General features: G+C 71.7%; 55 protein-coding genes and 3 tRNA genes (1 of these 58 only partly in view). 23 read left to right on the forward strand and 35 right to left on the reverse strand.

The genetic code is table 11. The features are described from left to right. The 3 genes from purM to amcA all read left to right on the forward strand — a co-directional run. On the forward strand, nt 1-741 hold the 3' portion of the coding sequence (gene purM / locus ACLQ27_RS14180; RefSeq protein ID WP_357491416.1) for a phosphoribosylformylglycinamidine cyclo-ligase. 414 nt of this gene lie to the left of the window's left edge; 741 of the gene's 1,155 nt are visible here — the last part of the coding sequence; its start codon lies off the left edge, out of view; the stop codon is at nt 739-741. A gap of 126 nt (nt 742-867) precedes the next feature. Continuing rightward, nucleotides 868-1,971 (forward strand): cyclophane-forming radical SAM peptide maturase AmcB, encoded by a 1,104-nt coding sequence (amcB, locus tag ACLQ27_RS14185; RefSeq protein ID WP_357492077.1) that lies wholly within the window; start codon nt 868-870, stop codon nt 1,969-1,971. Continuing rightward, the gene (amcA, locus tag ACLQ27_RS14190) at nt 1,940-2,176 is read left to right on the forward strand and encodes a multiple cyclophane-containing RiPP AmcA (RefSeq protein ID WP_234583167.1); all 237 of its coding nucleotides are present in this window, start codon (nt 1,940-1,942) and stop codon (nt 2,174-2,176) included. Before amcB ends, amcA begins: the two co-directional genes overlap by 32 nt. A 144-nt stretch (nt 2,177-2,320) precedes the next feature. Here the strand turns inward: amcA and ACLQ27_RS14195 are convergent, their stop codons facing one another. Both ACLQ27_RS14195 and ACLQ27_RS14200 read right to left on the reverse strand, forming a co-directional pair. Continuing rightward, a complete protein-coding gene (locus ACLQ27_RS14195) occupies nt 2,321-2,536 on the reverse strand; it encodes a DUF3073 domain-containing protein (protein ID WP_007454329.1) in 216 nt (71 codons plus the stop codon). A 307-nt stretch (nt 2,537-2,843) separates the two neighbouring features. Then, nucleotides 2,844-3,926 carry a Glu/Leu/Phe/Val family dehydrogenase gene (locus ACLQ27_RS14200; protein ID WP_357491413.1) on the reverse strand — a complete coding sequence of 361 codons (1,083 nt, stop codon included), beginning with the start codon at nt 3,924-3,926 and terminating at the stop codon, nt 2,844-2,846. 196 nt (nt 3,927-4,122) lie between these two features. Between ACLQ27_RS14200 and ACLQ27_RS14205 the strand changes: the two genes are divergently transcribed. After that, nucleotides 4,123-4,962 (forward strand): hypothetical protein, encoded by an 840-nt coding sequence (locus tag ACLQ27_RS14205; protein WP_234583169.1) that lies wholly within the window; start codon nt 4,123-4,125, stop codon nt 4,960-4,962. Nucleotides 4,963-5,212: 250 nt separating this feature from the next. Then, entirely contained in the window at nt 5,213-5,422 is a 210-nt protein-coding gene (locus ACLQ27_RS14210; RefSeq protein ID WP_007073996.1) for a BldC family transcriptional regulator, read from the forward strand. A 65-nt stretch (nt 5,423-5,487) separates the two neighbouring features. Here the strand turns inward: ACLQ27_RS14210 and ACLQ27_RS14215 are convergent, their stop codons facing one another. Next, on the reverse strand, nt 5,488-5,877 hold the full coding sequence (locus tag ACLQ27_RS14215; RefSeq protein WP_234583170.1) for a PPOX class F420-dependent oxidoreductase: 390 nt from the start codon (nt 5,875-5,877) through the stop codon (nt 5,488-5,490). Nucleotides 5,878-5,932: 55 nt separating this feature from the next. Between ACLQ27_RS14215 and ACLQ27_RS14220 the strand changes: the two genes are divergently transcribed. Beyond that, the gene (locus tag ACLQ27_RS14220; RefSeq protein WP_357491410.1) at nt 5,933-6,712 is read left to right on the forward strand and encodes a class I SAM-dependent methyltransferase; all 780 of its coding nucleotides are present in this window, start codon (nt 5,933-5,935) and stop codon (nt 6,710-6,712) included. A gap of 42 nt (nt 6,713-6,754) precedes the next feature. On the opposite strand, the gene ACLQ27_RS14225 is transcribed toward ACLQ27_RS14220, so the two are convergent. Further along, the gene (locus ACLQ27_RS14225) at nt 6,755-7,057 is read right to left on the reverse strand and encodes a hypothetical protein (RefSeq protein ID WP_234583172.1); all 303 of its coding nucleotides are present in this window, start codon (nt 7,055-7,057) and stop codon (nt 6,755-6,757) included. A 179-nt stretch (nt 7,058-7,236) separates the two neighbouring features. On the opposite strand from ACLQ27_RS14225, the gene ACLQ27_RS14230 reads away from it, so the two are divergent. Both ACLQ27_RS14230 and ACLQ27_RS14235 read left to right on the forward strand, forming a co-directional pair. Further along, complete coding sequence (locus ACLQ27_RS14230) at nt 7,237-8,094, forward strand: 3-hydroxyacyl-CoA dehydrogenase family protein (protein ID WP_425867086.1); 858 nt, start codon at nt 7,237-7,239, stop codon at nt 8,092-8,094. After that, complete coding sequence (locus tag ACLQ27_RS14235; protein WP_357491406.1) at nt 8,091-8,834, forward strand: enoyl-CoA hydratase/isomerase family protein; 744 nt, start codon at nt 8,091-8,093, stop codon at nt 8,832-8,834. The genes ACLQ27_RS14230 and ACLQ27_RS14235 overlap by 4 nt, the downstream gene beginning before the upstream one ends. 66 nt (nt 8,835-8,900) lie before the next feature. Here the strand turns inward: ACLQ27_RS14235 and ACLQ27_RS14240 are convergent, their stop codons facing one another. Continuing rightward, nucleotides 8,901-10,244 carry an ABC transporter substrate-binding protein gene (locus ACLQ27_RS14240; protein WP_357491404.1) on the reverse strand — a complete coding sequence of 448 codons (1,344 nt, stop codon included), beginning with the start codon at nt 10,242-10,244 and terminating at the stop codon, nt 8,901-8,903. Nucleotides 10,245-10,399: 155 nt separating this feature from the next. On the opposite strand from ACLQ27_RS14240, the gene ACLQ27_RS14245 reads away from it, so the two are divergent. Further along, nucleotides 10,400-10,789, forward strand: coding sequence for a hypothetical protein (locus ACLQ27_RS14245; protein WP_357491402.1), 390 nt, complete (start codon nt 10,400-10,402; stop codon nt 10,787-10,789). A gap of 52 nt (nt 10,790-10,841) precedes the next feature. Here the strand turns inward: ACLQ27_RS14245 and ACLQ27_RS14250 are convergent, their stop codons facing one another. Further along, entirely contained in the window at nt 10,842-11,303 is a 462-nt protein-coding gene (locus ACLQ27_RS14250; protein ID WP_357491400.1) for a hypothetical protein, read from the reverse strand. 126 nt (nt 11,304-11,429) lie between these two features. Here ACLQ27_RS14250 and ACLQ27_RS14255 point away from each other — a divergent pair, with 126 nt between their 5' ends. Beyond that, nucleotides 11,430-12,134 (forward strand): DUF2786 domain-containing protein, encoded by a 705-nt coding sequence (locus ACLQ27_RS14255; protein WP_357491398.1) that lies wholly within the window; start codon nt 11,430-11,432, stop codon nt 12,132-12,134. An 89-nt stretch (nt 12,135-12,223) separates the two neighbouring features. Here the strand turns inward: ACLQ27_RS14255 and ACLQ27_RS14260 are convergent, their stop codons facing one another. The 10 genes from ACLQ27_RS14260 to ACLQ27_RS14305 all read right to left on the reverse strand — a co-directional run bounded on the left by ACLQ27_RS14260 (nt 12,224) and on the right by ACLQ27_RS14305 (nt 20,238). After that, entirely contained in the window at nt 12,224-12,745 is a 522-nt protein-coding gene (locus tag ACLQ27_RS14260) for an SRPBCC family protein (RefSeq protein WP_357492075.1), read from the reverse strand. Nucleotides 12,746-12,824: 79 nt separating this feature from the next. After that, nucleotides 12,825-14,303, reverse strand: a complete 1,479-nt coding sequence (locus tag ACLQ27_RS14265; RefSeq protein WP_425867088.1) for a hypothetical protein — start codon at nt 14,301-14,303, stop codon at nt 12,825-12,827. A 355-nt stretch (nt 14,304-14,658) separates the two neighbouring features. Continuing rightward, nucleotides 14,659-14,732: transfer RNA gene (locus ACLQ27_RS14270), tRNA-Phe, on the reverse strand. 99 nt (nt 14,733-14,831) lie between these two features. Then, nucleotides 14,832-14,905 (reverse strand) — tRNA-Asp (locus ACLQ27_RS14275). A gap of 31 nt (nt 14,906-14,936) precedes the next feature. Beyond that, nucleotides 14,937-15,009: transfer RNA gene (locus ACLQ27_RS14280), tRNA-Glu, on the reverse strand. Between the two features lie 150 nt (nt 15,010-15,159). Next, the gene (locus tag ACLQ27_RS14285; RefSeq protein ID WP_425867090.1) at nt 15,160-15,960 is read right to left on the reverse strand and encodes a polysaccharide deacetylase family protein; all 801 of its coding nucleotides are present in this window, start codon (nt 15,958-15,960) and stop codon (nt 15,160-15,162) included. A gap of 74 nt (nt 15,961-16,034) precedes the next feature. Then, nucleotides 16,035-16,979, reverse strand: a complete 945-nt coding sequence (locus ACLQ27_RS14290; RefSeq protein WP_425867335.1) for a MerR family transcriptional regulator — start codon at nt 16,977-16,979, stop codon at nt 16,035-16,037. Further along, nucleotides 16,969-17,589, reverse strand: coding sequence for an isopentenyl-diphosphate Delta-isomerase (gene idi, locus ACLQ27_RS14295; RefSeq protein WP_357573622.1), 621 nt, complete (start codon nt 17,587-17,589; stop codon nt 16,969-16,971). Before idi ends, ACLQ27_RS14290 begins: the two co-directional genes overlap by 11 nt. Further along, a complete protein-coding gene (gene crtI / locus ACLQ27_RS14300) occupies nt 17,586-19,067 on the reverse strand; it encodes a phytoene desaturase family protein (RefSeq protein ID WP_357491392.1) in 1,482 nt (493 codons plus the stop codon). The genes idi and crtI overlap by 4 nt, the downstream gene beginning before the upstream one ends. Before the next feature lie 28 nt (nt 19,068-19,095). Continuing rightward, on the reverse strand, nt 19,096-20,238 hold the full coding sequence (locus ACLQ27_RS14305) for a polyprenyl synthetase family protein (protein ID WP_234583184.1): 1,143 nt from the start codon (nt 20,236-20,238) through the stop codon (nt 19,096-19,098). 64 nt (nt 20,239-20,302) lie between these two features. Between ACLQ27_RS14305 and ACLQ27_RS14310 the strand changes: the two genes are divergently transcribed. Next, complete coding sequence (locus tag ACLQ27_RS14310) at nt 20,303-21,226, forward strand: phytoene/squalene synthase family protein (protein ID WP_234583185.1); 924 nt, start codon at nt 20,303-20,305, stop codon at nt 21,224-21,226. Next, nucleotides 21,223-22,545 (forward strand): cryptochrome/photolyase family protein, encoded by a 1,323-nt coding sequence (locus ACLQ27_RS14315; RefSeq protein WP_425867093.1) that lies wholly within the window; start codon nt 21,223-21,225, stop codon nt 22,543-22,545. Before ACLQ27_RS14310 ends, ACLQ27_RS14315 begins: the two co-directional genes overlap by 4 nt. Before the next feature lie 12 nt (nt 22,546-22,557). On the opposite strand, the gene ACLQ27_RS14320 is transcribed toward ACLQ27_RS14315, so the two are convergent. Beyond that, entirely contained in the window at nt 22,558-23,634 is a 1,077-nt protein-coding gene (locus ACLQ27_RS14320) for a serine hydrolase domain-containing protein (RefSeq protein ID WP_425867094.1), read from the reverse strand. A gap of 90 nt (nt 23,635-23,724) precedes the next feature. Between ACLQ27_RS14320 and ACLQ27_RS14325 the strand changes: the two genes are divergently transcribed. From ACLQ27_RS14325 to ACLQ27_RS14360, 8 genes are all read left to right on the forward strand, one after another. Further along, the gene (locus tag ACLQ27_RS14325) at nt 23,725-25,200 is read left to right on the forward strand and encodes a dihydrolipoyl dehydrogenase family protein (RefSeq protein WP_425867096.1); all 1,476 of its coding nucleotides are present in this window, start codon (nt 23,725-23,727) and stop codon (nt 25,198-25,200) included. Between the two features lie 95 nt (nt 25,201-25,295). Further along, nucleotides 25,296-26,300 carry a LacI family DNA-binding transcriptional regulator gene (locus tag ACLQ27_RS14330; RefSeq protein ID WP_357491383.1) on the forward strand — a complete coding sequence of 335 codons (1,005 nt, stop codon included), beginning with the start codon at nt 25,296-25,298 and terminating at the stop codon, nt 26,298-26,300. A gap of 346 nt (nt 26,301-26,646) precedes the next feature. Next, nucleotides 26,647-28,026, forward strand: a complete 1,380-nt coding sequence (locus ACLQ27_RS14335; RefSeq protein ID WP_234583190.1) for an ABC transporter substrate-binding protein — start codon at nt 26,647-26,649, stop codon at nt 28,024-28,026. Nucleotides 28,027-28,107: 81 nt separating this feature from the next. Continuing rightward, nucleotides 28,108-29,064, forward strand: coding sequence for a carbohydrate ABC transporter permease (locus tag ACLQ27_RS14340; protein WP_374109259.1), 957 nt, complete (start codon nt 28,108-28,110; stop codon nt 29,062-29,064). Between the two features lie 11 nt (nt 29,065-29,075). Continuing rightward, nucleotides 29,076-29,963, forward strand: a complete 888-nt coding sequence (locus tag ACLQ27_RS14345) for a carbohydrate ABC transporter permease (RefSeq protein WP_234583192.1) — start codon at nt 29,076-29,078, stop codon at nt 29,961-29,963. Between the two features lie 142 nt (nt 29,964-30,105). Continuing rightward, nucleotides 30,106-31,728 carry a glycoside hydrolase family 13 protein gene (locus ACLQ27_RS14350; RefSeq protein WP_425867098.1) on the forward strand — a complete coding sequence of 541 codons (1,623 nt, stop codon included), beginning with the start codon at nt 30,106-30,108 and terminating at the stop codon, nt 31,726-31,728. Nucleotides 31,729-31,874: 146 nt separating this feature from the next. Beyond that, nucleotides 31,875-34,793 (forward strand): discoidin domain-containing protein, encoded by a 2,919-nt coding sequence (locus tag ACLQ27_RS14355; protein WP_425867099.1) that lies wholly within the window; start codon nt 31,875-31,877, stop codon nt 34,791-34,793. Between the two features lie 186 nt (nt 34,794-34,979). Continuing rightward, nucleotides 34,980-38,684, forward strand: coding sequence for a discoidin domain-containing protein (locus ACLQ27_RS14360; RefSeq protein WP_425867101.1), 3,705 nt, complete (start codon nt 34,980-34,982; stop codon nt 38,682-38,684). A 1-nt stretch (nt 38,685) separates the two neighbouring features. Here the strand turns inward: ACLQ27_RS14360 and ACLQ27_RS14365 are convergent, their stop codons facing one another. Then, nucleotides 38,686-39,486 carry a crotonase/enoyl-CoA hydratase family protein gene (locus ACLQ27_RS14365; protein WP_357573616.1) on the reverse strand — a complete coding sequence of 267 codons (801 nt, stop codon included), beginning with the start codon at nt 39,484-39,486 and terminating at the stop codon, nt 38,686-38,688. 189 nt (nt 39,487-39,675) lie between these two features. Between ACLQ27_RS14365 and ACLQ27_RS14370 the strand changes: the two genes are divergently transcribed. Beyond that, the gene (locus tag ACLQ27_RS14370; RefSeq protein WP_234583197.1) at nt 39,676-40,530 is read left to right on the forward strand and encodes a Rieske 2Fe-2S domain-containing protein; all 855 of its coding nucleotides are present in this window, start codon (nt 39,676-39,678) and stop codon (nt 40,528-40,530) included. Between the two features lie 237 nt (nt 40,531-40,767). Here the strand turns inward: ACLQ27_RS14370 and ACLQ27_RS14375 are convergent, their stop codons facing one another. From ACLQ27_RS14375 to ACLQ27_RS14430, 12 genes are read right to left on the reverse strand one after another with little or no spacing between them, the layout of a single operon-like run. After that, the gene (locus tag ACLQ27_RS14375; RefSeq protein WP_425867103.1) at nt 40,768-42,117 is read right to left on the reverse strand and encodes a LysM peptidoglycan-binding domain-containing protein; all 1,350 of its coding nucleotides are present in this window, start codon (nt 42,115-42,117) and stop codon (nt 40,768-40,770) included. A gap of 14 nt (nt 42,118-42,131) precedes the next feature. Then, a complete protein-coding gene (locus ACLQ27_RS14380) occupies nt 42,132-42,563 on the reverse strand; it encodes a pilus assembly protein TadG-related protein (protein ID WP_425867105.1) in 432 nt (143 codons plus the stop codon). Next, nucleotides 42,560-43,027: a TadE/TadG family type IV pilus assembly protein gene (locus ACLQ27_RS14385; protein WP_425867106.1), complete on the reverse strand. Its 468-nt coding sequence runs from the start codon at nt 43,025-43,027 to the stop codon at nt 42,560-42,562. The genes ACLQ27_RS14380 and ACLQ27_RS14385 overlap by 4 nt, the downstream gene beginning before the upstream one ends. Then, the gene (locus tag ACLQ27_RS14390; RefSeq protein ID WP_234583201.1) at nt 43,024-43,470 is read right to left on the reverse strand and encodes a TadE family protein; all 447 of its coding nucleotides are present in this window, start codon (nt 43,468-43,470) and stop codon (nt 43,024-43,026) included. The genes ACLQ27_RS14385 and ACLQ27_RS14390 overlap by 4 nt, the downstream gene beginning before the upstream one ends. Before the next feature lie 7 nt (nt 43,471-43,477). After that, nucleotides 43,478-43,681, reverse strand: a complete 204-nt coding sequence (locus ACLQ27_RS14395) for a hypothetical protein (RefSeq protein ID WP_234583202.1) — start codon at nt 43,679-43,681, stop codon at nt 43,478-43,480. 25 nt (nt 43,682-43,706) lie between these two features. Then, complete coding sequence (locus ACLQ27_RS14400; protein WP_425867337.1) at nt 43,707-44,576, reverse strand: type II secretion system F family protein; 870 nt, start codon at nt 44,574-44,576, stop codon at nt 43,707-43,709. A gap of 37 nt (nt 44,577-44,613) precedes the next feature. After that, on the reverse strand, nt 44,614-45,516 hold the full coding sequence (locus tag ACLQ27_RS14405) for a type II secretion system F family protein (RefSeq protein WP_234583203.1): 903 nt from the start codon (nt 45,514-45,516) through the stop codon (nt 44,614-44,616). 4 nt (nt 45,517-45,520) lie between these two features. Beyond that, nucleotides 45,521-47,062: a CpaF family protein gene (locus ACLQ27_RS14410; protein ID WP_425867108.1), complete on the reverse strand. Its 1,542-nt coding sequence runs from the start codon at nt 47,060-47,062 to the stop codon at nt 45,521-45,523. Then, a complete protein-coding gene (locus tag ACLQ27_RS14415; RefSeq protein WP_234583205.1) occupies nt 47,052-47,852 on the reverse strand; it encodes a ParA family protein in 801 nt (266 codons plus the stop codon). Before ACLQ27_RS14415 ends, ACLQ27_RS14410 begins: the two co-directional genes overlap by 11 nt. 2 nt (nt 47,853-47,854) lie before the next feature. Further along, nucleotides 47,855-48,514, reverse strand: a complete 660-nt coding sequence (locus ACLQ27_RS14420) for an SAF domain-containing protein (RefSeq protein ID WP_357491367.1) — start codon at nt 48,512-48,514, stop codon at nt 47,855-47,857. Nucleotides 48,515-48,560: 46 nt separating this feature from the next. Continuing rightward, nucleotides 48,561-49,466 (reverse strand): hypothetical protein, encoded by a 906-nt coding sequence (locus ACLQ27_RS14425; protein WP_357573783.1) that lies wholly within the window; start codon nt 49,464-49,466, stop codon nt 48,561-48,563. A gap of 47 nt (nt 49,467-49,513) precedes the next feature. Next, entirely contained in the window at nt 49,514-50,050 is a 537-nt protein-coding gene (locus tag ACLQ27_RS14430) for a hypothetical protein (protein ID WP_425867339.1), read from the reverse strand. Nucleotides 50,051-50,776: 726 nt separating this feature from the next. Here ACLQ27_RS14430 and ACLQ27_RS14435 point away from each other — a divergent pair. Continuing rightward, nucleotides 50,777-51,484: a prepilin peptidase gene (locus tag ACLQ27_RS14435; RefSeq protein WP_357573782.1), complete on the forward strand. Its 708-nt coding sequence runs from the start codon at nt 50,777-50,779 to the stop codon at nt 51,482-51,484. A 174-nt stretch (nt 51,485-51,658) separates the two neighbouring features. Here ACLQ27_RS14435 and ACLQ27_RS14440 read toward each other — a convergent pair whose 3' ends face one another. The 5 genes from ACLQ27_RS14440 to ACLQ27_RS14460 all read right to left on the reverse strand — a co-directional run bounded on the left by ACLQ27_RS14440 (nt 51,659) and on the right by ACLQ27_RS14460 (nt 55,226). Beyond that, nucleotides 51,659-52,285, reverse strand: a complete 627-nt coding sequence (locus ACLQ27_RS14440) for a phosphatase PAP2 family protein (protein ID WP_357573610.1) — start codon at nt 52,283-52,285, stop codon at nt 51,659-51,661. A 410-nt stretch (nt 52,286-52,695) separates the two neighbouring features. Next, complete coding sequence (locus ACLQ27_RS14445) at nt 52,696-53,673, reverse strand: zeta toxin family protein (RefSeq protein WP_425867111.1); 978 nt, start codon at nt 53,671-53,673, stop codon at nt 52,696-52,698. Nucleotides 53,674-53,690: 17 nt separating this feature from the next. After that, entirely contained in the window at nt 53,691-53,963 is a 273-nt protein-coding gene (locus ACLQ27_RS14450; protein ID WP_357573608.1) for a hypothetical protein, read from the reverse strand. Between the two features lie 7 nt (nt 53,964-53,970). After that, the gene (locus ACLQ27_RS14455; protein ID WP_425867112.1) at nt 53,971-54,699 is read right to left on the reverse strand and encodes a histidine phosphatase family protein; all 729 of its coding nucleotides are present in this window, start codon (nt 54,697-54,699) and stop codon (nt 53,971-53,973) included. 62 nt (nt 54,700-54,761) lie between these two features. Then, nucleotides 54,762-55,226, reverse strand: coding sequence for a hypothetical protein (locus ACLQ27_RS14460; RefSeq protein WP_425867114.1), 465 nt, complete (start codon nt 55,224-55,226; stop codon nt 54,762-54,764). Nucleotides 55,227-55,367: 141 nt separating this feature from the next. Between ACLQ27_RS14460 and ACLQ27_RS14465 the strand changes: the two genes are divergently transcribed. After that, complete coding sequence (locus ACLQ27_RS14465; protein ID WP_357573607.1) at nt 55,368-56,165, forward strand: SAM-dependent methyltransferase; 798 nt, start codon at nt 55,368-55,370, stop codon at nt 56,163-56,165. Nucleotides 56,166-56,237 lie beyond the last annotated feature (72 nt).

Raw genomic sequence — 56,237 nt, forward strand, 5'->3', positions numbered from 1 at the left:
TACATCGCCACCGGCGAGGTCGTTCCGGACAAGGTGGCTGAGATCGGCGCGGGCATCGCCGACGGCTGCCGGTACGCGGGCTGCGCGCTGCTGGGCGGGGAGACCGCCGAGCACCCCGGTGTGCTGCGCCCGGACGAGTACGACATCTCCGCCACCGGCGTGGGCGTGGTCGAGGAAGCCGACATCCTCAGCCCCGAGCGGGTCGAGGTGGGCGACGCGGTGATCGCCATGCGCTCCTCCGGCCTGCACTCCAACGGCTACTCCCTGGTCCGGCACGTGCTGCTGGGCGCGGCCCGGATGCGTCTGGACATCGTGATCGACGACTTCGGTCGGCAGCGGACCCTGGGTGAGGAGCTGCTCACCCCGACCAAGATCTACGCGAAGGACTGCCTCAAGCTGATCGCCGAGGCCGAGGTGCGGACGCTGTCCCACATCACCGGCGGCGGCATCCCCGGCAACCTGGTCCGGGTGCTGCCGGAGCACGTCGACGCGGTGGTCAACCGGTCCACCTGGAAGCCGCAGCCGATCTTCGACCTGATCCAGTCGAAGGGCCGGATCGACGACCACGACATGGAGTCGACCTTCAACATGGGTGTCGGCATGTTCGCGATCGTCTCGGCCGAGGACGCCGACCGTGCGCTGGCCACCCTGACCGGCCGTGGGGTCGAGGCATGGCAGGCCGGCGAGATCATCGAGGGCACCGGCAACGTGCAGATGGTCGGTCAGCACACTCGCGGATGATCACGTTCCGGTGATCGTACGGGCACCTGATCAGGGCTTCACCCGAGTGGCCAGTGCCGCCTAGCCTGAAGGGCTCAGGCTGGGCGGAGGAGGGTGATGGCTGCCGCGGGACTGTCGTTCAGCGGGATGCGCGGTCTGGCCGCGGTCCCGTCGTACGTCGTCATGCAGCCGACCACCCTCTGCAACCTCGACTGCGCGTACTGCTACCTGCCGTTTCGGGCCGCTGACCGGCGGATGTCGGTGCCGGTGGCCGAGGCGGTGGCGGCGGCGGTCAACCCGTGGGCGGCGGCCGGCCGCTTCTCCGTCGTGTGGCACGGCGGCGAGCCGCTGGCCGCCGGCCGGGAGCACCTGGCCGCCCTGATTGCGCCCTTCGGGCCCGAGGTCGAGCACCACGTGCAGACGAACGCCACGCTGATCGACGACGAGTGGTGCGCCTTCTTCGCCCGCCACGAGGTGCGGGTGAGCGTGAGCGTGGACGGGCCCGCCGAACGCAATGGCGACCGGGTCAACCGTGGCGGTCAGCCGGCGTACGAGAAGATCCTGCGTGGTGTGGCGGCGCTGCGCCGCCACGGGCTGCCCTTCTCGGCGCTGGCCGTGGTGTCCCGGCCGGCGCCGGGGCTCGCCGCCGAGCTGTACGACTACTTCCTCGGGCTGGGCTGCGACGTGCTGGGCATCAACATCGAGGAGACCGAGGGGGTCAACACCCGCGACAACAGCCATGACGCGGCGGCGGTGACGGCGTTCTGGGCCGAGTTGGTGTCGGCCTGGCGCAAGGAGCCGCGGATCCACCTGCGCGAGGTCGAGTGGTCGCTGCGGTACGCGGCGGCGGTGCTCGACGGCGCGGCGGACGGCGTGTTGCCCCGTCGGCTGGACCCGATCCCGACCATCGGGCACGACGGCTCGGTGACCGTGCTCTCCCCGGAGCTGGCCGGCTTCACCGATCCGCACTACGGCGACTTCAGCAGTGGGAACGTGCTGGCCACCCCGCTGGCCCGGATCCTGACGGACGCGGCGTCGACGCCCTGGGTGGGTGAGTTCCTGACGGGCGTGGAGGCGTGCCGGGCGTCGTGCCCGTACTTCGGCTTCTGTGGCGGCGGTCATGCCGCCAACCGTTACTTCGAGCTGGGGCGTTTTGACGGTACGGAGACCGAGCACTGCCGCAACAGCAAGATCCGCCTATTGGAGGGAGTGTTGGAGCATGCCCGAGACCACCAGTCACCGGCGGCCTGAGCGCGAAGCGGACGACCCCCCGGACGGAGTGACCGAACGGGTGCGGGAGGCCGCCCCCGGGCTCGTCGCGCTGCTTCAGGAGGCCGAGGACGCGCGGCGGCTGCGGGCGGAGGTGTCGGGCGGAGACGGCGTCAGCGCGGTCTGCGCCTGGAACCACTTCGAGAACATCCCGACCTTCTACAACTGGAACAACCGCCCGCGCTGAGGCCGACCGTGATCAGGGGCCTGTCGGCCGGCCGGAGTTGACCTCCGGCCAGGGCAGGCCCCTGATGATCGGCACCGGTCTCGCTCCCGATGGGCACATGCGTGAGCACGCGGGGGTTACCGCGTGCTCAGCTGCGTCGAGAGGTCAGCGGGTCGGTCGGACCCAGGGATCCGGGTCGTCGTCCGCGTGATTCTCATCATCGTCGTCGACGAACTCTTTAGAGTCGTCGTCGAAGTGGTGCTCAGACTTACCAGCACCCGCCAGTTCGCGCTGCAAGGCGGTGAGGTCGGTGTTCGGGGAGTGGTACTTCAACTCCCGGGCCACCTTCGTCTGCTTGGCCTTAGCACGGCCGCGCCCCATGGCTCGACCCCCTCGCACAGAATGCGGGGCAGCCCGAAGGCGGGCCCCGATGACGTCAGGCATCTCTCGTGGCTCTTACGGTACATGGGGATGCCATCGTTCGGCACCTCGGGTTACCGTCAGCCGGCTCTGCGCGTCGTGGCGATCCGGCCGTCACCCAGTGTACCTGGTAAGGAGCGGAACGAGGAGCACCCGTGACACCGGACAAAACACGCCAAACTTGACCTGGGCTCAGCTTACCGAGCCGGACCGGCGTGGGAGGCCCGGAGGCGGATCCTGGTCGATCCGCCTCCGACTCCGAAAGGCGTCAGCGCAGGTGGATCGTGCGCAGGCGACCGACCTCGGCCATCCGCCGCTCGGCCAGCCGGTCCGCGGCGACCGCCGGCGGCACGCCCTCGGCGTCCGCCAGGTGCAGGATCTCGCGGGTGGTGTCGTAGATCCCGGTGGCCCGCAGCTTCGCCCGCTCGAAGTTGAAGCCCTCGATCTCGTCGGCCACCTGGATCACGCCGCCGGCGTTGACCACGTAGTCGGGGGTGTAGAGGATGCCCCGGTCGGCCAGCAGCTTCTCGATGCCCGGGTGCGCGAGCTGGTTGTTCGCCGCCCCGGTCACCACCTTCGCGCGCAGCGCCGGCACCGAGTCGTCGTTCAGAGCGCCGCCCAGCGCGCACGGGGCGTACACGTCGATGTCCGCCGCGACCAGCGCGGTGGCGTCGTCCACCAGGCTGACCTCCGGGTGGTTCGCGCGCACCCAGGCCAGGGCCTTCGGGTTGACGTCGGTGGCGACCACCTCCGCGCCGTCCTCCAGCAGGTGCCCGGTCAGGTACTTGCCGACCTTGCCGAGGCCCGCCACGCCGACGCGCCGGCCACGCAGGCTCGGCGTGCCCCAGACGTGCTCGGCGGCGGCCCGCATCCCCTGGAAGACACCCCATGCGGTCAGGATCGAGGAGTCACCGGCGCCGCCGTGCTCCACGCTGCGGCCGGTCACGTACCGGGTCTCGCGGGCGATGATGTCCATGTCGGCCACGTAGGTGCCGACGTCGCAGGCGGTGTAGTAGCGGCCGGCCAGCGACTCCACGAAGCGGCCGTACGCGCGCAGCAGCGCCTCGCTCTTGATCTGCTCCGGGTCGCCCCAGATGACGGCCTTGCCGCCGCCCAGGTCCAGCCCGGCGAGCGCGTTCTTGTACGCCATCCCGCGGGACAGGTCGAGCACGTCGGCGAGCGCGTCGTCCTCGCTGTCGTACGGGTAGAAGCGGGTGCCGCCGAGCGCCGGCCCCAGCGCGGTGGAGTAGATCCCGATGATCGCCTTGAGGCCGCTCTGCTTGTCCTGGCAGAAGACGACCTGTTCGTGACCTGTCGATATCGCGTCGTCGGTGCTCGCGAATACGCCCATGACTGGCTCCTGAAGGTGGTGTGCGTTCCTTGTGGGACGCGGACCTGGTGGACCCCGGCGGGGATGCTGCCGGTGCGGTCGAGCCTAGTATCGGCCGCCGTACGGCCGCCCGACGTGCCCGGCGTCATCCCACGTTGCGGCGCGTGTGGTCCGGCCGCTGGGCCCGTACGGGTGCGGTTCGTGGGAGGATCGCGCGGTGCCGTCGCTCTTCGCTTCATACCTGCGCGTGTACGAGCCGCTGACCGCCTTCGACCGGGACCGGCAGAGCTACTGGCGCCGCTACGTCTCGGAAGGGCGGGCGGTCGCCCCGGTCGAGGGCCCCGGCCGCCAGCGGACGGCGGTGATCGAAGCGCTGGGCGCGGGCTGGACCAGGCTGCCGGACCTGCCCGAGGAGGCGTACGTCCTGGAGACGGACGACGGCCTGCTGGTCTGCCCCTGGAACCTGCGCATCCGGGTCGCCGAGGCGGCGCTCAACGCCCGGGACGGGGTGCCCTCGGTGCTCGCCGACGCGTTCGTGCCGCCGGTGCTCGCCGGGCAGGCCAGGGCGGTCGTCGACGACTGGCGCAGCGGTGCCCGGGTGCTGGAGCACGGGGTGCCCCGGGTGCACGAGCAGATCGCCACCTGGGGTGTGCCGCTGCGGTGGTTCGTGCTCTTCGACCCGGCGGAACGGGACCTGGTCACCGAACCGGGCCGGCGGGCGCTGCGCTACCGGACGGAGATCTCCAAGGCCCGTCGCCGATCGTCGCGGGCGCTGTCGGTGCTGCGTAAGTCGGTGGGCGAGGCACCGATCACCGAGGCGGTGGAGGAGGCGGCCCGCTGGCTGGAGGAGTTCCACCCGCGCTCGGTGGTGGAGCTGGACTACGGCGGCCTGGTCGCCCTGCTCTCCGACGAGACCCTCGCCGCGGACGACTCGCCGGAGCTGGTCGCCGGTGGCCTCGCGGGGCTGTCGCGCGGCGAGGCCGAGGAGGCGTCCGCCGCGTACGACAAGTTGGTGGCCCGGTGGCGTGCCGTACAGCTGCTGGAACGGTGCAACTGAGGCATTTCGCCCTAGGAGCGCTCCCAAGGCGAGGTTCCCTCGTAGTTGACGCATCACGAACCGTGATCATGAGTCCGAATAAGGTAGTTTCTGCCGTGTAAAAGTCGTAAAAATCGGGCATGGTTCATCCGTCCGTCTAGGGACCTTCATCCGTTCGGCCCATGTCGGACATCGGGGACTAGCCGGACCATGGGAGACGCGTCGGCCGGCGGGACCCCGGCCGATGTCTATACATGTGGAGGAGTGACCGATGGCATCGCGAACGCACGAACCAGAGCCGCTACTCACACCGGCCGAGGTGGCGTCGATGTTCCGTGTCGACCCGAAGACGGTGACCCGGTGGGCGAAGGCGGGCAAGCTCAGTGCCATCCGCACCCTGGGTGGCCACCGTCGATACCGCGAGTCGGAGGTCAGGGCGTTGCTGCAGGGTCAGATCCCGCAGCAGCGGCAGGGCGACTGAGCCGGCACGAGTTTTTTCCGACAAAGGGCGGTGGATCTCGATCCACCGCCCTTTGTCGTGCCGCCTCAGCGTTGCCCCTCGGTAAGCGTGACCCGGATGCCGACGGTGCCGCCCTCGCCGCGGCGCAGCCGGCTGCCGAGCAGGCTGAGGCGGCCGATCAGCCGGTACTTGTGCTTGAGCAGGTCGCGGACCCGGCCCGTGTCGCGGCCACCGTAGAGGGTCGCGTGGGCCGGCACCTCCGCCCCGTGCGGCCGGCCCCGGACGTCGCACGGGGCCACTGTCACCTCGCCGTTGTGGCGGATCCGCTTCACCTTCCCCGAGTCGGCCCGGGTCCAGACGGCCAACGCGTCCCCGTCGCGGACCGCCCAGACCGGGGTCGGCACCGCCCGACCGTCCTTGCGGAAGGTCGTGAGCAGGAGGTACTTCTCGGCCGACAGCCGGTCCAGCGTGGTCACGCCGCCCAGGATACGGCCGCTGCGGGCCACTGAGTGGCCAGATAGCGTGAACGTCGTGACGGGGGAGCCTCTAATCGGTGACGTGGTCGGCGAACTGCTGCGGGACGCGCTCGCCGTGGCAACCGGGGTCGGGCCCCGGCCCATGGTCGGCGGGCGGCTGCCCCGGCCGGTCATCGAGATCATCGAACGGGACGACGGCCTGATCAACGGGGCTCCGGCCGCGCACTACCTCGACGGGCCAGCCGACTGGCAGCCGTACGACCATCGGGCCGTCGACCGGGCGCGGGGCGAGACGCTGGACGTCGGCACCGGGGCCGGTCGGATCGCGCTGCTGCTCCAGGAGCGCGGCGTACCGGTCACCGGGCTGGACACGTCGGCGGGCGCGCTCGCGGTGAGCGGGCGTCGCGGCGTACGGCGGCTGGTGCACGGCACGGTGGACACGCACGTCGCCGACGGCCAGCGGTACGACACGTTCCTGCTGCTTGGCAACAACCTCGGGCTGTTCGAGGGGCGGGAACGGGCACCAAGGTTCCTGGCCGCGCTCGCCGCGCTGGCCCGACCGGGAGCGCAGATCATCGCGCACGGCACCAACCCGTACGGCACCCGCGACCCGCTGCACACCGGCTATCACGAGCGCAACCGCCGCCGTGGCCGGCTCGGTGGCCAGCTGCGCCTGCGGCTGCGCTACCGGGAGCTGGGCACCGAGTGGTTCGACTATCTGGTCTGCTCGCCCGACGAGTTCGCCGAGCTGGTGCACGGCAGCAACTGGCGGCTGACCGATGTGGACGAGCGCGACGCCCCCTACTACCTGGCCACCCTCCGCCTCGCCGGCTGACCGGCGAAGGGCCCCTCGTCGACGAGGAGCCCTTCGCGCGGATCAGACCTGGACGGTCGGGGGCAGGTTCTCGGGCGGGAGGCCGCCATCGCCGTCGACCACCTCGTCGGGGGTGCCGTCCTCGTCGATGTCGACCATGGTGATGTCCACCTTGCCGTCACCGTCGGTGTCGAACTGGAACAGGTCGGCCTTGCCGTCGCCGTCGGTGTCCACCACCCACACGTCGGTCTTGCCGTCGTTGTTGGTGTCGGCGCGCAGCAGGTCGACCCGCTCGTCGCCCCGGGTCTCCACGGTCTCGGAGTCGGTGCTCTCCCCGGTGGTGACGCTCTCCGGTGCCTGGCTCATCTCGATGCGGTCCTTCCCTCTGGGTTGACGGGCCGTACGTACCCGATCGCGCGCTCCCCCACGCATGGACGCGGTCGTCGTGCTGTCTAGGGTCGCACCATGAGCGAGCGGAGCGGGCCGAGGACCCGGGCCGGCGTGGCGGGGACCCCGCGCGCCACCGGGACGGACAGGGAGGCGTGATGAACGATCGTTTCGTGGTCGTCGGTGCGGGCACTATGGGGCTCGGCATCGCGTACGTGGCGGCCGGCGCCGGGCACACCGTCGAGCTGGTCGAGGTGGACCAGGCACGGGGCGCGACAGCGCTGACCCGGCTCGCCGACCTGTGGGAGCGGGCGGTGCAGCGCGGCAAGCTGACGGCCGACGAGGCCGCCGCGAACCGGGAGAGGGTGACGCTGCGTCCGAGCCTCGCCGAGGTCGCCGCCGCCCCGGCGGTGCTCGTGGAGGCGGTGCCCGAGCGGCTCGACCTCAAGCGGACGGTGCTGCGGGACGCCGCCGCGCTGAGCCCGGCCCTGCTCGCGAGCAACACGTCGAGCATCTCCATCGGCGAGTTGGCCGCTGGCCTGGACGCGCCCGAGCGCTTCCTCGGCCTGCACTTCTTCAACCCGGTCTGGGCGATGGCGCTGCTGGAGATCGTGGTCGGCCCGGCGACCGCCGAGGAGACCACCGCGGAGGCCGTCGCGCTCGCCGGTCGGCTCGGCAAGGACCCCGTCGTCGTACGCGACCTGCCCGGCTTCGCCACCTCCCGGCTCGGGGTCACCCTCGGGCTGGAGGCGATCCGGATGGTCGCCGATCAGGTGGCCAGCCCGGCCGACATCGACAAGGCGATGGTGCTGGGCTACCGGCACCCGATCGGGCCGCTGGAACTCACCGACCTGGTCGGCCTGGACGTGCGACTGGACATCGCCCGCACCCTCCAGGCCGCGTACGGGGACCGCTTCGCGCCGCCGCCGTTGCTCGAGGAGATGGTGGCCGCCGGCCGGCTGGGCAAGAAGTCCGGGCAGGGCTTCTACACGTGGGACGGCGGTGTGAAGCGGTGAGCGGTCTGCGGATCGAGGAGCTGCCGGATCGGCTCGTGGTGACGCTGGCCCGGCCGGAGAAGCGCAACGCCATCGACGCCGACCTGATCGCCGAGCTGCACCAGGTCTGCGCCGAGCTGGAGGCGCACCCCCGACTGCTGCTGTTGACCGGGGGCGCGGAGGGCATCTTCGCCGGTGGCGCCGATATCGGTCAGCTCCGCGAACGGGGCCGTACGGACGCGCTGGCCGCGATCAACTCGGCGGCCTTCGCCCGGATCAGGGCGCTGCCGATGCCGAGCGTGGCCGCCGTCGACGGGCCGGCGTTGGGCGGTGGCGCGGAGCTGGCGTACGCCTGCGATCTGCGGGTGTGCACGGCCCGGGCGGTCTTCGGCCAGCCGGAGGTGCGGTTGGGCATTCTGGCCGGCGCCGGCGCGACCCACCGGCTGCCCGCCCTCATCGGCGAGGGCCGGGCCAAGGAGCTGCTGTTCACGGGCCGGCGGGTGGACGCCGCCGAGGCGCTGCGCATCGGTCTGGTGAACCGGGTGGTGGACGAGCCCGGCGACCTGCTGACGGTGGCACACGGGCTGCTGGACGAGATGGCGCAGGGCTCCCCGCTGGCGTTGCGGCTCACCAAACTGGCGGTGGACGCGCCCGCCGCCGCACATCCGCAGCTCGACCTGGTCAGCCAGGCGGTGCTCTTCGAGGACGAGGAGAAGCACCGCCGCATGACCGAGTTCCTGGAGCGCCGCCGAGCCCGCTGAGGCACGAACGCAGGACGGCCGCACCGGCTCGGAAGCCGGTGCGGCCGTCGCGGTCCGCGGTGGTGCTCAGTGCCGGATCTGCACCCCGGTGTCGGCGAGGGCCCGGATCACCTGGGCCGACTCACCGAAACCGATGATGAGAACGGCGTCCGCGCCGAATTCCTTGATCTCCTTCGCGCCGCCGGTGAAGTCCACCGGCGCCGCCGAGGCGTCGGCCGGCGGGTCGTACGTGAGCAGCTTGAGTCGGTCGCCGGCGATGCCGGCCTTCTCCAGCTCGTCACGGACGGTGGCCTGGAGGCCCTCACCGTAGGAGTCCTTACGGGCGACGATGACGATCTTCTGCGACCCGTCGCGGAGGATCACGTCGGCAAGCGCCCGACCCTGCAGGCTGTCCGGCGGGGCGGTCCGGAAGTAGAGGCCCTTGTCCTCGACGTCGGTCAGGCTGGCGTCGGTGTTCGACGGCGAGAAGAGGATCTTGCCGGCCTTGACCACGTCCGGCAGCACCTCCCGGGAGATTCCCGAGCCGCCGGCGCCGATGATGATGCTGACCCCGTCCGCCACATGCTTGGCGACGGTCGCCTTGGCCACCGTCGTGCTGGTGCCGTCGTCGCCGTCCTTCCACGTCACCGGCTTGCCCAGGGCGCCGCCCGCGGCGTTGACCTCCCGGATCGCCAGCGCCGCGCCGGCCGCCATCGGCGGGTAGGCGATCGCCAGGTCACCGGTCTTCGGCAGCAGGCCGCCCACGATCAGCGGCTGCTGGGCGTCGGCGTCACCGGGTCGGGCCTTCTTCGCCTTCGGCGGCGTCTTGGTGCTCGCCGCGGACTCGGCGCCCGCGCCGACGAACTCGGTCTTACCGTCGTTGATCTGCTGGCCGTCGAAGGTCAGCGTGGCGTAGCTCGCGGTGGCCGGCTCACCCTTGTCGGTGAAACCGGCGCGGGTCAGCGAGACGCTGCGGTACTCGATGTCCTGCCCGGCCCGGGCCAACGTCAGGCAGGCGGCAGGGGTCTCGCACCGCTGACCGTTGTTGGTGACGCCGACGATCTGCTTGGCGATGGCGGCCGGGTCGGTGCTGCCGGCCAGTTGGGCGGCGAGCACACCGATCACCACCGCGTCGTACGTCTCGGCGGCGTAGAGGTAGTCCGTCAGAGCCGGATCGACGGACCGTAGCCGGCTCTTGAAGTCGTCGGGCAGCGGGGTGAGCGGCGTCGTCCCCTTCATCCCATCGACCAGAGCGGCGCGTTCCTTCAACTCCGCTGGGTAGGAGTTGAGCATGTTGCCGTCCGTGCCGTAGAGGCGCACCTGTTGGGCGCTTCCCTCCTCGGCCTTGTCATCCCCGCAAGCGCTTGTGGCGAGCAGGATCGTCGCGCAGGCGGCCAGTGTGGCCACCCGCGAGCGGCGTGATACGAGCATGGTCGTCCTTCCTCCGGCGAAGGTCCGCTGCGCACATTAGCGTGCCCACGCCGGCGGCGGGACCGTGGAGGTGGCGAAATGCGCAGGTCGCTCGCGTTGAACACGCAGAGTGACGGAAATGCCGGGCCTTGACCCTCCGTCCTACTGTGCGCTGGGTGACGGACCTACCACAGCAGACGTTCGACGACGCGACCGCCGTGCTCCGCTCGGCGCTGGCCGGCGATGGGGAAGCGGTGACAGGTGCGTTCGACGCGGTCGTCGACCGGGCCGGCCTGCCCGGCGCGTACGGGGTCGCCTGGTGCCTGGCGGCGACGATGGTCGGTGACGCCGCGCCGAGCACCGGATGCGCGCTGGAATTCCCGGACATCGAGCAGGCGGACTACGACACCCGCTGGGTGGCACGCTTCGTGAGCGCGTACGCCAACCAGGACGTGCCGACCGGGGAGGCGCTGTTCGGTGCGGCCGCGGCCGACGGGCTGCTCTCCGACTGCCTGCTCACGCTCGCCGGCTCGACGATCGCCACTCTGCGCAGCCGCGCCGGCTGACCGCGCTCTGCGGGGCGCGGCCCCCGTCGGGTGCCGCGCCCGCACGGGCCGCTCAGAAGGCGTGGTACGCGACGAGCGGCTCGTACTCGTAGCGGACGTTCTCGAAGCGGACCCGGAAATTGACGCCGTCCCGGACGTTTGTCGCCACGGTGACCCAGCCGGAGTTGGCCGGCAGGTAGGTCCAGTAGTTGCAGTTGCCGGTCTTGTCGATGAAGATCACGCAGGCGTCGGTGCCGTACGGGCTGGCGTTACGTACGTTGATGTCGCGGCACCGGGTTGTGGTGCGGTACGGGCCGGCCTGGCCGCCGTAGCCGCCGGTCTGGAAGAAGGAGCGGACCGCCCCGCCGTAACACGTGGCGAGCGGAGCGAAGAGGTTCGGCCCCGAGGTGAAGTCGGTGGAATCGGCGCTCTGGGCGGTCGGTGCGGCGGCCTGAGCGGCCTGAGCGGGTGCGCCGCTAGCGAGCAGGGCGGCGGCCGTGGCGACGGCGAGCAGGCGGGCGGTCGGGGATGACATGCGTGCCTCCGGAGACAGGTGGATGACCGTCCGTATAGGACGGTCGAGCTGATCGTGACGATGATACTGATCGATCAATGCGACCGTGGCCCCAGATCGTCCGCCGTGTGTGATAGCTCTGGGTGCATGTCCGAGGCCATGCTCAGCAAGGTGCGCAAGCTGCTCGCCCAGGCCGAGGACCCGGCCTGCACACCCGCCGAGTCGGCGGCCTTCACCGCCAAGGCGACCGAGTTGATCGCCCGCTACGGCGTCGACAGGGCGTTGCTCGCCGTCCGGGACCCGACCACCGACCCGGTCGGCGACCGGGTGCTCGACATCGTCGCCCCGTACGCCCGGGACAAGGTGGGCCTGCTCGCCGCGGTCGCGGAGCCACTGCGCTGCCGCTGCGTCCGTCGCCGGCAGGGCAACGGGTTCGCGGTGCACCTGTTCGGCTTCGCCAGCGACCTGGAACGGGTGGACCTGCTCTTCACCTCACTGCTCGTGCAGGCCGCACACGGCCTGGCCGCCACCGCGGTGCCCGCGGACGACCATCCGGCCGCCTTCCGACGGTCCTGGCTCGCCGGCTTCGCGGAAGTGATCGGCGGCCGGCTCTGGGCGGCCGAGACGGCGGCGGCCGGCGAGTCGGGCGGCCCGTCGGTGGCGCTGGTGCTGGCCGACCGCTCCGACCGGGTGCAGCGACGGCTCACCGAGGAGTACCCGAGACTGCGAACCGCACCGGCACGCCGGCTCGGCGGCACGGGCTTCGGCTCCGGGGCGGAGGCCGGAAACCGCGCACACCTGGGCGGTCGGGACCTGGACGGCAGCCGGGCCGGTCGGCAACTCGGCCGCTGACCGCTCAGGCGGCCTGGTGGCCGCGCGATTGCTCAGGCGGTTGTGAGGGCCGCGTGACCGCTCAGGCGGTTGTGTGGTCGCGCGACCGCTCAGGCGGTGCCTTGGCCACGTGACACGGTGGCGAGATAGCGGGTGAGCAACTCGTGCCAGCCCGCAGTCAACGCCTTGCGGTACCCCTCGGCCGCCTCACCGTGCCGATCGAAGTGCCGGTGCTCCAGCTCGACCCGCGTCCGTTCGGGCCCGTCGGGAAGGAACAGCACCTCGACCTCGCTCGCCTTCGCCGGGTCCGGCACCGGCACCCGGTCCGGGCCGAGCTGCCAGGCGAAGACCAGCCGCCGGGGCGGGTCCCACGTGAGCACGCGTCCCCAGTCGGCGCGGAAGCCGTACGGGCCGATCTCGTAGAGCATCCCGCCGGCCCGCGGCTCCATGCCCAGCTCGGCGAGGGCCTCCGGACCGGACCACGTGTACTCCGTGACCCACCAGTCAGTCAGCTCATCGGTGAAGACCGCGAACGCCCGCTCGGCGGAACCCGGGACGAGGAGGCTGCACCGCAAGGAGAACCGCTCCAGGTCCTGCCGGATGTCGGCCGGATCAGCCATCCCCTGTCCCATAGGCCCGGACCATACCGGCTGATGCCTCGGTGTGCAGCTTCGCGAGGTGCCCGGTTCCAGACAGTGGGTTGCCGAGCCGTCACGGACGGGATGCCCCGCCGGAAAGCGGGTAACCGCGCCGAACGGCCCGGACGACCGGGTCGGCGTACGGGGGCGGGAGAGTATGAGCGAGAACGCGCAGCAGCGGAATCCGGACCGGGACGTCGACACCGGGGACCCGGACGTCCTGCTCGACATCCCGAAGGTGTCGGTCGACTCGATCAGACTGGTCGTGGACGGGCTGGACGCCGACATCTCGCTGCGCGCCCGGCTGGCCAACCTGCTCCAGCTCGACGCCGGCGTACGGGTCCACCTGCAGGGCGTCGAGCTGGACATCGACGGGGTGCACGCCGAGGCTCAGCTCCGGGTACGCCTGGAGCAGCTGGTGACACTCCTGGGCCGGGCACTCGACACGATCGACAACAACCCGCAGGTCATCGAATCCCTGGCCCGGGCGGGCAGCGGCGCGCTCGACGACGTCAACCGCAGCACCCAGCAGTTGGCCGCCGGCGCCGCCGAGGTCACCGCCCTGGCACAGCACTCCGGCGTACGCGACGAGCTGGCCCGCCAGGCGGGTGCGGCAGGCGAGTTGGGTGACCAGACGCGAGCACGACCCGCCCGCCCGGCCGAGCCGCGCCCAACAGAGTCCCGGCCGGCGGAGTCCCGGCCGGCGGAGTCCCGGCCCGCGGAGTCCCGGCCGGCGGAGTCGCGCGCATCGGAAGGTCAACAGCCGGAGTCGCACCGGGCGGAAGGTCAGCCGCCGGAGTCTCGGTTGGAGGGCCGGTGGCCCGTGGATCGGGCCTCCGCGCAGGCGCACCCCACCTCCGCCGGGCAGGGGTCCACGGGGCAGCAGCCGCCCGAGGGTCAGGACCGGCAGCAACCGCGGGGTGGTCCGGGAGGAGACCGACCCGCTCCGGCTGCTTCGCCGCCCGGAAAGCCCGCCGATCAGCCGGGTGGCTCGCCGACCGCCGGTTCTGGGGAGTCCCGGGCGTCCGGCGGCGGAAATCAGGGCGGCCAGGACGGCGGCGGTGGCAAGCCCGCCGGCCAGGCCGCTGGCGGCCAGGGTGCCGGTGGCCAGGGTGGCGGCGGTCAGGCCGGTGGTGATCAGGGTGGCGGCGGTCAGGCCGGTGGTGGTCAGGGTGGCGGCGGTGATCAGGGCCGTAGGCAAGGCGGAGTCAGTCAGGCCGAGAGTGGCAACGGTGGCGATGGCCGGGGTGCGGATGGCCAAGGCGGTGGAGGCCAAGGCGGCCAGGGCGGTGGCGGCCAGGGCGGTGGCGGCCGAGGCGGCCAGGGCGGTGGAGGCCAAGGCGGCCAGGGCGGTGGTGGTGGCCAGGATCGCGGCTGGCAGGCCGGCGGTGACCAGCAGGGTGGCGGTGGTGTTTCGAGTGGGGCGCATGCCGCAGCTCAGAGTGCGGCGCAACTCGCCGAGCAGGCGGGAGAGACCTTGCGGCAGGCCGGGCGCAGCGTGTGGGAGGCGATCCAGAGCGGGATGGCCCAGCACCGCCAACAGGGCCGCCACGACCAGTGATCATCGTCTCGGTGCGGCCGACGCGCTTGATCGACTCGGGTTCGGCGATATCGGGGTATCCCGGTGGCCGCGATACCCCAACTTCGGCGAAAGCGAGTCGATCAACGGCCAGGCCGGGCGATCAAGGGGCCAGGCGGGACGGTCGCGGGCCAGGCCGGGCCATCGGGGCGGGCCGGGCCGTCGCGGGGCAGGCCGGGCGATCGCGGGCCAGGCAAGCCGATCGCGGGCCCAGGCCGGGCGATCGAGGGCCAGGCCGGGCGATCGTGGGGCCAGGATGCGGCGGGAAAGCAGAACGCCGACCGCGTCTCCGCTGGTCGGCGCTCCTGTAGCCCGGCGAAAGGCTATGTGGCCAGGGGCGGGGTCGAACCGCCGACCTTCCGATTTTCAGTCGGACGCTCGTACCAACTGAGCTACCTGGCCGCGTTGCTCGGCTCATGCTACCCGCCAACCGGATGAACCGCTGGCAGGGTCACCTGCTCCGATACGCAGAACGCCGCGCGAGGCGCGGCGTCAGCGCTGCGGTCCTGACGGGACTTGAACCCGCGACCTCCGCCTTGACAGGGCGGCGAGCACTCCAACTGCTCCACAGGACCTAGCTTGTGTTGCTCCGGCTTGCGCCGGTCGTGCCCCCAACGGGATTCGAACCCGTGCTACCGCCTTGAAAGGGCGGCGTCCTGGGCCGCTAGACGATGAGGGCGGCCCCGCCATCATTGCACATTCGCAACTTCAAGCGGACTTGCTCCCATCCGGCCCCGCCGGAGGCTTGGAAAGCATACGTGATGCCGGGCTGGTCGACAAAACCGGTATCGCCGGGACCGTTGTGCACCGCATAACCGCAGGTCAGGGCCTATCTAGCGAGTCGGGTGATGCCGAAGCGGTGCTTCAGGTCGGCGATCAGGTGCGGGCAGGCGGCGAGCGTCGCGGCCCGGTTTCCGCCCCCGTCGTGCAGCAGCACGATGGATCCGGGGCGTGCCGCGTTGTGGACCCGCTTGGCGATCGTGGCGGCGGTCGGCTTGTCCCAGTCCTGCGGGTCGACGGCCCAGTGCAGCGGGCGCATGCCGAGTTCCTTCGCCACGGCCAGAACCTCAGGTGTCCACCGGCCACCGGGTTGGCGGTAGAAGGACACCGGTGTGCCGGGAGACGCCGCCTGGATGGCCTTGTTGGTGCGGACCAGGTCGGCCTTGATGTCTGCCACCGGTCGGCGGGCGAGGTCGAGGTCGTGCCGCCAACTGTGGTTGCAGAGCTGATGCCCCTCCCGGACGATCCGCCGGATCAGTTCCGGGTGCCGCTGGGCTTCGAGGCCTACGACGCAGAAGGTGGCCGTCACGTGGGCCGACCGCAGTTGGTCGAGCACCTTCGGGGTCCAGGCCGGGCTGGGCCCGTCGTCGAAGGTCAACGCCACAGGCTTTACGCCGGTGGTGCGCCGCAGCCCGGCTGGGAGCTTCGGCGGCAGCGGTCGCAGGGGCGGCTTCGGCGGCTTGGTGTGGGTGGCGGTCGGCGACGGTGTGGGCGTCGTCGGCGCGGGCGGGGCGGTCGACTCGACGGGTGGCGACCCGGCTGCGGCGTGGATGGTGCTGTCTGGCTGAGCGCAACCGGACAAGACCAGCACCACGGCGAGGACGGACGCCAGGGCGGCGCGGGCTTGCATCTGTTCGCTCCCGGGGGTCGGGGCAGGCGGACGTCCCGACGGTAGTGGAAGCGGGTGGGGGACCGACAGGCCGGTCACGCCTCCCGGGACTGGTCCAGGGAGTCACGGACCGCCATCGCGAGCGAGACCGCCTCGGCCAGGTCGACCGGCCGGACCACCCCGGCGGGCAGGGTGTCGGCCCGCCAGCCGGGGCCGGCGGCGAGGATCAGCAGCGGGCGGCGGGGCGCGGCGAGTAGCGCGCTGAGCTGGGCCGGGTCGGCCGTGGCCCGGGTGTGTGACCAGAGCACCACGGCGGCCGGGCCGGTGCGGTTGACCGCCTCGACGAGGGCGGCCACCGGCACGCGGGCGCCCAGCATCCGGTAGCTCACCCCGGCCTCGGCGAGCGCGGCGGCCAACGCTTCCAGGGGGAGGGTGTGCTGCTCCTCGTCGGCGCAGGAGAGCAGGATCCGGGCGGGGCCGCTGGGCGCGTTGGCCTGGCTGGCCGCCGCGAACGCCTCCGACACGCATCGGGAGACCAGGTGTTCGACCTCGATCAGGCCGGAGGTGGCGGCGTGCCGGTCGCCGATGCCGGCGAGCACGGGGCGCAGCAGGGTCTCCCAGGTGGCGACGACGCCGCTGGCGGCGATCGTGTGCGCGATGGTCTCGTTGATCGCCGCGGCGTCCAGGCGCATGGCGGCGCGGGCCAGGCCCCGGGCGGCCGGGCCGGCGCGGCCCACTCCGATGGCGCCCCCGCCGTCGCGCCCGGGCGGGCGGATCCGGCTGCGGGTGACGGTGTCCGCAGGCGTCCGGTCCGGTGCCTGCCGTGCCCACCGGGCCGCCTCGGCAGGGCTCACGCCCTCGGCGGTCAAGCGCCGCATGGTTTCGAGGCGAGCCAGGTCGGCGGGGGTGTACCGGCGGTGGTGGCCGGGCACGTGCTCGCTGGGCCCGAGCCCGTAGCGCTGGTGCCAGGTGCGCAGCGTGGTGACCGCGACCCCCAGCCGTCGCGCGACGGCGCCCGCGCTCAGCGCCTCATCGGCCACCCGGCCGCTCCGCCGCGTCATCCGCCGACGATCCGGCCGGGGTCATGGTCGAGCCGGGGGCGCCCGACGGGGTGCCCGAGGGGCGCAGCAGTCGGTTCACCACCCCGCCCAGCCAGGGTGCGTACGACCGGGGGTCGCGGTCGAGTTCGGCCTCCAGGGCGGCCGGGTCGGCCCAGCGCAGCTCGGCCACCTCGTCCGGGTCGGGTCGCAGCGGGGCGGCGGGCAGGAACTCGCCGCGCAGGACGTGGTCGTACTCGAACTCGACGCGGCCGGAGGTCGGGTCCTCGGCGTAGTAGACGTAGACGCCCACCTCGGTCAGCTCGACCGGGCCGGTGCCCAGCTCCTCCTTGAGCCGCCGGTTGGCCGCCTCGGTCAGCGATTCGCCGGGTCGCGGATGGCCGCAGCAGGAGTTGGCCCAGCGCAGCGGGAAGCGGGTCTTGACCGCGGCCCGTCGTTGCAGCAGCACCTGGCCGTCCGGGTCGATCAGCAGCACCGAGAAGGCCCGGTGCAGCTGCCCCGGTGGCTGGTGGGCGGCGGCGACCGTGGTGTCCCCGCGGGCCTGCCCGGCGTCGTCGACCAGCTCGACGAGGTGGTCCTCGCGGCTCGTCATCGGCCTTCTCCGGTGATCCGGCCGGCGGCCAGTTTGCCGGAGATCAGCACCATCGGTACGCCCACGCCCGGCTGGGTGCCGGAGCCGACGAAGACCACGTTCGACAGGTCGCGGTGCAGGTTCGACGGGCGGAACGGCCCGGTCTGGAAGAGGGTGTGCGCGGCGGCGAACGGGGTGCCGGCGGCCATCCCCTGTTCTGCCCACTCGGCGGGGGTGATCGCCCGCAGCACCTCGACGCCGGCGCCGAAGCCGACGTACCCGCGCTCCTCCAGGGTGCCGATCAGTTGGTCGCCGTAGCGCTTGGTCAGGTCGCCACGCCACTCGAACGGCGCCCGGTCGAGGTTGGGCACCGGCGCGAGCACGTAGTAGGTGTGCCGGTCCGGTGGGGCCACCGACGGGTCGGTCCGGCTGGGGTTGGTCACCAGCAGCGACGGATCGGTCATCAGCTCGCCCCTGCGGATGACCTCATCGAAGGTGCCCTTCCACGCGCGTCCGAAGTGGATGTTGTGGTGGGCGATCTTCGCATATCCCTGTCGTGAGCCGACGTGCAGGACGACGCAGGAGGGTGAGTAGGTGAGGCGTCGCGCGGGCGCGGCGGGGAGCAGGTCCCGGTAGGCGACCGGCAGGTCCGGGTTGAGCACCACGACGTCCGCGGGCACGAGCTCGCCGTCGGCGGTGAGTACGCCGGTGGCCCGCCCGTTCGCGGTCTGCACCTGGGTCACCGTCGTGTCGTACCGGATCTGCACGCCGTGCTTCTCGGCCGCGCCGGCCATCGCCCGGGAGACCGCGTGGATGCCCCCGCGGGGGAAGTAGACGCCGGCCACCGAGTCGAGGTACGCGATGACCGCGTAGATGGCGAGCGCGTCGTGCGGGGCGAGCCCGGCGTACATCGCCTGGAAGGAGAAGATCCGCTGGGTACGCGGGTCCCGGAAGAACTGGTTGATCTTCGTCTGGAGGCGGCGGAAGGCCCCGCCGGTGAGCAGCTTGAGCAGGTTGCCGGTGATGAGGTCGGTGGGCGCGTCCAGGTTGCGCTCGATGAAGTCGGCCCGCTCCAGTCGCCACAGCTCCCGGGCGTAGTCGACGAAGCGCAGGTAGCCGTCGGCCTCCCGGGGCCCGCAGACCCGGGAGATCTCGGCCGCCATCCGGGTGGTGTCGGTGAGCACGTCGAGGGTCGAGCCGTCCGGGTAGTACGCCCGGTAGGCCGGGTCGAGCGGGGTCAGGTCCAGCCAGTCGCGCAGCTCCTCGCCGACCGCGCCGAGCGCCTCGGCGATGAGGTCGGGCATGGTGAGCACGGTCGGGCCGGTGTCGAACTCGTACCCCTCCACGGAGAGTCGGCCCGCGCGTCCGCCGGGGACCGGCTCGCGCTCCAGCACCGTCACCTGTCGGCCGCTGCCGGCCAGGTGCAGCGCGCAGGCCAGCCCACCGAGCCCGGCGCCGACGACCACCACCCGGTCCGTCCGTCCCGTCACCGTCCGCACGTGACCACCTCCTCGTCAGAATCGCTCATCAGGCCCGCCGGCTGGTGGCGGCGGTGGCCAACCCGGTCAGCGCGGTACGCGCCGTCCGGTCCACGGGTGCGCTGTCGAGCGCGGCCAGGGCGTCGCCGACCCGCTCGGCGATCATCCGCTCCACGCGGGCCACCGCGCCGGTCTCGGCGACCAGGTCAGCGAGCCGGTCGACCGGCTGACCGTCGGCCTGCTCCAGGGCCCGGAGCTGGCCGGGCGTGGCCAGTTGCCGCGCCAGCATGAGCAGCGTGGTCGGCTTGCCGGTGCGCAGGTCGTCGCCGGCCGGCTTGCCGGTAGCCGCCGGGTCGCCGTAGACGCCGAGCAGGTCGTCGCGGAGCTGGAAGGCCTCGCCGACGGCCAGGCCGTAGCGGGTGTACGCGGCGACCAGCGCGGTGTCGGTGGTGACCCCGGCCAGGAAGGCGCCGAAGAGCAGCGGTCGCTGCACCGTGTAGCTGGCGGTCTTGTAGCGGGCCACGCGCAGCGCCCGGTCGACCGACCAGCTGGTCGGGTCGTTCTCGCCGAGCACGTCCAGGTACTGCCCGGCGACGGTTTCAACGCGCATCTGGTCGTAGCAGCGGCGGACCTCGAACAGGCGGGCCGGGGTGATGGTGGCGCGGGCGAGCAGCTTGTCGGCCCAGACCATGCAGAGGTCGCCGATGAGCACGGCGGCCGCCTCGCCGAACCGGCCCGGGTCGCCCCGGTGGCCGGCGGCGACGTGCTGCGCGGCGAGCGCGACGTGCGCGGTGGGCCGGCCGCGGCGGGTGGTGGAGGCGTCCATCACGTCGTCGTGCACCAGCGCGAACGTGTGCAGCAGTTCGAGGGCGGCCAGCGCGGGCAGGACCGGTGGGAGGGGCTCGGTGCCGCCGACCGCCCCGCGCCAGCCCCAGTAGGCGAACGTGGACCGGATCCGCTTGCCGCCGACCAGCACGGCCTCGCGCGCGGCGGACGCGAAGCCGCCCATGGCCGCGTCGATCTCGGTGAGTGCGTCGACCTCGGCGGTGAGGAAGGTGGAGAGGGTCTCGTCGACCGCCGTGATCAGGTCCTGGGTGTACGCGGCCAGGACGGCGCGGACCGGATCGTCCCTGTCGCCCGGCCCGGTCGGCGCCATACGGGTCGCGTTGCCCGCTACTGCGTCGTTGGCCATGTTGGCGAGCGTACCCTAGGGTACGAGTTGCGTCGATTGGTGCGTCGATAATTGAGGAGGGCCGGTGGACACGGATCTCACCGCTGCCTACGAGCGCTGCCGTGAGCTGCACAAACGTCACGGGCGTACCTACTATCTCGCCACCCGGTTGCTTCCCGCGTGGAAACGACGACATGTACACGCCCTCTACGGCTTCACGCGGTACGCCGACGAGATCGTCGACCGCACCGAGGACCTGCCACCGGCCGAGCGAGCCGCCCGGCTCGACGACTGGGCCAGCCGCTTCGTGGCGGGTCTGCACGGTGCGCCGGTCGACGACCCGCTGCTGCCGGCAGTGCTGCACACGATCGCCATCTTCGACCTCGACCGCGACGACTTTGCGTCGTTTCTGAAGAGCATGGCGATGGACCTGACCGTCACGTCGTACGCGACGTACGACCACCTGCTCGACTACATGGAAGGTTCGGCGGCGGTCATCGGCACCATGATGCTGCCGATCCTGGGCAGCACCGATCCGGCGGCCGCCCGCGAGCCGGCCCGCCAGCTCGGCTTCGCCTTCCAGCTCACCAACTTCATCCGCGACGTCGCCGAGGACCTCGACCGGGGTCGCACCTACCTCCCCGACGAGGATCTGGCGAAGTTCGGCGTCACCCGCGAAGACCTGGCCGAGGCCAGCGCCCGCGGGCGCGGAACGTCCCGGACGCGCGAGCTGATCGAGTACGAGGTGACCCGGGCCCAGGCGCACTACGCCGCCGCCGCGCCCGGCATCACCATGCTCGCGCCGGCGTCGCAGGCGTGCATGCGCACCGCGTACGCGCTCTACGGCGGCATCCTCGACGAGGTGGCCGCGCAGGACTACGACGTCTTCACCCGCCGGGCCCTGGTGCCGCAACGGCGGCGGATGGCGGTGGCCGCCCGCGCCCTGCTCACCTCGACGGGTACCCCGGTCACGATCCCCGGGCCGACGGTCCAGCCGGCGGCCCGGTGACGGCGGGCACCGCGATCGTGCTCTTCACCCGCGACCTGCGGGTGCACGACCACCCGGCGCTGGCCACCACCTGCGCGGCGTTCGACCGGGTGGTGCCGCTGTACGTGCTCGACCCGGCTCTGGCCGGGCTGTCGGCCAACCGCACCCGGTTCCTGCACCAGGCGCTCGCCGACCTGCGCGACGCGCTGCGCGAGCGCGGCGGCGACCTGGTGGTGCGGCGCGGTGACCCGGTGGCCGAGACGATCCGGTTGGCCGGCGAGGTCGACGCGACAGCTGTGGCGCTCTCCGCCGACGTCAGCCGCTACGCCCGTCGCCGGGAGCGGCGACTGGGCGCCGAGTGTGAGCGGCACCGGTTGCGCCTGCGGCTCTTTCCGGGCCTGACTGTCGTCGAACCGGGTGCGTTGCGACCCGGCGGCGGCGACCACTACCGGGTGTTCAGCCCGTACCACCGGGCGTGGTCGGCCGCGCGGTGGCGCGACGAGTTGGCCGCACCCCGCCGGATCGCGCTGCCCGACGGGATGCGCGTGGGTCGGTTGCCGGCACCGCCGGCCGGGGAGTCGCCGGACGCGGCGGTCGGCGGCGAGCGGCCGGCCCGACAGCGGCTCACCGAGTGGCTGCCCGAGCTGGGCCGGTACGACGACCAGCACGACGACATGGCCGGCGACGACACCTCCCGACTCAGCCCGTACCTGCGCTTCGGCTGCGTGTCCCCGCTGTCGGTGGCCAACCGTGCCGGCGACCGGTCCGGGCCCTTCGTCCGGCAGGTCTGCTGGCGCGACTTCTACTACCAGGTCACCGCCGCGTTTCCGGAGATCTCGACGGCCGCCTACCGGCGGGGCGCCACGGAGGAGTGGCGCTACGACGACGACGCCCTGTCGGCCTGGGCCGAGGGTCGGACCGGCATGCCGATCGTGGACGCCGGGATGCGGCAGATGCGGGCGCAGGGTTGGCAGCACAACCGGGCGCGGCTGATCACCGCCGGCTATCTCACCAAGCACCTGGGGCAGGACTGGCGGGCCGGCGTGAAGGTCTTCTTCCGCTGGCTGCTCGACGGGGACGTGGCCAACAACTCGGGCAACTGGCAGTGGGTCGCCGGCACCGGCAACGACACCAAGCCGTACCGGGGGTTCAACCCGGTCCGGCAGGCCGAGCGGTACGACCCGGCCGGCGACTACGTGCGCCGCTGGGTGCCGGAGCTGTCGCAGGTGCCGGGCAAGGCCATCCACCAGCCGTGGAAGCTGCCCGACGACGTCCGCCGCACGGTGGACTACCCGCCGCCGTTGTCCGTGCCCGGCATCGATCCGGTCTGGCTGCGGTGAGGCGTCGGTGCGTCAGAGCACCGAGTGCAGGGCCTCGGCCAGCTCGTCGACCCGGTCGTGTTCCGCGAGCTGCGCCGTGACGTACGCGAGGGCGTAGCCGCGTTCCGGGTCGGCCCACGCGCTGCTGCCACCGAGCCCACCCATGCCCCAGCTGCCGTCCGGCTCCCACTGCATACCCAGCGTCCACCGGACCCGGCGCTCCAGCACCAGGTCCGGTCCGTCGTACTGGACCCGGGTGGCCTCGTCGACGAGGCCGGGGCTGAAGAGCCGTACGCCGTCCAGGACGCCACCGGCCAGCAGGCCGGCGTAGAGCCGGCCCAGGCCGGCGGCGGAGGCGTGCAGGTTGACCGCCGGCATCTCGGCGCCCCGCCACAGGGTGCTGTTCAGCACGGCGAGGTCCAGCCCGCCCGCCGGGTTGCCCATCGCCCGGGCTCGCAGTGAGCCGGGCTCGCCGAGCTTCCGGCTCGGCCACTGTGGGTCGCCGTAGCGCAGGTCCGCGCACCGCCGCTGGTCGGTCGCGGTCAGCCCGAAGCCGAGGTCGAGCCGCCACGGGCCGGCGATCTCGTCGGCCAGGAAGCGGCCCACGCCGCGGCCGTCGACCCGACGGACCAGCTCGCCCACCAGGTGGCCGTACGTCCAGGCGTGCTCTCCGGCCAGCGACCCGGGCGGCCACTCGGGGTCGGCGGCGGCCAGGTCGCCCGCGAGCAGCGCCCAGTCGGTGATGGCGGCCGCCGGCCGGGGCACCGGAAAGGCCGGCAGCCCGGCGGTGTGTGACAACACCTGCCGCACGGTGGCCGGGGTGCGGAACTCCGGCCAGTACCTCTCGACGGGCGAGTCGAGGTCGACCCGCCCCCGGTCGACGAGCAGCAGCAGACACAGCGCGGCCACCGGCTTGCTGACCGAGTAGACGTTGACCAGCGTGTCCGGCCGCCACGGTCGGCCGGACGGCCCGTCGGCGGTCCGGGAGCCGCCGACCAGGTCGAGCACCGGCTGACCGTCGTACCAGACGGTCAGGCCGGCGCCGGACTCCCGGCCGGAGGCGAGCAGGTCGTGGAAGCAGTCCCGGACGGGGTCGAAGCGTGCAGGCATCGGATCACCGTAGGCGCTCCGACGGGGTGGGAGTGCCGACTTTTCCGGACCCCGGTGGTCGGGGTGGGGCCGCTGGGGGATGCTGTTCCGATGGCGGAGCCGGAGCTGGTGGATGTGGTCGTGGTGGGGCTCGGGGTCGGCGGCGAGGAGGTGGCCGGGCGGCTCGCCGAGGCCGGCCTCACAGTGGTCGGCGTCGAACGGGACCTCGTCGGCGGCGAGTGTCCGTACTGGGGCTGCATCCCGAGCAAGATGATGATCCGGGCCGCGAACGCGCTGGCCGAGGCGCGTCGTGTCGACGGGCTCGCGGGCACGGCGCAGGTCCGGCCGGACTGGGCGTCGGTGGCGAAGCGGATCCGCGAGGAGGCCACCGACAGCTGGGACGACAGGGTCGCGGTCGAGCGGTTCACCGGCAAGGGCGGCCGGTTCGTCCGGGGCAGTGGCCGGCTCGACGGCCCGGGTCGGGTCCAAGTCGGTGACCAGGTGTTCCAGGCCCGGCACGGTGTCGTCCTGGGCACCGGCACCCGGCCCTCGGTGCCGCCGATCGACGGCCTTGCCGACACGCCGTACTGGACCAACCACCAGGCGATCGAGGTCGAGCACCTGCCCGAGTCGCTGCTGGTGCTGGGCGGGGGCGCGATCGGGCTGGAGCTGGCCCAGGTCTTCGCGCGCTTCGGCGTCCGCGTCACGGTGGTGGAGGCGCTGGACCGGGTGCTGGCCGTCGAGGAGCCCGAGGCGTCCGAGGTGGCCGCCGCAGCGCTGCGCGCCAACGGCGTCGAGATCCACACCGGCGTACGGGCGGAACGGGTCGAGCACGACGGTGACCGTTTCACGCTGCGCGGCGGCGGTGGGGCGGAGTTCACCGCCGAGCGGCTGCTCGTGGTGACCGGCCGCCGGGCGCACCTGGAGGAGTTGGGGCTGGACACGGTCGGTGTGGACGCCACCCAGCGCTACCTGCCGGTGGACGACCGGCTGCACGTCACCGACGGCATCTGGGCGGTGGGCGACCTGACCGGCGAGGGGGCGTTCACCCACATCGCCATGTACCAGGCGGGGATCGTCGTGGCCGATCTGCTGGCCCACGCCCGGGAGGCGAAGGCGGGGGCCGACGCCAGCGGAACCGCCAGCGTCGTCGGCGGCGCGATGGGCGCTTCCAGTTCGCTGGCCGCGAGCGGGTCGAGTGGTTCGGCCGGCACCGTGCCGCGCGCCGACTACCGCGCTCTGCCCCGGGTGACCTTCACCGATCCCGAGGTCGGGGCCGTCGGGCTGACCGAGCAGCAGGCCCGCGAGCGCGGTATCAACGTGCAGGTCGGGTTCACCAAGCTGGGCAGCTCGACCCGTGGCTGGATCCACCAGGTCGGTGACGAGGGTTTCATCAAGCTCATCGCGGATGCCGACCAGGGCGTGCTGATCGGCGCGACGTCGGTCGGCCCGGCCGGTGGCGAGGTGCTGTCCGCGCTGGTGGTGGCGGTGCACGCGGCGGTGCCGTTGAGCCAACTGCGGCACATGATCTACGCGTACCCGACCTTCCACCGCGCCATCGAGGACGCGCTGCGCAACCTGTCCTGACGGCGCTGAACGGTGACGAAGCACAACAGCGTGACAGCAAAATCCGACCATTCTGCTGTTCATTTCTTTCATTCAGGTGACGTACGATTGCGGCCGTGACCAAGCGGTTGACTGAAGTTGCCAAGAAGGCGGGCGTCAGCGAGGCCACCGTCAGCCGGGTGCTCAACGGCCGGGACGGGGTCTCCGAGACGACCCGGACGGCGGTGCTGACCGCGCTGGACGTGCTCGGCTACGAGCGGCCGACCAAGCTGCGCGGGGAGCGGGCCCGGCTGGTCGGGCTGGTGCTGCCCGAGCTGCAGAACCCGATCTTCCCGGCGCTCGCCGAGGTGGTCACCGGGACCCTTGCCCAGCGGGGCTACACCCCGGCGCTCTGCGCCCGCACCATCGGTGGCGTGTCCGAGATGGACTACGTGGAGATGCTCCTCGACCACCAGGTCTCTGGCGTGATCTTCGCGGGTGGCTCGTACGCGCTCGCCGACGCCAAGCACGACCACTACCGGCGGCTCACCGATCGGGGCCTTCCCGTGGTCCTGGTCAACGCCGGTGTGGACGAGTTGGGCTTTCCCCGGGTCTCCACCGACGACGCGGTGGCGGTGGAGCAGGCGTACGGACACCTGCGTTCGCTCGGCCACGAGCGGATCGGGATGGTGCTCGGCCCCGAGGGGCACGTGCCGTCCCGTCGCAAGCTGGACGCCATGGTCCAGGCCGCGGGTTGGGGCGACGCCGAGCGGGAGTGCGTCGAGCGATCCAGCTTCTCGATGGAGGGCGCGCGGGTCGCCGCGACGAAACTGGTCGAGCGCGGCGTGACCGGCATCATCTGCGCGAGCGACGTGCTGGCCCTGGGCACCATCCGAGCCGCCCGGCGGTTGGGTCGCGCGGTGCCGGCGGACATCTCGGTGGTGGGCTTCGACGACTCGGCGTTCATGACCTGCACCGACCCGCCGCTGACCACCGTGCGGCAGCCGATCGAGACGATGGGGCAGGCCGCGGTGGACCTGCTGGTCACCCAGATCGAGGGTGCCGGCGTCCTGCAGGACGAGCTGCTGTTCGAGCCGGAGCTGGTGGTTCGCGGCTCCACGGCGCCCGCGCCCGGCCGCTGAGCGTGCCCCTGTCGTACTAGACCGACCGCCCACCGGCCGTCGATCGCTTCCCGCGGTCGGCGGCCGGTTTTTCGTGGTCGTCCGCAGCGCGGCGATCACTGCCGGATCACCCGTGGACCAGAGCGGCCGGAAAGCCATCAAACCCGGCGCAAAACACGTCACTGTCGGTGTCTGCCGTAACTATGTCGTGTCTTTTCAAAACCCCGTCGACACCTTGCTGAAATGAGTCGCCCTCGTTACAGTGACTCCACTCACACCTGGCTCCGGCGCAGCTACAGGGCGTCAGGTCGCATCACCGCAGATCAGCGCATCTCATGGAGACACCCGTTCCCGAAGGGATGGACAGATGTCCGTACCGCAATACCGAAGGGCTGCGGCGCTGGCGCTCGTGGCCGGCCTGGGGTTCAGCCTCACGGCATGCTCCACGAAGAGCGACGACAAGGACACGACCGCCGGCGGCAAGGTCACCATCACCGTCGACTGCCAGCCGGTCGGCGCCCAGAAAGAGCTGTTGAAGAACTGGAACGACGACGTCGTCGAGTTCCAGAAGCAGAACCCGGACATCGTCGTCAAGAGCGTGAGCGTCGGCGAGCAGTGCAACAACCCGCCGGACTTCACCGCCCGCCTCGCCGGCGGCACGGTGACCGACGTGTTCTACGGGTACATGACCGATCTCCAGCAGGTGCTCGACTCCGGCCAGGCGATGGACATCACCGGTGTCGTCAACAAGGACACGATCCCCACCTGGGACAGCGTCGACCCGGCGCTCAAGGAGGCCTTCACCGACGGCGGCAAGCTGTACGCCGTCCCGGTGAAGAACTACTCGATGGGCCTGGTCTACAACAAGGTCCTGTTCGAAAAGGCCGGGCTCGACGTCAACAACCCGCCCAAGACCTGGGCCGACGTCCGGGCCGCCGCCAAGAAGATCTCCGCCCTCGGCAACGGCATCGCCGGCTACTCCGAGTACAGCGCCGGCAACACCGGCGGCTGGCACTTCACCTCGCTGCTCTACTCGCAGGGCGGCCAGGTGCTGACCCCGGACGGCAAGAAGGCCGACTTCAACAACGCGATGGGCAAGCAGGTCCTGCAGAACATCAAGGACATGCGGTACGGCGACAACAGCATGGGCTCCCGCCAGCTGCTCCAGTGGGGTGACCTGCTGACCAACGCCGGCGCGGGCAAGGTCGGCATGTTCATCGGCGCCCCGGACGCCACCCAGGCGATCGTCAGCCAGTTCCAGGGCAAGTTCCAGGACTGGGCGATGGCTCCGCTGCCCGGCCAGGACGGTCCGGCGAAGGGCACGCTCGGCGGTGGCGAGGGCTACTTCTTCAAGAAGGACCTCTCTCCGGAGCAGGTCAAGGCCGGTCTGAAGTGGATCGCCTACCAGAAGCTCACGCCGGGCAAGGGTCAGTTCGACTACGTCCGGGCCAAGCCGCAGAACTACCCGGTGGGTCTGCCCCAGCCGCTGCTGTTCGCCAACGGCAGCGACGCGCAGAAGCAGGAACTCGAACTGCGTAAGGCGAACGCGAACGTCGACACCGCGAACTTCGCGATCTTCGAGGCGACCCCGGTGCCGATCAAGGGTGAGCCCCGCAACGCGCAGGCGATCTACGCGGTCCTCGACGCCGCGATGTCCGGGGTGCTGACGAACCCGAACGCGAACATCGACGCGCTGCTCAAGACGGCCGAAGAGAAGGTCAACCAGCTCCTGGCCGCCGAGAGCTGACCGGCAGGTGTGGGGGCCGGTCAGCCGGCCCCCACACCCGGCGCCGCACCGTCCGCGTCACTGACTTCCGCAGGAGTTGCCTTGGCGATCACCGCCGTCCCCCAGGCCCCCAGGAAACCGGGTCGCCCGATGTCGCCGTACGCGACAGGGCCGCAGCGCACGAGCCTCGGCCGCAAGGTACGGGACAACCTCACCGGGCACGCGTTCCTGATCGGCGCCGTGCTCTGCTTCGTGGTCTTCTCCTGGTACCCGATGGTCCGCGGCATCGTCATGAGCTTCCAGCGGACCAGGCGTGGCGAGACGACCTGGGTGGGCTGGGACAACTACTCCCGTCTCATCGCCGACCCCAGCTTCTGGCCCGCCTGGAAGAACACGCTCTACTTCACGGTGCTCGCGCTCGTGCTCGGCTACGCGGTGCCGTTCTTCGTGGCGATCCTGCTCAACGAGTTCCGCCACGCCAAGGGATACCTGCGGGTCCTGGTCTACCTGCCGGTCATGCTGCCGCCGGCCTCGGCGCTGTTCCTCTTCAAGTTCTACGCGTACGACCCCAGCGAGGCGGGGCTGTTCAACGCGATCCTGAAGGCACTGCACCTGCCCACCTCGCAGTGGATGCAGTCACCGGAGATGACGATGCCGGCCATGGTGATCGCGTCCACCTGGATGAACATGGGCGGCGCGGTGCTGATCTACCTGGCGTCGTTGCAGAACATTCCCGGTGAGCTGTACGAGGCGGCGGAGCTCGACGGCGCGGGGATCTGGCGGCGGATCCGCCACGTCACGATCCCGCAGACCCGGCTGATCCTCGCGCTCCTGGCGATGCTGCAGATCGTCGCCACGATGCAGCTCTTCATCGAGCCGCTGATCCTCGCCAACGGCGCGGGCGCCGAGGATTCCGCAACCTCGGTGGCGTACCTCATCTACCAGCACGGGTTCTTCCAGAACGACCTCAACGGCGCCGCCGCGCTGGGCGTGATCATGCTCGTGGTGCTGGCCGGCTTCTCCGCCGTCTACGTGCGACTGACTGCGAAACAGGACTAGGACGGCGGCCAATGGCACAGGATTCCGGTACCCGGACCCTCATCTCCCACTCCCAGCTGAGCCGGGGGCGCGGCAAGGTCATCTACTGGACGCTGCTCGTGGTCGTCGTCGCGGGTTTCACGCTCGTCTTCCTCGGGCCCCTCTACTGGATGGTCACCGGCGCGCTCAAGTCCGGCCAGGAGATCGCGCAGACCCCGCCGTCGCTGTTCCCGAAGGACCCGCAGCCGCAGAACTACATCGACGCGTGGAACAACCTGGCCCTGGCCAAGCTGCTGTTCAACACGTTCTACTACGCCATCGGGGCGGTGCTGTTCCAACTCGTCCTCGACAGCGCCGCCGCGTACTCCCTGTCGAAGCTCCGGCCGATCTTCGGCAACACGATCCTCGCCCTGATGCTGGGCACCCTGATGATCCCGGCGATGGTCCTCATCGTTCCGCAGTACGTGACGGTGCTCGACCTGCCGATCCTGCACATCAACCTGCTCGACTCGCCGTTCGCGATCTGGCTGCCGATGGTCGCGAACGCCTTCAACATCTTCCTGTTGAAGCGGTTCTTCGACTCGATCCCGGAGGAGTTGATGGCCGCCGCCCTGATGGACGGGGCGTCGTCGCTGCGCACGCTCTGGTCGATCATCCTGCCGCTGTCGCGTCCCATTCTCGGCGTCGTCTCGATCTTCGCCGTGACCGCGGTCTGGAAGGACTTCCTCTGGCCGAAGCTGGTCATGCCGTCGCCCGAGACCCGGACGGTGAGTGTCGGCATCTACACCTTCGCCGGTGGTACGCCGATGAACGTGGTGATCGCCGCGTCGGTCATCGCCGCCATCCCGACTGTCATCATCTTCCTGATCTTTCAACGGAACATCATGTCCGGTCTGACCACGGGCGGCATCAAGGGATAGCCCACGACCGCATCCACCCGCGCGACGAACGACGACAGTTCGTCCCGACACATATCTCCCTGCGGCGAACCCGCCGACGTACTGACGCAGAAAGCAGGTGCTCGTGTCCACAGCTGACAGAAGTCCGTGGTGGCGTGGAGCCGTGATCTACCAGGTGTATCCCCGGAGCTTCGCCGACGGCAACGGCGACGGCATCGGTGACATCGCCGGCATCCGGTCCCGGTTGAACCACCTGTCCGCGCTCGGCGTCGACGCGATCTGGTTCAGCCCCTGGTACCCGTCGCCGATGGCCGACGCCGGGTACGACGTGTCCGACTACCGCGACATCGATCCGGTCTTCGGCACGCTCGCCGAGGTGGAGGCGCTGATCGCGGAGGCGCACGACCTCGGCATCCGGACGATCGTCGACGTGGTGCCCAACCACTGCTCCGACGCGCACCCGTGGTTCCAGGCCGCGCTGGCCGGCGGCCCGGGAGCGCCCGAACGGGACCTGTTCTGGTTCCGTCCCGGCCGGGGCCCGAACGGTGACCAGCGGCCCACCGACTGGGTCGGCGAGTTCGGCGGCGAGACCTGGACCCGCACCACCAACCCGGACGGCACGCCCGGTGACTGGTACCTGCACCTGTTCGCGCCCCAGCAGCCGGACTTCAACTGGGAGCACCCCCGGGTGCGGGCCGAATTCGAGGACATCCTGCGGTTCTGGTTCGACCGGGGCGTCGACGGCATCCGGATCGACTCCGCCGGTCTGCTGGTGAAGGACGGGACGCTGCCCGAGGTCGAGCCGGACCGGCCGCACCCGTTCCACGACCTGGACGGGGTGCACGACATCTACCGGGGCTGGCGTCGCGTCGCCGACGAGTACGCCGACCGGGCGCTGATCGGTGAGGTGTGGCTGCCGGACCGGCAGCGGTTCGCCAACTACCTGCGCCCCGACGAGCTGCACGCGGCGTTCAACTTCGACTTCCTCGGTTGCGCGTGGGACGCCTCGGCGCTGCGCGAGAGTATCGACGGGACGCTCAGCGCGCACGCGCCGGTCAACGCGCCGGCCACCTGGGTGCTCTCCAACCACGACGTGACGCGGCACGTCACCCGCTACGGCCGGGCGGACACCACGTTCAGCTTCGCTGCCAAGCGCGAGGGGATCCCCACCGACCTGGAGCTGGGCACCCGCCGGGCCCGGGCCGCCGCGCTGCTGTCCCTGTCGCTGCCCGGCGCCGCCTACGTCTATCAGGGCGAGGAGCTGGGGCTCTGGGAGGTCGAGGACATCCCGTACGCGCTGCGGCAGGACCCGATGTGGGAACGCTCCGGTCGGATCGACCCCGGTCGCGACGGCTGCCGCGTGCCGCTGCCCTGGGCCGGTGACGAGCCGCCGTTCGAGTTCAGCCCCGAGGGTGCCGCCGCGCCGTGGCTGCCCCAGCCGGCCGACTGGAAGGACCGCACGGCGCTGGCGCAGACCGGCGACGCGGCCTCGATGCTGGAGCTGTACCGGGCGGCGATCCACCTCCGGCGGGCCGAGGCGGCGCTCGGCGACGGTGAGCTGACGTGGCTGCCCGCCCCGGACGGGGTGCTGGCGTTCAGCCGCGGCGGTGGCTTCCGCTGCCTGGTCAACCTCACCGACGGTGCGGTGCCGCTGCCCGCCGACGGGGAGTTGCTGCTGGCCAGTGGCCCTCTCGACGACGGTCTGCTGCCGTCGGACACGGCCGTCTGGCTGCGTACCCCCGAAGAGGTGGACGGACCGCGCGCGGACGCCACCGCCCTGACCTGATCCGACCGACGTGGTGCCGGCGGTCCCGTCCCGACCGCCGGCACCGCACCACCCGAGCACCGCGCCCGAGGAGGGAGTACGAGGGACCGCTACGCCGCACCGACACGGGGGACCTGGCCTGCCTGACGAAAGGGAGAGCGCAGCTCATGGCCAACCACACCACCGCCACCCCGCACCACCTCCGACACCCGGCGCGCGCCGGGCTGGCCGCGATCGCCGCCACCCTGCTCGCCGCCACCTCGCTGACCGTCCTCGCGGTCACCGGCAGTGCCACCCCGGCCTCGGCGGCGGGGTTGTCCCCCTTCGACATCTCCGGCCGTGGGGCCACCGTCCCGTTTCTCGAACAGGAAGCCGAGAAGGCCGCTCACAACGGCACGAAGATCGGCCCGGACCGGCGCTACGGCACGCTGCCGTCGGAGGCGTCCGGCCGCGAGGCGGTCACCCTCGACGCCGTCGGCGAGTACGTCGAGTTCACGCTCACCGCCCCGGCCAACGCGGTCACCTTCCGGCACAGCCTGCCGGACAGCCCCTCCGGCACCGGCCGGGACGCCGCCCTCGACCTGCGGGCCAACGGCACGCTGCTGAAGTCGGTGCCGGTGACGTCGAGGTACGGCTGGTACTACGGCGGATACCCGTTCAACAACAACCCGGGCGACACGAACCCGCACCACTTCTACGACGAGACCCGGACGATGTTCGGCACCACCTACCCGGCCGGTACGAAGATCCGGTTCCAGGTCTCCTCGACCGCCCAGTCGCCGTCCTTCACGATCGACCTGGCGGACTTCGAGCTGGTCGCTCCGGCGATCGCCAAACCCTCCGGTGTCATCGACGTGGTCACTGACTTCGGCGCCGACCCGAGCGGCGCGACCGATTCGACAGCGAAGTTCCAGGCCGCGGTCGACGCCGGAAAGGCCCAGGGCCGCGCCGTCTGGATCCCGACCGGCACGTTCACCCTCTGGGACCACGTGGTGGTCGACGGGGTGACCCTGCGCGGCGCGGGCCCGTGGTATTCGGTGCTCGGCGGGCGGCACCCCACCGACCGCAAGCGGGCTGCCGGCATCTACGGCAAGTACGTCCCCGGCGGCGGCTACACGGGTGAGATCCGGTCGCACGAGGCCGGCGGGCCGAGCCGCAACGTCACGCTGCGGGACTTCGCCATCATCGGCGACATCCGCGAACGGGTGGACGAGGACCAGGTCAACGCCCTGGGCGGGGCGATGACCAACTCGGTGGTGGACAACCTGTGGCTGGAGAACACCAAGGTCGGCGCCTGGATGGACGGCCCGATGGACAACTTCACCATCCGCAACAGCCGGATCCTGGACCAGACCGCGGACGGGGTGAACTTCCACACCGGCGTCACCAACTCGACGGTGACCAACACGTTCGTGCGCAACACCGGCGACGACGCCCTGGCGATGTGGGCGCAGAGCGTGCCGAACGTCAACAACTCGTTCACGCACAACACCATCGGCGTGACGCTGCTGGCGAACCACCTGGTCAGCTACGGCGGCCGGGACATCAAGATCACCGACAACGTGACTGCCGACTCGCTCACCAACGGCGGTGGCATCCACGTCGCCAACCGCTACCCGGGCGTGCAGGGTGACACCGCGGTCCGGGGCACCTGGACGATCGCCCGGAACACGCTGATCCGCAACGGCAACTCGGACTACAACTGGAACTTCGGCGTCGGGGCGATCTGGTTCTCCGCCCTCAACGAGGCGTTCAGCCAGGCCACCATCAACATCACCGACACCGACATCCTGGACAGCTCGTACGCCGCGCTGCACTGGATCGAGGGCCAGACCAGCGGGATCAACCTCACCAACGTACGGATCGACGGCGCCGGCACGTACGCGCTCCAGGTGCAGGCGCCCAGTCAGGTGTCGTTCACGAACGTGCGGGCCACCAACATCGCGCAGAGCAACCCGATGCACAACTGCGTGGGCGGCGGCTTCCAGATCACCCAGGGCTCCGGCAACTCGGGCTGGTACACGTCGACCCCGTACTGCGGCCCGTGGCCGGAGCCGCAGTGGGGTGGCGGCCCCAGCACCCCGCCGACCACCGGCCCCACCACCCCGCCACCGACCACCGCACCCCCGACCACGCCGCCCCCGACCACGCCGCCGCCCACCGGCGGGAACCTGGCGCTGAACCGGTCGACGACCGCGACCAGCACCAACCAGAGCTACACGGCGGGCAACGCCGTCGACGGCAACGCGGCCACCTACTGGGAGAGCGCCAACAACGCCTTCCCGCAGTCGATCACCGTGGACCTGGGTGCGGTCCGCTCGGTCGACCGGGTGGTGCTCAAGCTGCCCGCCGGCTGGGAGCAGCGCACCGAGACGCTGTCGGTGCTGGGCTCCACCGACGGCTCGTCGTACGCCACGCTCGCGTCGTCCGCCGGTCGGGTCTTCGCCCCGGGCACGGGCAACACCGTGTCGATTCCGCTGCCCTCCGGTGACCGCCGCTACGTCCGGGTCACCGTCACCGGCAACACCGGCTGGCCGGCCGCCCAGCTCAGCGAGGTCGAGGTGTACGGCGGAACCGCCACCACGCCGCCGACCACCGCACCCCCGACGACGGCCCCGCCGACCACCGCCCCGCCGACCACCGCCCCGCCGACGACGCCCCCGCCCAGTGGCAACCTCGCCGCCGGACGGTCGATCACCGAGACCAGCCACTCCGACGTGTACGCCGCGCCCAACGCGGTGGACGGCAACGCCAACACCTACTGGGAGAGCGCCAACAACGCCTTCCCGCAGTCGCTGACGGTGGACCTGGGCGCCACCCGTTCGGTGTCCCGGGTCGTGCTGAAGCTGCCGCCGTCGTCCGCGTGGCAGACCCGTACGCAGACCCTGTCGGTGCTCGGCTCCACGAACGGCTCGACCTTCAGCACCCTGAAGTCGTCCGCCGGCTACACCTTCAACCCGGCCAGCGGCAACACGGTCACCGTGACCTTCACGGCGACCAGCCAGCGGTACCTGCGGCTGACCGTCACCGGCAACACCGGCTGGCCCGCCGGCCAGCTCAGCGAGTTCGAGGTCTACTCCAGCTAGGCCGACGGCCCCCGCCCGAGCGGGGCGGGGGCCACCGGTCGGGAGCCCGGCGCAGCGCGGCGCCGGCCCGCCCACACCCGTCCCACACCGCACCGTCCCCCACCTGTCGCGGCACGACGGGCGTACCCCTGCACCCGTCACCGGGCAACGCACCCCACACCACCCCCGAAAGAGGTGTAGCCACCGATGTCCAGAAACGGCACCACCCGAGGCACCCCGCGAACCGGCTCGCCCGGTTCCGCCCACCCGGGCGGCCGAGCGCCGGCCCGCCGACGGCTGCTCGCCGGCGCGCTCGCCGGACTGCTCCTCGCCGCCGTTCCCGCCGTCACCCCCGCGACCGCGGCACCGGCAGCGACGCCCGCCTCCGCCCCGGCGGGCTCCGCCCGCGCGGCCCTGCTCGCCGGGCTCTCGGCCACCATGAGCGCCAGCAGCTACAACCAGAACTACGTGGCGGGCAACGCCAACGACGGCAACGCCACGACCTACTGGGAGAGCGCCAACAACGCCTTCCCGCAGTGGATCCAGGCCGACCTGGGCGCCACCGTCAGCGTGGACCGAGTGGTGCTCAAGCTGCCGCCCTCGTCGGACTGGCAGACCCGCACCCAGACCCTGTCGGTGCTCGGATCCACCAACGGCTCGACCTTCAGCACCCTGAAGTCGTCCGCCGACTACACCTTCAACCCGAGCAGCGGCAACACCGCGACCGTCAGCTTCACCGCCACCAGCACCCGTTACGTGCGGGTGCAGGTCACCGGCAACACCGGCTGGCCGGCCGCACAGTTCTCCGAGGTGGAGGTGTACGGCGCCAGCGGCAGCACCGACACCCAGGCGCCGAGCGCCCCCGGCAACCTGGCGTACACCCAGCCCGCCAGCGGGCAGATCCGGCTCACCTGGTCGGCGTCGAGCGACAACGTCGGGGTGACCGGCTACGACGTCTACGCCAACGGCGCGCTGCGCGGCAGCGTCAGCGGCTCGACGCTGACGTACACCGACAGCCAGGCGGACACCGCCACGGTCTCGTACTACGTGCGGGCCAAGGACGCGGCCGGCAACCAGTCGTCGAACAGCAACACGGTGACCCGCACGGGAACCGGTAACCCGCCCACCGGGACCAACCTGGCGGTCGGCAAGCCGATCACCGCGTCCGGCTTCGTGCACACGTTCGTGGCGACGAACGCCAACGACAACAACGTGGCCACCTACTGGGAGGGCAACGGCAACCCGAGCACGCTGACCGTGCAGCTCGGTGCGAACGCCAGCCTCAGCCAGGTCGTGTTGAAGCTCAACCCGGACTCGGCGTGGGGCACGCGTACCCAGAACATCACAGTCCTCGGCCGGGACCAGGGCTCGTCGACCTTCACCACGCTCGTCGGCGCGACGAACTACACCTTCAACCCGGGCAGCGGCAACACGGTGACCATCCCGGTCTCCGCGACCGCCGCCGACATGCGGCTCTCGATCGCCTCGAACACCGGCGCCCCGGCCGGCCAGGTGGCCGAGTTCCAGGTCTTCGGCACTGCCGCGCCGAACCCGGACCTCACCGTGACGGGCATGTCGTTCAGCCCGTCCGCGCCCGTGGAGACCAGCACCGTCACGCTCTCCGCGACCGTGCGGAACGCCGGCTCGGCGGCCTCCGCCGCGACCACCGTCAACTTCTACCTGGGCTCCACCCGGGTCGGCACCGCGTCGGTCGGTGGCCTCGCGGCCGGCGCGTCGACCACTGTCAGCGCCAGCATCGGCACCCGCGACGCGGGCAGCTACCCGCTCAGCGCGAAGGTCGACGAGTCGAACACCGTCGTCGAGACCGACGACACCAACAACAGCTACACCAACCCCAGCCCGCTGGTGGTCAGCGCGGTCGCCACCAGTGACCTGGTCGCCTCGGCGGTCGCCTGGTCGCCGGGTAACCCGTCGGCCGGCAACACCGTCACGTTCTCCGTGTCGATCCGCAACGCCGGCAGCGTGGCGTCCGCGTCCGGCGCGCACGGCATCACCCTCACCGTGCTCAACGAGTCCGGCACGGTCGTGCGTACGCTGACCGGCTCGTACTCAGGTGTGATCAACGCCGGGGCCACCGTCGGCCCGGTCAACCTGGGCACCTGGACGGCCGCGAACGGCAAGTACACCGTCCGGGTCGTGCTCGCCGCCGACGCCAACGAGCTGCCGGTCAAGCAGACCAACAACAGCAGCGACCGTCCGCTCTTCGTCGGGCGCGGCGCCAACATGCCGTACGACATGTACGAGGCCGAGGACGGCGTGGTCGGCGGCGGCGCGGCAGTCGTGGGCCCGAACCGGACCGTCGGCGACCTGGCCGGTGAGGCATCCGGCCGGCGTGCGGTGACCCTCAACTCGACCGGCAGCTACGTCGAGTTCACCACCCGGGCCAGCACCAACACGCTCGTCACCCGCTTCTCCATCCCGGACGCGTCCGGCGGCGGGGGCATCAACTCGACGCTCAACATCTACGTCAACGGCACCTTCCACAAGGCCATCGACCTGACGTCCCGCTACGCCTGGCTGTACGGCAACGAAACCAGCCCGGGCAACTCGCCGAGCGCGGGCGGACCGCGGCACATCTACGACGAAGCCAACGTCATGCTCAACTCGACAGTGCCGGCCGGCAGCAAGATCCGCCTCCAGAAGGACGCGGCCAACACCACCAACTACGCGATCGACTTCATCAACACCGAGCAGGTCTCGCCGATCGCGAACCCGGACTCGGCCCGCTACGTGACGCCGGCCGGCTTCACCCACCAGGACGTGCAGAACGCCCTGGACCGGGTGCGGATGGACACCACCGGCAACCTGATCGGGGTGTACCTGCCCGCCGGCAACTACTCCACCTCGTCGAAGTTCCAGGTGTACGGCAAGGCGGTCAAGGTGACCGGCGCCGGGCCCTGGTACACCCGGTTCAACGCCCCCTCCGGCCAGGACAACACCGACATCGGCTTCCGGGCCGAGAACTCGGCGGCCGGATCGTCGTTCGCGAACTTCGCCTACTTCGGCAACTACACCTCGCGCATCGACGGCCCGGGCAAGGTGTTCGACTTCGCCAACGTGTCGAACATCGTGATCGACAACATCTGGGCCGAGCACCAGGTCTGCCTCTACTGGGGCGCCAACACCGACTACATGACGATCAAGAACTCGCGGATCCGCAACCTGTTCGCCGACGGCATCAACATGACCAACGGCAGCACCAACAACCTGGTCAGCAACAACGACGCCCGGGCCACCGGCGATGACAGCTTCGCGCTGTTCTCGGCGATCGACGCGGGCGGCGCGGACATGCGGGACAACATCTACGAGAACCTGTCGTCGACCCTGACCTGGCGGGCCGCCGGTGTGGCCGTCTACGGCGGCTACGGCAACACGTTCCGCAACATCTACATCGCGGACACGCTCGTCTACTCCGGCATCACCATCAGCTCGCTCGACTTCGGCTACCCGATGAACGGCTTCGGCGCGAGCCCGCCGACCCGTTTCGAGAACATCTCGATCGTCCGGGCCGGTGGGCACTTCTGGGGCGCGCAGACCTTCCCGGCGATCTGGGTCTTCTCCGCCTCGAAGGTGTTCCAGGGCATCCGGGTCAGCGACGTGGACATCGTCGACCCGACCTACAGCGGCATCATGTTCCAGACCAACTACGTCGGTGGGCAGCCGCAGTTCCCGGTCACCGACACGGTCTTCACCAACATTTCGATCAGCGGCGCCCGCAAGAGCGGTGACGCCTACGACGCGAAGTCCGGCTTCGGTATCTGGGTGAACGAGATGCCCGAGTCCGGGCAGGGGCCGGCCGTCGGGTCGGTGACCTTCAACAACCTGCAGTTGAGCAACAACGCGGTGGACATCCGCAACACCACGTCGACCTTCACCATCAACCGCAACTGAGCTAGCCGGTAGCCGACGCCGTCGGGGGGTCCCACCCTCCCGGCGGCGTCGTGCCGTGCCGGCCCTCGCCCGCGGCGAACCGGGCCGCGCCGGCCGCCGCGTCGGTGGCCAGCGAATCCATCCCGTACGCCAGCTCGGTCGCCAGCGCCTCGGCCTCGGGACGTCCAGCGCCGGCCAGCACGGCCGCCCGGTCGTTGCGCAGGCAGGTCTGGGGATGCCTGGCGATCGCCGCGGCCAGCTCCTCGGCCGCCGCCCGCGCCTGGCCCGGCGGCACCACCCGGTTGACCAACCCCATGGCGTACGCCTCGTCGGCCGGCACCGCCCGCCCGGTGAGGATCAGGTCCATCGCGCGGCTCTCCCCGATCAACCGGGGCAGCCGGACCGTCCCGCCGTCGATGAGCGGCACTCCCCAGCGACGGCAGAACACCCCGAGCGTGGCGTCGGACTCGGCGACCCGCAGGTCGCACCAGAGCGCCAGCTCCAGGCCGCCGGCCACCGCGTACCCGGAGATCGCCGCGATCACCGGCTTGCTGAGCGCCATGCGGGTGGGACCCATCGGGCCGTCTCCCTCGGGCTCGACCCGATTGCCGCTGGGCGTGCCGATCGCCTTGAGGTCGGCGCCCGAGCAGAACGTGCCACCGGCACCCCAGAGCACGGCCACCGCCGCCGTCGGGTCGGCCTCAAAGGCCCGAAAGGCATCCGCCAGGGCCCGCGCGGTAGGCCCGTCCACAGCGTTCCGAGCCTCCGGACGATCCACGATCACCGTGCTGACGGCCCCCACCCGCTCCACCCGCACACCCATCCCCCCAGCATCCCCCCGAACCTCCCACCCCCACACCCGCCCCGTCGATCTTGCACTTTCGGTCGGCGGATCGCGGCTTGTGCCCTGGTTCGTCGGGACAGAAAGTGCAAGATCGGCGCGTACGGGGGACGCGGCAGGTTTGTCGCCGGTGGTCGGTTTGTGATGGCGATCGCCGGGAAGTCGGTACCTGTGCGAGCGCTATTGACGAAAGTTGAGCAGGACTCCCGGCTGGACCGCACGGGAGACCGTCTGCAGAAGGTGGTTCTCGGGACGCTGCGTCCGCGGCGGCTGCGGGACCTGCTGCACGGCGTGACGTTGGGGCATCCGCTGCATCCGGCGATGGTGCAGGTGCCGGTCGGCGCGTGGATCAGCGCCGCCGTGCTGGACCTGATGCCGGGGCAGCGCCGGCCGGCCACCGTGCTGGTCGGCCTGGGCACGGTCAGCGCGCTGCCGGCGGCGGTCGCCGGTCTGAACGACTGGGCGGCGCTCTCCCGGGACCAGCGTCGGGTCGGCCTGGTGCACGCCGCCGCGAACACCGTCGGCGTGGGCCTCTACGCCGGCTCGTTGGCGGCGCGGCTCTCCGGGCGGCACGGTGTCGGACGGGCGCTCGGCTTCCTCGGCCTCTCCGCCGTGAGCCTCGGCGCGTACATCGGAGGCCACCTGGCGTACAAGCAGGGCGCCCAGGTCAACCAGAGCGTGTCCGAGCTGCACCGGATGAGCGACGGTTGGCACTCACTTGCCGACATGGCCACCCTGCCGCAGCGCACACTGATCACCCGGGAGGTCGACGACGACATCTCGGTGATCCTCTACCGCCACGGTGACGAGGTCACCGTGATGCTGGAGCGCTGCCCGCACCAGAGCGGACCGCTCGGCGAGGGCGAGGTCCAGGAGATCGACGGCCACGCCTGCGTGGTCTGTCCGTGGCACGGCAGCGCCTTCCGGCTCAACGGCGGCGAGGTCGTGCAGGGGCCCTCCGGCAACGACCAGCAGATCCTGCCGACCCGCATCCAGGACGGCGTCCTGCAGACCCGCCTGCCCTGACACGCTCCGCTGAGCGTGGCCGGACGGCGTCGGTGTTCCCGCGCGCCGTCGGGCTGGTGTGGCCCTCATCGAATGCCGTCGGCGTCTCCGCGCGGTCGGGCTGGTGTTGCTGTCATTGGATGCCGTCGGCATCTCCGCGCCGCCGGAGCGGTGTTGGTCTCGGCTGACATACCTCAGAGTCATAGATATACCTCTGAGGTATGTCGCTCTTCAGGCCGCGTGCCGCCGCGTGGCCGGTCAGCTTCGTCGGTGTCGACCGGTCGATGGCTCGTCCGGCACGGCATCCCAGCCGGACCCGTCGGCACCCAATCCGTGCTGGTCACGGCTGGTCCAGCCGGCCTGACCCGTCGAGCCCGCCGGGCCAGCCCAGCCCCCCTCGCCGGTCCGGGCCGGCACGCCGCTGGGGGCCGGGCCTCCGGTCGGCGGTGCCGTGCTCTCGGTGGCGGCTGCCGCACGGCTGGCGGCCCACGCGGCGCCGCTGCTCCGACGACCACTGCGGGAGCTGCCGCTGCTCCGACCCGCGCCGCGTCGGGCAGCCGCAGCCATCCGGGGGGCGGCACCGGCGGTGGCGGGGCGGCGGCGCAGCCCGAGAACCGCGCCGATCTGTGCGCCCACGATGCTCGCCACGGCCAGCACGGCGGAGACCGCGAGCGGTCGGTTCACCCGGTCGGTGGTTCCGGCCCGAGCCGCGCCGACTGTCATCGGGGGTACCTGACCTGTCGACTCCGTACCGCCGGGGGGCGCCTGTTCCGCCCGCTCCGGCGCGGTCCGCTCGGGGGCCGGCCGCTGAGCCGGCGGCTTGGGCGCGGCGGGCCGGCCGACGAGTTTGCCTGTGGCGTGCGTGCGGGCGCCCTGGTCGGCGGCCTCCGTCGGCAGCCGGAGCAGTTGGCCGGGGCGAATCCGGTCCGGGTCGTCCAGCCGGTTCAGCTTGGCGAGCTGTCGATAGTCGCCGAACTCGTCGAGGTACCGCTCGGCCACCTCGCCGAGGTAGTCGCCCCGCGCCACGCGATACACCGGCGCCGCCTGGTCACCGGCGCTCGGCCCACCCGGCGCGACCAGCCCGAGCGGCCCGCTGCCCGTCGTCGCGAGCGGCCCGCTACCGGCCATCCCGAGCGCCCCACCGTCGGGCAGCCGGGCGGCGCTGCTCGAAGCGCTCGACTGGGCGTACGCCGGACCGGTGTAGACCGCCGCGGCGCTGGCGGCGGCCGGGCTGGCGGCGAGGATCAGCGCGACCGAACCGACAAGCGCGGCGGCGGCCTTCTGCTGGCGGCTCATCCCCGGCAACTTCGGCGCCGGCCTGTGAAGAATCTGCGCACCCAGCTCCACCACCACGGAGAAGGCGAATGTGGCCCAGCCGAACCAGCCGGCCAGCGCCAGGGCCCGCAGGAAGAGCTGCCCGTCGTCGCGGCTGGTCAGGACGGTGCCCACCTCGGCGAGGGTGGGCAGATGGTCGGGCAGGGGATTGCCCGCGAAGGCGAGCAGCGCGACCGGCGCACCCGCCACCAGAGCGAAGAGCACGACGAGCGCGCCGACGCCGGTGAGGACGCGTCCGGTCCGCCGTACGACGGACCGACCCGATGCGGACATGGCGGCCTTCCTTCCTACGGTCCTGCGGTGATGGCCCGCGCGGTCGCCTCACCGGTGACGGTGACCCGGTCGGCGAAGCCGAACAGCCCGAGCATCGAGCGGCGGTAGGTGATCGTGACGCGTACCCGGACGACTGTCTCCCCGGCGATCTGCGGGAAGCTCACGGTGTGGCCGGTGGTGCCGGCTGCGGAGAGGTAGTTGGCGACCGCGACGCGGGCCTGCGGCTGGTCGATCCGCGTCGGCCCGCCCTCGATCGCGGTGGCCCGGTCGATGGCCTGCCCGCCCGCGCGGGCCGCTTCGGCGGCCAGGTTGTCGGCGCGTTGCAGCGTGCGCAGCTGGCCGGCGCCGTCGAACGAGAGCCCCACGATGGCCAGTACGCCGACCATCGCCACCGCCAGGAAGATGCTGACCCGGCCGTGGTCGGCGGAGAGCGTCCGGTCGTTCATCCCCGACTCCGGTAGCGGTCCAGTGGTGAGGTGAAGCTGGCCTCGATGCGGTTCTCGCTGGGCATGCCGGGCACCGCCGAGAGGCGCAGATCCCGGAAGGACACCCGGCAGGCGACAGTGACGGTGACCGTCGCGTCCTGGCCGAGCGCGCTGCGGTAGGCCCGGTCGAAGCTGGTGACGGCGCCTCCGACCGTGCCGCTGAACGTCACGGTCGGAGTGCCGGTGCAGTTCAGCCCCCGCCAGTCCAGCTGCTGCTGAGCCGCCTCGCGTGCTTCCTCGCGGGCGTTGGCCGGATTCCGGGAGATCGAGGCGGCGCGGGCCGCGTCGTGTGCTGCGGCGTCGAGGGCCTCCGCCGCCACCGCGCTGCGACCGGCCACGCCGGCCAGCACCATCAGCGCGATGAACGCGGGCGCGAGCACCGCCACCTCGATGGAGACCGAGCCCCGCTCGGCGGGTCGGTTCACGGCGGGGTCACCCGCTCCACCGTCCCGTGCGCGGTCTGCTCCACCTCGAAGTCCACGCCGGGCACCACGGACAGGGACCGGCCGGTCACCGTGCAGGTCACCTCGACATCGGTGGTCACACAGCTCGGGCCGCCGGCCTTGTTCCAGCCCAGCAGCCAGCCGCCGGTGCTGGACAGGAACCGGGTGGCGCTTGCCGTCCCGGCACCGTCGGACGCGTTGTAGAGCCGCTGGGCGTTGACCCCGCTCTGGGCGGCGTTCAACGCCGTGGAGCGGGCCAGGAACACGGCCGAGACCTGGAGCGAGGCGAACAGGAGCACCAGGATCAACGGCATCACCACGGCCAGCTCCACCGGGTTGGCGCCCCGCTCCCGGTCGCCGGCCACGAGGCGACACCGGGCGGCGTGAACCGCCCGGCGCCACCTTGCGAACGCGGCTCGGCGCATCTGCCGGCTACTTCGGGTTCGTGTGGCTCGGGATGGCCTTCATCCAGTCGTTGGCCTTGCCGAGGGCCAGGCCGGTGACGATTGTCGCCACGAAGACCAGACCGAAGATGATCACGGCGGTCGGTACCGGGCTGTCGCCCCGCTCGCCGTCGCGCCGCAGCTCGGCGAAGCGCGTCGTCACCACGACGTGCAGGTAGGTGAGGATGGACATGGCGTACTCCTTCTCGGGGGTCGGATCAGACACGGGCGATGAACGGATAGACGACGAAGCCGAGCAGCACGAAGACGAGAAGTGCGCCCGGGATGTCGAGTCGGCTGGTCACGCCCTCGGCGCGGGCCAGGTTGTCGGTGCGGATCTGGTCGCGCAGCGAGTCGGCCCGGCTGCGCAGCGTCTCGTGCACCTGCGCACCCTCGCTGCCGGAGGAGCGCATGATCGCGCCGACGTCGCCCAGCTCCGGGATGCCGATCTTGTCGGCGAGGTCCCGCAGCTCGTCCCAGGGCGCGTGCATCTGCATCTGGGCGATCCGCAGCGACTCCTGAAGCCTGTCGAACACCCAGCCGTCACAGACCGCTGCGGCCCGCTCCAGCGACTGCACCGGCCCGTGCGCGGCGGAGAGCTGCAGCGCCACCAGATCCAGGTACGTGCAGACGGCCTGGCGGAACTCCTCGCGGGCGGCGTCCGCCTTGGCCAGCACCGAGCGGTGCGCCAGCAGAGCGGCGATCAGCGCCATGCCGAGGCCACCCAGCACCGGTACGACAAGCGGCAGCGAGACGCCGAGCACGAACAGCGCCACCCCGAGCAGCGTCGGCGTGGCCAGTCCGATGAGCGCGGACAGCAGCACCGACAGCGCGTACTGCTCGGGGGTCTGGCCGATCAGGGCGAGCTGCCGGTGCGGTGGTCGCAACCAGCGGGACAGCCCGGTCAGCCAGTCCAGCCGACGGGAGGCGGGAGCGGCCACCCGCCCGGTGCCCGGCGGCTGGTGCAGGCGGCGCAGCGCCGGCCCGAGCGCGGGGGTCGCCGGCACCAGCTCCCGGATCACCAGGAACAGGCCCAACCCGATCGCCGCTCCACCAGACACGGCGACGCCGAGGAGCCAGTTGACGATCACCGCAGGCTCCTTCCGGGGACGGTGGCACTCGCGCTCACGCGATCACCTCCTGCGGGTCGGGCGCCGGCAGGAACCGGGCCGGCCGCTGCGGTTGGCTCATCGACCGCACCCAGGCCAGCAGGCCGATGAAGGCGGCACCGAGGGCGGCCATCACCACCTGACCCGTCGGTGTGCCGTACGGCGTGATGTATTCGGTGTTGACCAGCCCGTACGCCAGCGTCGCGAGCGTCATCCCGGTCAGGAAGCGGACCGCGAACCGGGGCTGGGTGCGCTTGGCCTCGATCTCCCGGCGGGTCGCCACCTCCGCGGCCGCCGCGCCGGCGATCGAGCCCAGCACGTCGCCCAGCCGCTCACCCCGGTCGGTGAGGTGCAGGATCAGCGCCGCCACGACCTGGTCGCACACCGGGTCGCCGATCTCGTCGGCGAACGCCAGCAGCGCGGAACGGGCCAGCCAGCCGGCCTGCAACCGGGCGGCGAGCAGCCGTACCTCGTCCTCGATGCCGGGTGGCACGCTGCCGATCGTGCTGATGATCGCCTGTTGGAGGCCCTGGCCCGTACCGGAGACGTCCTTGAGCCGGCGGGTCCACTCGCCGACGGCCTCGATCCGGGCGATCGCCCGCTGCTCGGCCTTGCCCACGGCGAACAGCCACGGCGTGCCGGGCACCGCCACCGCCACCAGCAGGCCCACCACCGGCAGCCCGGTCAGCAGGAACGCCAACGCCCCGGCGACCACAGCGGTGAGCAGCAGCGCCTGGTAGGCCCGCCGCTCGGCAGGTGTGGCGCCGGAGCCACGCCAGAGGCGGCTCAGCCCGGGCCCTGCTCCCGGGGCGGGCCCGGCGGGCCGGCGGCTGCCCACCAGCGCGACGACCGCCAGCAGCAGTCCGGCCACACAGGCGGCCCCGGAGACCACCGCGATCAACTCCAGGCTGTTCCCCATCAGGTCACCGCCGGGCCAGTCGGGTCTGTCGGGGACGCCGCCAGGCACCCGTACCGGCCTCGATCCAGCGGGTCAGCAGCCGGGAGTCGTACCCCACCCGCAGCAGCTGGTCGCGGACCCGTTCTGGGAGGTGCCGGGGGACGGCGCGGCCGTCCGGCCCGGGACCGAAGACGGTGGTGGTGGTGATCCGTCCGGCCTCACCGGCCCCGATCACCTCCTCCACGTGCGAGACGAACCGGTGCTTACGGCCGCCGATCGCGCTCTCGTCCTCGACGGTGACGTAGACGATCAGATCGAGGGCGTTGCCGGCCATCCGGCGGGCCTGGTCGACTGTCATCTCCCGGCCGTGCGCCAGCGCCAGCTCGACGATCCGTTCACCCACCCCGGCCGCGGTACGGGCGTGAATGGTGCACATCGAACCCCGGCTGGTGGTCATGGCCTGGAGCATCGGCACGATCTCCCGGGACCGGACCTCGCCCACGATGATCCGCAGCACGCCCATCCGCAGCGACAGCGGGATGAGGTCGGCGATCGTCACCTCACCCGCCGGCCGGCCGTCGAAGCCGCGCTCGCCGTGCCCCTCCCGCGCCTCGAAGCTCATCACCGCCCGGTGCCGCTCCCGGCGACGGGCCGGCAACAACTCCCGGCTCTCCTCCAGCAGCACGTACGGCTCGTCGGGCGGGATCTCGTTCATCAGCGCCCGGATGATCGTGGTCTTCCCGGCGCCGGCCAGCCCGGCGACCATGATGTTCAACCCGGCGCGCATCGCCGCACGCAGGAAGTCGCGCAGCAGCGGGTCGATCATCTCGTCCAGGTCACCCCGGGCGCCGGCCACGTCGTCCAGGCTCACGTCCAGGGTGTTGTGCTTGCGGATCACCGCGTACGGCCGGTGGCTGACCAGGAACACCGCGGCCAGTCGGCTGCCGTCGGGCAGTTGCAGGTCCAGGGTCGGCTTCACCGTGGACAGTGACCGTTCGGTCGCGCCGGCCCGCCGCGCCGCCGCCTGAAGGATCTCCACCAGTTCGGCGTCGCTGTCGGCGATCGGCTCGGCCCAGTCCACCCCACCGCCGTGCCGGGTGATGCGCACGACGTCGCAGCCGAGGATGTGCACCTCCTCGATGGTGTCGTCGACCAGCAGGGTCTGCAGCCGGCCCAGCCCCACCAGCTCGGCGGTCACCTGGTCGAGCAGCAGGCGCTCCTCGCCGGCGGCCATCGGTGTTCCGGCGCGACGGACCGCGTCCGCGTACTCGGCGACCACGGTGACGGCCAGCCGGGCCCGCTCGGTGTCCTCCTCGTCGACAGTGAACTCCCGGCCGCGCTGCCACAGGGTGAGCCGCTCGGTGAGTTCCCGGCGCAGCTCCCGGACCACCTGGAAATCCATCCGGGGTCGGGGTGCCACCTCCGGCGGCGGCGTGGCCGTGGGCATCGGCTGCGGTACCGCCGCCGACTGGTGGTGCCGGCCGTTCGGTGGGGCCAGCGGCGGCGCGGTGGACGTCGCGGCCGGCGGCTGCTGACGCGGGTCGGTGGAGACGGGCTCAAACCGCATCCGGCACCCCCTGCTGCACCGGCCAGGCCAGCCGCGCCCGCCGGCGTTCCAGCAGCGCGCCGACCGGCACCTCCAGCGCGGCGGCCGCGCGCAGCAGCGGCCGTCCGGACCGCACGGTCCCACCGAGGGCCAGCACCCCTGCGGTACGCGGGTCGTGCGGCAGCCGGGCGATCACCGGCAGTTTCAGTCCGCGGCTGATCTCCGCGCGCCCGTGCCCGTCGCCGACCAGCAGCAGCCGCAGGGTGCCCGGCGGCACCCGGTGTTCGGCGAAGTCCCGCTCGATCGCGGTGACCACCGCCCGGGTGCCAGACAGGTCGGGCAGGTGGGCCCGGGTCACCAGCAGCACCACCGAAGCGGCCCGCAGCAGTGGCCACGGTGGGCCGGTGACGTGCAGCCGGCCGCAGTCGACGAGCACGTCGTAGCCGGGGGTACCCCGGTCCAGGGCGTTGAAGTAGTCGGCGAAGCGCTGCCAGAGCGGGGTGACGCTGCCGGCCTGCGCCGGATCGACCAACCCGGGCAGCAGCAGCCGTTCCCGGCGCGGCGCGTCCAGGTCGACCAGCTGGGACCAGAACGCGGTCTCCAGGTTGCCGTCGCGCAGCTCCCCGACGGCCAGCTCGCCGATGCCGCGCGGCCCGTCCAGCTGACCACCCAGGTAGCCGGCGAGGACCGACCCGCCGGCCGGGTCGCACTCGGCCAGGACCAGCCGGCGGTGCCAGGTCAGGGCACAGGCCAACGCCGAGGTGGTCACGCCGGGCGAACCCTTCGCGGACACCAACGCGATGATCGCCATGTTCAGGCCGCCTCGGTCAGCACGACCGCGATCCGCTCCTGGGCGGCCAACGCCACCACTGCGGGTACGTCCCGGATGAGCAGCGCCAGGTACAGCACCTTCTCGTCGTCCGTCGGGCTGACCATGTCGATGACGGTGGCCGCGAACCGGGTGCCCGCGCCGGCCGCCGCCCCGGTGGCGTTCTCGTCCGGGGTGCTGACCAGCAGCACCTTGTCGCCGGGGTGCAGTGCGCGGGCCGGCACCTGGGCGGTCTTCAGGCCGAGCGCGATCTGCTGCTGACCCGGGCCGAGCAGCGGGTCGTCGGTGACCTGCCCGAGGGTGAGCAGGGTGCCGGGCACCAGCGCCACGGCGGCACGCTTGCCGACCACCTCGTTCAGCCGTGCCGCAGGCACCGGGTGCAACCCCTGGCCGCCGGCGACCTGCACGGTGATCAGATCGGCGGCGCTGACCTCCCGACCGACCTCCACCGGACGGGCCACCGCGAGGTAGCTGCCGGTGGCCCGGACCGAGGTGACCGCGAACGCCGCACCCAGCCCACCGAGGGCGATCAGGAGTACGGCGAGACCCAGCAGCCCTGGGCGGACGCGGCGCTGCCGGACCACCTTGGGCGGGCTGACCGGCGCGTCCACCGGCCCGGTCGAGTTACGCGTTGCCAGACTCACCGTTCGATCTCCATTCCCGACTGTGTGGCTCGCAGAACCGGCTCACTCACCTGGTCACCACCTGGAGTTCCTTGATCTGGACCGGCACGGTGCCGCTGGTCCGGGTCTGCGGGATCGGGTCACCCTCGTCGCCGTCGTCGGTCCACCAGCGCACCGTCCAGTACGTGGTAGCGCCCACCCGGTAGGTGCCGGCCTTCGGATAGCCGTGGTCGTAGCCGCAGTCCGGGGAGGTGCGGCCGGCCCGCTTGCCCTTCGGGTCGTACGGAGTGCCGGCCTTGGTGCAGGTGACCGTGTCGCCGTTGCCCATGCTCCAGACGATCCGGTCGACCTTGGCCTCGATGGAGACCGTCAGCCCGCGGTCGGACGCGGAGGCGCGCAGCGGCCCGAAGTAGCTGGCGCTCGGGGTGGCCCACATCCAGACCGGCAGGCCGACCAGGCCGGGGCCGATGTCCTTGCGGGGTGCCACCTTGAGTCGTGCCGGCAGCAGCTTGATCGACGCGAGAGCCCGCCGGGCCAGTTCCTCCGGGTCCGGCGGAGCGCCGAAGCCGGGCGGTGGCCCGTCGCGCAGCACCGTGTCCTGTGCGCCGAGATCGCCGCCGTTGCAGGTCTGCACGTACCACTGCTGACCCTCGGGTGCCGGCTTCTGCGGCGAGGCGAGCTTGTAGTAGCACCCGTCACCGTTGTTGAACCAGCCCAGCAGGTCGTCGTAGCAGGGGATCGTCCGCCCGCCCCACTGACAGACACCGCCGCCCCCGCCGCCGCCGTTGTCGCCCCCGCCGCCGTTGTCGCCTCCGCCGCCGGGGCCGCCCGGAGTGCCGGGCTCGTCGTCCCAGACGTTGCAGTCCGGTTGGCCGGGCGGACATTCGGCCCCCGGGTCGGCGCGGTGGGCCGCGGCGGCCGGCAGGGACGCGCCGGCCACCAGCAGCAGCGCCAGACCGGCCCCCGCGAGCATCCGCCGGGCCGCGCCGACCTCGCCGGTGCGGGCTCCCCGCCCCCGGGTCAGCACGGCTGGTCCGGGTGCGCCGCGCCGGAGCTGATCAGCCAGCGACCGTCGGGGTAGCGGGTGGCGGTGGCGGTGGCCAGATGTCTGCCGCCACCGCTGCCCGGGACCACGCGCTGGTCCTTGGTGTAGATCAGCCGGTAGCCGGTCGCGTCCAGGCAGTCCTGGATCTCCACGGTTGCCGGATCTGAGTCCAGGCTCACGGCGGTCACGCTGGGATCGGACGCCAATGTCCCGGTACGCATCGCGCCGTGCTCCTTTGCGTCGCGAATGGACAATTGCACCCGGGTCAGCAGCGGATCAGCGAGAAACCGGGACAGTTCCGGCGCGTGTGGATCACTGCGTCGACTCGCCGTCCGCGATGCCGCGAGATAACCGGAGTACGCGTCGAGCGCCGCCTTTTCGGCAGCTTCCCGTTCGGCGCCCGAATCGGCCCGCACCCCGTCGCCCCGCGCCGTCGCCGGCCGGTCGACCGTCTCCTGCCCGCTGCCGCAGGCGGTGACCGGCACCGCCGCCACGACCGCCAGCAGGCAGATTGCCGTTCGCCTGAGCTGCCGTCCGCGCACCGCTGAACCCTCCTCGTGATCGCCCGACGTGCGACGAAGCACCGCCGCCGGGCATGCGGAAGCGCGCCCGGATCAGTGCCTTCCGGAGCTGTTCATTGCGCTTCTGCATTCACCGTTACGGATCTTCTACAAATGCAAGGTCCCGTGTCGTCCGGTCATTGAGGTGAGGCTTGCGTCACACCCAAGGGGCGAGCATAGGCTGACGCTCGCCGATGCAACAGAGGCAATTCAAGTGAACACTCTGAGTGATGATTGGTGGTGGTGGCGGGTGTCCGTGCTGCACTGCGGACGATTGCCGGTCGAGGGGCCGCGGATGGTCCGGTCTCGCCGGCCGGGGTTGATCCGCCGCACCCCCCGGGTCGGTCCTGAGAGTGGGACATCGTGCATCCATCCCGGCATCCGGACGGCACCCCGGAGCGGCGGACGGGCTGCCCCGACCGGCACACCGCCGAGCCTGCCCTCCGGCGGGAGGGCGGTCGTGCGACGACTGGCAAGCGTCGGTTTCCGCGCCATCCGCTACACCCGAGCGAGCGTTCAGTCACGATCCGTGTTCACCTTTACGAGGGGTGGCCGGGGTTCGGCGTGGTCCACGTGGCGCTGACCGGCCCCCCAGCGGCGGCACCCGGCCGGCGGAACCCGACCGATCAGGCAACTGGGCCGGTCTCGGGAACTGACCGCCCTCGGCTCGCGACCGGGCTGGCGATCGTGGCGGTCAGTCCGCTGTTGCGGTTCGCCGTCGTGCGCTACGCCGTACCCTCGGGCACCCCCAGCCGGACCGGCTGCGACGCGTGCGGCGCGGCGATCGGCCTGACCCGGCCCTGGCCGGCGCTCGGCCCCTTCGGCAGGTGCGGCAGGTGCCGGGCCCGGGTCGGCCCGCCGCCCGGCACGGTCGAGCTGGCCGCGCTCGCCGCCGTGGCGCTGCTGGCGCTGGTCGGCCCGTCGGGCGGGGGTCTGCCGGCGTTGGCCTGGTGGCTCGCGTGGACCGTGCCGGCGGTCCTCGTCGACCTGGCCGTGCACCGGCTGCCCGACCGGCTCACCCTGCCGGCGGCGGCCGGAACCTGGCTGCTGCTCGGCGCGGCCGCGCTCGCCGACACCGACGCGGGCCCCTGGCTGCGGGCCGTCGCCTCCGGCGCGGGGCTGGCGCTGTTCTTCGCCGTCAGCACACTGCTGCTCGGCCGCCGGGGCTTCGGCCTGGGCGACGCCAAACTGGCGCTCAGCGTGGGAGCGCTGCTCGGCTGGTACGGCCTGCCCGTCCTGCTCCTCGGGCTGCTGCTCGCGTTCGGGCTGTCCGCGCTGGTGAGTGTGGGACTGCTGGTCGCCCGACGGGCCCGGTGGGGCACGCACCTGCCGTTCGGCCCGTTCCTGCTGCTCGGCACGGTGGCCGCCCTCCTCCTGACCTCCTGACACGCGGCCCCGCCGCCAGCGGCTCGCAAGATCGTGCTCGATCCAGGATGTAGTGGCCTCCCGCGCGACCGAGGCCACTAGAACCAGGATCGAGCACGATCTTGTGGGCGAGGCGCGTGGCGCTCCGCGCGGGCGGCGCCCCGCGCGGAGGGCACGTGCCGTTGGGTGGCGGGGTCAGGGGCGGGGTCGGCTGGCGAGGTCCGGTACCGGGCGGCGGGCATCGGCGCGACGGCGCAGCGCCTCAGCGGTCGGGCGGGCCAGAAGCGGGGTCGCCACCATGGCGACCAGGGCGCCGAGCAGCAGGCCGGCGGCCACGTCGTGCGGGTAGTGCACGCCCACGAAGACTCGGGAGAAGGCGGCCAGCACGGCCAGCGGCAGCGCGACCAGCCCGAGCCGTCGGGAGAGCAGCAGTGTGGTGATCGCCAGCGCGCCGGCAATTGTGGCGTGGTTGCTGGGGAACGACCAGTCACCGGGTGGTGGGCAGGTGCCGGCGATGATCGCCCGGCCCACCGTCCGGCACGGCCGGTCCTCGTCCACCACTGTCTTGAGCCATTCGCTGCCCGCGTACGCCAGGAGGGTCGGCAGCGGCGCGACCAGGGCGAGTGCCCGGTCGTGCGGGCCGCCGACCAGGCGGCGCACCGCGGCCGCCACCAGCAGCGCGCCGAGCAGCAGGATCACCCCCTCGGTGGCGTGCCCGACGAACCACTGCACCGGGGTCGGGGTGCCGGCTGCCGCGTCGACGATGTCGCGGTACCACTCGGCGCTGATCTCTGGAACGTCCGTGCTGCCGTTGGCGGCCATGAATCACCTCACTAGACGTTCATACCTCGTTCATCTGGGAGACACCCTAGGAACGCGGCAGCGGGCGGCGCCGCAGTCGAAGGTCGAGCCGGCCGTACGACTTTCGTCCAGCGATCGCACAGGCGCCTCATGGCTGCGGACCTCGGGGACAAGACCGCCGACGGACTGCACCTGGCGTCGCCTGCGACGGTCCGGTCGACCGGCCGATGCCGCCGGTGCCCGACCCCGGGCCCGAGCCGACGTCGCCACCGGGTCGCCGCCCCACCCGCCGCTCGGCCGAGGCCGGCTCAGGTCGCGTCTGCAAACTACGGACCGGCCTCAAACGTGAGGATCAGGAGCTGGTTACGCCGAGTTGTCTGGAGGCCGGGCGCCCTTGTTTCCACACGGCAGGCTCGATGGCCGACGGGTCGTCACCGGCCCAGGTCGCGTTGGCTAGGGGCTGAGCGGTCAATTGCAGGACCCGGCCTGGTAACCCCCGGAGCATCGGTCCTGCCTCGGATCGCCTGCCGGGTACTGCCGTACATAGCCACGGCAGCCCGCCGGGCGCGGGCGCTGGCGGGCGTTGTCAGCAGCGGTGCCGCTGCCGTGTCGATCGCATCAAGGACTGGATGCCAGCGGGGATCGATGGCGCTACGTAGCCGGTGAGAGTTGTCGAGGTACCAGGCCCGCTCGGTGGGCGTCCAGGGGCGCTGGCGTTCGGCGCTGATGGCGGCCGTGAGCGCAGGAGAGCGTTGCCAAGCGGCGGCGGTGCTGGTGTTGGCGTAGACGACCTCGCCATTGCGTCGAAACGCGAAGGCGACGTGCGCCAAGTCTTGGGTGTCGACGGCGTGTGCACCGCGGATGACGCCGCGGTAGCACTCGTCGTGAACGGCGGTGTCGATCAGTCGGCCGCGGCCGACTGCCTCGACCTCGCTCCAGTACCGGTGCAGGATCCCCAGGCGGCTGAGGGCCTCGGGGACCGCGACGATGGCGACCTCGACGCGGTAGCCGGCGTCGTGGAACCGGCGGGCGATGTCCTCGAACTCGCTCTCGTAGCGCATGGCCGACTCGAGGACGACGTGGCAGCGGTTGTCGATGGCGTACTGCTGGGCCTTGCCCCACCAGCGTTCCCCGTCCGGTCGCACCTTCGCGCTGGCCGTGGTTTCGTCCTCGGCCTGCCAGCGGTGGAAGCTGGGGTGCATCGGGTTGTAGAAGTCCATGTTGATGTTGATGAAGGCACTGCCCGCGCCCAGCGCTCGCTTCACCATCGTGGTGACCGCCGTCTTGCCTGCGCCGGTCTGTCCTCCCACGATGACCGCCACCGGCCGCTGCTGGGATGGGGCGCCGGTGAGGAACATCGGGACGATCTGCTCGCGGAAGATCCGCTCGTTGGCGTCCTCGGAGAGCACGCCGTCAGGGAACTCGGTCAACGGCGTGCCTGACGCAGCACGGCGACGCACTCCTCACGGAGCCGGGCGACCTTGTCGATGTCGGCGGGATCGAGATCCCGTAGGGCCCCCGCGAGACGGCTCTGAGACGCGATGACCTGCTCCAGGGAGCCCTGGTCACCGCCGGCCTGCTCCAGCTCGTAGCGGCGAGCGGACTGGGCCGCGAGGGCCTGGGCGATCAGGTCTCGGGTGACCTGGTGATCGTGGAGCTGCTCCGGTGTCAACGACGACGGGGTGAGGCTCCCCAACACCGACTCATCATTTCCCGACGAAGGCATGCTCGTCCCTTCCTGGCTCAAGGTGCGGGGTCGCGGCGAATTCCACCAGCGTGAGACCGCCGGCGGTGCCGTCGTACCGGGTGATCGACGTGTTCGCGACCGGAGTCGTCGCGACGATGGCAGCGATCTCGTCGAACCCGAGACCTTCGATGAGGTGGCGCATCACCACGACCACGGCGTCGTGGGCCACGAGCAGGACGCGCCGGCCCGCGTGCTGGGTGTTCAGGTCCGCCAGCACGGCCGCCAGGCGTCGAGCGATGTCGGCGAACGACTCACCACCAGGAGGCTGGTAGGAGAACTCGCCTTCGGCCGCGAGCCGGGCTGCCTCCGCGGGGAACCGTTGAGCGATCATGGCGGGGGTCAGTAGCTCCAGGTCGCCCATGAGCCGATCGCAGAGACGGCGATCGACGACGGCGAGGGGATAGTCGGCACCCGACTGCGCCGCGGTTTCCGCCGCTCGTGACCAGGTCTGCCGAGCGCGGACATAGGGGGAAGAGACGACGACTTGGGGCCGGCGGTGACCGGGTAGAGCGGCGAGCCAGTGACCGAGTCGGGTGGCCTGCCCCCATCCCAGCGACGACAGCTCGATGTCGGCATCTCGCCCGGTCAGACCATGATCGGTCAGCCCTCGTGCGTGTGCATCGGCGAAGGCGACGTTAGCCAGGCTCTGCCCGTGTCGGATGAGGGTCAGCTCAGCGACGGTGTCCATGTCTCCATTCTTCATAGTGGGCGCCACGGGTCCGTTGTAGGCGCGGGTCTGCCGTTTGGCGCTCAGTTCGGCGCGGGTCCGCCCGCCATGCGCTCGCGCACGGCCTCCAGCGCCTCGAAGGCGTACGCCCAGTTGTGGCACTTGAAGCTGCGCAGGCCGTCGATCGCGGTGTGGCAGTCGGCGCAGCGCACCCCGGCGATGGCCTCCGGCACCTCGGTGTTGACGTACCGGTGTTCGCCGAGGATGACCGTGGCGATCATGTTCTTGTCGTGCAGGCCGGTGAGGGCCGACGAGACGATGTCGTACCAGGTGATCCGCCGGCCGCACTTCGGGCAGTCCGGTTCGTCGCCGCTGACCCACAGCGGGGCGCCGATGGTGCGTGCCGGCATTCCCAGCAGCTTCTCCAGACGCCGGACGTCCGACTCCGGTGTGGTCCACCGGTGCCGGCCGGGCAGCGACGCGGGCGAGTCGTACACGGCGCGGAACAGGTCGTGGTCGACCCGCACGGTTTCCCGCTGACCGGTCATCGCGTCCCCCTCGGTGATTCGGTGCCCCCACCGTGGTCGGCACTGACCAGGGGTGCAGCCGGATCAACGACACGAGGGGTCAGCGGGTCGTCGCCCCGGCTGCTAGACATCGAGATCCGACCGCGGCGAAGGGACCCCCTCGTGACCGACCAGCCGGCACCCGACACCACCGACGTCACCGCCCGACCCAACGTCGCCCGGATGTACGACTACTTCCTGGGTGGCAGCAACAACTTCGCCGCCGACCGCGCCGCAGCCGAGCGGGTGTTGGAGATCTTCCCGGGCACCGGGCTCGCCGCGCAGACCAACCGGCACTTCCTGCGCCGGGCCGTCCGGTACGCCGCCGGGCAGGGCGTCCACCAGTTCCTGGACATCGGGGCGGGTCTGCCCACCCAGGGGACCGTGCACGAGGTGGTGCGGGCCGTGGCGCCGGACGCCCGGGTGGTCTACGTCGACTACGACGAGGTGGCCGTCGCGTACGCCCGGCGGTTGTTGACGGACGTGCCCGGCACGGCCGTCGTGCAGGGTGACCTGCGGCGGCCGGACGACCTGCTGGCCCACCCGCAGGTGCGGGCCACGCTCGACCTGGACCGCCCGGTGGCCGTGCTGCTGCTCGCGGTGCTGCACTTCGTGCCGGACGACGACGACCCGTGGGCCGCGGTCGCCCGGCTGCGCGACGCCACAGTGCCCGGCAGCCACCTGGTGCTGTCGCACCTGACGCTGGACGGCGTCCCGCCGGAGGTGGCCGAGCGTGGGCAGGCCGTCTACCGCGCCAGCAGCGCCCCGCTGGTGCCCCGCACCCACGCCGAGACGTTGCGCTTCTTCGACGGGTACGACCTGGTGGAGCCCGGCCTGGTCGAGACCACCCGGTGGCGGCCGGACGCCGAGCCGGAGGCCGGGGACGCACACGGCTACGCCGGGGTCGGTGTCCGCCGCTGACGCGTTTTCGCCTCCGGTGCCGGGCCTCGGGTGGTACGACGGATCCAGCGCCTGCCACCGGGAGGAGCGCCG

This window comes from Micromonospora sp. DT63, assembly GCF_049841615.1.
Classification (GTDB): Bacteria; Actinomycetota; Actinomycetes; order Mycobacteriales; family Micromonosporaceae; genus Micromonospora.

Bases quoted from the DNA above. Each gene is read 5' to 3' on its own strand.
- ACLQ27_RS14415 (WP_234583205.1), bottom strand. From the start codon at position 47,852: ATGGCGATCATCGCGTTGGTGTCCGCGAAGGGTTCGCCCGGCGTGACC.
- amcA (WP_234583167.1), top strand. From the start codon at position 1,940: ATGCCCGAGACCACCAGTCACCGGCGGCCTGAGCGCGAAGCGGACGAC.
- ACLQ27_RS14405 (WP_234583203.1), bottom strand. From the start codon at position 45,516: ATGGGGAACAGCCTGGAGTTGATCGCGGTGGTCTCCGGGGCCGCCTGT.
- ACLQ27_RS14365 (WP_357573616.1), bottom strand. From the start codon at position 39,486: ATGGGTGTGCGGGTGGAGCGGGTGGGGGCCGTCAGCACGGTGATCGTG.
- ACLQ27_RS14320 (WP_425867094.1), bottom strand. From the start codon at position 23,634: ATGCCTGCACGCTTCGACCCCGTCCGGGACTGCTTCCACGACCTGCTC.
- ACLQ27_RS14325 (WP_425867096.1), top strand. From the start codon at position 23,725: ATGGCGGAGCCGGAGCTGGTGGATGTGGTCGTGGTGGGGCTCGGGGTC.
- ACLQ27_RS14390 (WP_234583201.1), bottom strand. From the start codon at position 43,470: ATGCGCCGAGCCGCGTTCGCAAGGTGGCGCCGGGCGGTTCACGCCGCC.
- ACLQ27_RS14460 (WP_425867114.1), bottom strand. From the start codon at position 55,226: ATGACCGGTCAGCGGGAAACCGTGCGGGTCGACCACGACCTGTTCCGC.
- ACLQ27_RS14240 (WP_357491404.1), bottom strand. From the start codon at position 10,244: ATGCTCGTATCACGCCGCTCGCGGGTGGCCACACTGGCCGCCTGCGCG.
- ACLQ27_RS14360 (WP_425867101.1), top strand. From the start codon at position 34,980: ATGTCCAGAAACGGCACCACCCGAGGCACCCCGCGAACCGGCTCGCCC.
- ACLQ27_RS14355 (WP_425867099.1), top strand. From the start codon at position 31,875: ATGGCCAACCACACCACCGCCACCCCGCACCACCTCCGACACCCGGCG.
- ACLQ27_RS14395 (WP_234583202.1), bottom strand. From the start codon at position 43,681: ATGTCCATCCTCACCTACCTGCACGTCGTGGTGACGACGCGCTTCGCC.
- ACLQ27_RS14425 (WP_357573783.1), bottom strand. From the start codon at position 49,466: ATGCTCGCGGGGGCCGGTCTGGCGCTGCTGCTGGTGGCCGGCGCGTCC.
- ACLQ27_RS14345 (WP_234583192.1), top strand. From the start codon at position 29,076: ATGGCACAGGATTCCGGTACCCGGACCCTCATCTCCCACTCCCAGCTG.
- ACLQ27_RS14375 (WP_425867103.1), bottom strand. From the start codon at position 42,117: ATGTCCGCATCGGGTCGGTCCGTCGTACGGCGGACCGGACGCGTCCTC.
- ACLQ27_RS14440 (WP_357573610.1), bottom strand. From the start codon at position 52,285: ATGGCCGCCAACGGCAGCACGGACGTTCCAGAGATCAGCGCCGAGTGG.
- ACLQ27_RS14260 (WP_357492075.1), bottom strand. From the start codon at position 12,745: ATGGGACAGGGGATGGCTGATCCGGCCGACATCCGGCAGGACCTGGAG.
- ACLQ27_RS14305 (WP_234583184.1), bottom strand. From the start codon at position 20,238: ATGGCCAACGACGCAGTAGCGGGCAACGCGACCCGTATGGCGCCGACC.
- ACLQ27_RS14410 (WP_425867108.1), bottom strand. From the start codon at position 47,062: ATGCGGTTTGAGCCCGTCTCCACCGACCCGCGTCAGCAGCCGCCGGCC.
- ACLQ27_RS14210 (WP_007073996.1), top strand. From the start codon at position 5,213: ATGGCATCGCGAACGCACGAACCAGAGCCGCTACTCACACCGGCCGAG.
- ACLQ27_RS14285 (WP_425867090.1), bottom strand. From the start codon at position 15,960: ATGCAAGCCCGCGCCGCCCTGGCGTCCGTCCTCGCCGTGGTGCTGGTC.
- ACLQ27_RS14195 (WP_007454329.1), bottom strand. From the start codon at position 2,536: ATGGGGCGCGGCCGTGCTAAGGCCAAGCAGACGAAGGTGGCCCGGGAG.
- ACLQ27_RS14200 (WP_357491413.1), bottom strand. From the start codon at position 3,926: ATGGGCGTATTCGCGAGCACCGACGACGCGATATCGACAGGTCACGAA.
- ACLQ27_RS14255 (WP_357491398.1), top strand. From the start codon at position 11,430: ATGTCCGAGGCCATGCTCAGCAAGGTGCGCAAGCTGCTCGCCCAGGCC.
- ACLQ27_RS14455 (WP_425867112.1), bottom strand. From the start codon at position 54,699: ATGGACACCGTCGCTGAGCTGACCCTCATCCGACACGGGCAGAGCCTG.
- ACLQ27_RS14225 (WP_234583172.1), bottom strand. From the start codon at position 7,057: ATGAGCCAGGCACCGGAGAGCGTCACCACCGGGGAGAGCACCGACTCC.
- ACLQ27_RS14230 (WP_425867086.1), top strand. From the start codon at position 7,237: ATGAACGATCGTTTCGTGGTCGTCGGTGCGGGCACTATGGGGCTCGGC.
- ACLQ27_RS14250 (WP_357491400.1), bottom strand. From the start codon at position 11,303: ATGTCATCCCCGACCGCCCGCCTGCTCGCCGTCGCCACGGCCGCCGCC.
- ACLQ27_RS14380 (WP_425867105.1), bottom strand. From the start codon at position 42,563: ATGAACGACCGGACGCTCTCCGCCGACCACGGCCGGGTCAGCATCTTC.
- amcB (WP_357492077.1), top strand. From the start codon at position 868: ATGCGCGGTCTGGCCGCGGTCCCGTCGTACGTCGTCATGCAGCCGACC.
- ACLQ27_RS14335 (WP_234583190.1), top strand. From the start codon at position 26,647: ATGTCCGTACCGCAATACCGAAGGGCTGCGGCGCTGGCGCTCGTGGCC.
- idi (WP_357573622.1), bottom strand. From the start codon at position 17,589: ATGACGAGCCGCGAGGACCACCTCGTCGAGCTGGTCGACGACGCCGGG.